The 56,677-nt window shown below is 73.9% G+C and carries 49 protein-coding genes (2 of these 49 only partly in view); 21 read left to right on the forward strand and 28 right to left on the reverse strand.

Features of this window, described 5'->3' with window-relative positions; translation table 11 throughout:
• On the reverse strand, positions 1–1,083 hold the 5' portion of the coding sequence (locus tag AB0J80_RS20060; RefSeq protein ID WP_364706809.1) for a DUF58 domain-containing protein. The gene continues 21 nt to the left of window position 1, outside the view; the window shows 1,083 of its 1,104 coding nt (coding positions 1–1,083); it begins with the start codon at positions 1,081–1,083; its stop codon lies off the left edge, out of view.
• On the opposite strand from AB0J80_RS20060, the gene AB0J80_RS20065 reads away from it, so the two are divergent.
• Positions 1,082–1,528, forward strand: a complete 447-nt coding sequence (locus tag AB0J80_RS20065) for a hypothetical protein (RefSeq protein ID WP_364706812.1) — start codon at positions 1,082–1,084, stop codon at positions 1,526–1,528. The genes AB0J80_RS20060 and AB0J80_RS20065 overlap by 2 nt on opposite strands.
• A 196-nt stretch (positions 1,529–1,724) precedes the next feature.
• Here the strand turns inward: AB0J80_RS20065 and AB0J80_RS20070 are convergent, their stop codons facing one another.
• From AB0J80_RS20070 to AB0J80_RS20080, 3 genes are all read right to left on the reverse strand, one after another.
• On the reverse strand, positions 1,725–2,711 hold the full coding sequence (locus AB0J80_RS20070; RefSeq protein WP_364706814.1) for a MoxR family ATPase: 987 nt from the start codon (positions 2,709–2,711) through the stop codon (positions 1,725–1,727).
• Positions 2,712–2,721: 10 nt separating this feature from the next.
• The gene (locus tag AB0J80_RS20075) at positions 2,722–5,388 is read right to left on the reverse strand and encodes a fibronectin type III domain-containing protein (protein ID WP_364706817.1); all 2,667 of its coding nucleotides are present in this window, start codon (positions 5,386–5,388) and stop codon (positions 2,722–2,724) included.
• Positions 5,389–5,508: 120 nt separating this feature from the next.
• Complete coding sequence (locus AB0J80_RS20080; RefSeq protein WP_364706819.1) at positions 5,509–6,711, reverse strand: tetratricopeptide repeat protein; 1,203 nt, start codon at positions 6,709–6,711, stop codon at positions 5,509–5,511.
• Between the two features lie 231 nt (positions 6,712–6,942).
• Here AB0J80_RS20080 and AB0J80_RS20085 point away from each other — a divergent pair, with 231 nt between their 5' ends.
• The 3 genes from AB0J80_RS20085 to AB0J80_RS20095 all read left to right on the forward strand — a co-directional run bounded on the left by AB0J80_RS20085 (position 6,943) and on the right by AB0J80_RS20095 (position 9,531).
• Positions 6,943–8,193 carry a lamin tail domain-containing protein gene (locus AB0J80_RS20085; RefSeq protein WP_364706822.1) on the forward strand — a complete coding sequence of 417 codons (1,251 nt, stop codon included), beginning with the start codon at positions 6,943–6,945 and terminating at the stop codon, positions 8,191–8,193.
• Positions 8,194–8,451: 258 nt separating this feature from the next.
• Positions 8,452–9,057, forward strand: coding sequence for a response regulator transcription factor (locus AB0J80_RS20090; protein WP_364706825.1), 606 nt, complete (start codon positions 8,452–8,454; stop codon positions 9,055–9,057).
• An 18-nt stretch (positions 9,058–9,075) separates the two neighbouring features.
• A complete protein-coding gene (locus AB0J80_RS20095) occupies positions 9,076–9,531 on the forward strand; it encodes a VanZ family protein (RefSeq protein ID WP_364706828.1) in 456 nt (151 codons plus the stop codon).
• Here the strand turns inward: AB0J80_RS20095 and AB0J80_RS20100 are convergent.
• From AB0J80_RS20100 to AB0J80_RS20145, 10 genes are read right to left on the reverse strand one after another with little or no spacing between them, the layout of a single operon-like run.
• Positions 9,509–10,285, reverse strand: coding sequence for a glycoside hydrolase family 16 protein (locus AB0J80_RS20100; protein WP_364706830.1), 777 nt, complete (start codon positions 10,283–10,285; stop codon positions 9,509–9,511). The genes AB0J80_RS20095 and AB0J80_RS20100 overlap by 23 nt on opposite strands.
• A 15-nt stretch (positions 10,286–10,300) precedes the next feature.
• Positions 10,301–11,506, reverse strand: a complete 1,206-nt coding sequence (locus tag AB0J80_RS20105) for a cytochrome P450 (RefSeq protein WP_364706832.1) — start codon at positions 11,504–11,506, stop codon at positions 10,301–10,303.
• Complete coding sequence (locus tag AB0J80_RS20110) at positions 11,503–12,618, reverse strand: glycosyltransferase (protein ID WP_364706835.1); 1,116 nt, start codon at positions 12,616–12,618, stop codon at positions 11,503–11,505. Before AB0J80_RS20110 ends, AB0J80_RS20105 begins: the two co-directional genes overlap by 4 nt.
• Positions 12,615–13,763: a GNAT family N-acetyltransferase gene (locus tag AB0J80_RS20115; RefSeq protein WP_364706838.1), complete on the reverse strand. Its 1,149-nt coding sequence runs from the start codon at positions 13,761–13,763 to the stop codon at positions 12,615–12,617. Before AB0J80_RS20115 ends, AB0J80_RS20110 begins: the two co-directional genes overlap by 4 nt.
• Positions 13,760–14,593 (reverse strand): Wzz/FepE/Etk N-terminal domain-containing protein, encoded by an 834-nt coding sequence (locus tag AB0J80_RS20120; RefSeq protein ID WP_364706841.1) that lies wholly within the window; start codon positions 14,591–14,593, stop codon positions 13,760–13,762. Before AB0J80_RS20120 ends, AB0J80_RS20115 begins: the two co-directional genes overlap by 4 nt.
• On the reverse strand, positions 14,590–15,705 hold the full coding sequence (locus tag AB0J80_RS20125; protein ID WP_364706844.1) for a glycosyltransferase: 1,116 nt from the start codon (positions 15,703–15,705) through the stop codon (positions 14,590–14,592). Before AB0J80_RS20125 ends, AB0J80_RS20120 begins: the two co-directional genes overlap by 4 nt.
• Positions 15,702–16,424, reverse strand: a complete 723-nt coding sequence (locus tag AB0J80_RS20130; RefSeq protein ID WP_364706846.1) for a polysaccharide deacetylase family protein — start codon at positions 16,422–16,424, stop codon at positions 15,702–15,704. Before AB0J80_RS20130 ends, AB0J80_RS20125 begins: the two co-directional genes overlap by 4 nt.
• Entirely contained in the window at positions 16,414–17,952 is a 1,539-nt protein-coding gene (locus tag AB0J80_RS20135) for a lipid II flippase MurJ (protein ID WP_364706849.1), read from the reverse strand. The genes AB0J80_RS20130 and AB0J80_RS20135 overlap by 11 nt, the downstream gene beginning before the upstream one ends.
• The gene (locus AB0J80_RS20140) at positions 17,952–19,331 is read right to left on the reverse strand and encodes an O-antigen ligase family protein (RefSeq protein WP_364706851.1); all 1,380 of its coding nucleotides are present in this window, start codon (positions 19,329–19,331) and stop codon (positions 17,952–17,954) included. The genes AB0J80_RS20135 and AB0J80_RS20140 overlap by 1 nt, the downstream gene beginning before the upstream one ends.
• A 2-nt stretch (positions 19,332–19,333) precedes the next feature.
• Positions 19,334–20,746, reverse strand: a complete 1,413-nt coding sequence (locus AB0J80_RS20145; RefSeq protein WP_364706854.1) for a sugar transferase — start codon at positions 20,744–20,746, stop codon at positions 19,334–19,336.
• A 396-nt stretch (positions 20,747–21,142) separates the two neighbouring features.
• On the opposite strand from AB0J80_RS20145, the gene AB0J80_RS20150 reads away from it, so the two are divergent.
• The 4 genes from AB0J80_RS20150 to AB0J80_RS20165 all read left to right on the forward strand — a co-directional run bounded on the left by AB0J80_RS20150 (position 21,143) and on the right by AB0J80_RS20165 (position 26,836).
• Positions 21,143–23,020 carry an adenylyl cyclase gene (locus tag AB0J80_RS20150; protein WP_364706856.1) on the forward strand — a complete coding sequence of 626 codons (1,878 nt, stop codon included), beginning with the start codon at positions 21,143–21,145 and terminating at the stop codon, positions 23,018–23,020.
• Positions 23,021–23,144: 124 nt separating this feature from the next.
• On the forward strand, positions 23,145–24,614 hold the full coding sequence (locus tag AB0J80_RS20155) for a S8 family peptidase (RefSeq protein ID WP_364706859.1): 1,470 nt from the start codon (positions 23,145–23,147) through the stop codon (positions 24,612–24,614).
• 23 nt (positions 24,615–24,637) lie between these two features.
• Positions 24,638–25,945: a hypothetical protein gene (locus tag AB0J80_RS20160; RefSeq protein ID WP_364706861.1), complete on the forward strand. Its 1,308-nt coding sequence runs from the start codon at positions 24,638–24,640 to the stop codon at positions 25,943–25,945.
• Positions 25,946–26,047: 102 nt separating this feature from the next.
• On the forward strand, positions 26,048–26,836 hold the full coding sequence (locus tag AB0J80_RS20165; RefSeq protein ID WP_364706864.1) for a hypothetical protein: 789 nt from the start codon (positions 26,048–26,050) through the stop codon (positions 26,834–26,836).
• A 6-nt stretch (positions 26,837–26,842) separates the two neighbouring features.
• Here AB0J80_RS20165 and AB0J80_RS20170 read toward each other — a convergent pair whose 3' ends face one another.
• Positions 26,843–28,054, reverse strand: coding sequence for a low temperature requirement protein A (locus AB0J80_RS20170; protein ID WP_364706867.1), 1,212 nt, complete (start codon positions 28,052–28,054; stop codon positions 26,843–26,845).
• Between the two features lie 55 nt (positions 28,055–28,109).
• On the opposite strand from AB0J80_RS20170, the gene AB0J80_RS20175 reads away from it, so the two are divergent.
• Together AB0J80_RS20175 and AB0J80_RS20180 are read left to right on the forward strand one after the other, a co-directional pair.
• Positions 28,110–28,832: an ElyC/SanA/YdcF family protein gene (locus AB0J80_RS20175; protein ID WP_364706870.1), complete on the forward strand. Its 723-nt coding sequence runs from the start codon at positions 28,110–28,112 to the stop codon at positions 28,830–28,832.
• Between the two features lie 24 nt (positions 28,833–28,856).
• On the forward strand, positions 28,857–29,558 hold the full coding sequence (locus AB0J80_RS20180; protein ID WP_364706873.1) for a glycosyltransferase family 2 protein: 702 nt from the start codon (positions 28,857–28,859) through the stop codon (positions 29,556–29,558).
• Between the two features lie 6 nt (positions 29,559–29,564).
• Here the strand turns inward: AB0J80_RS20180 and AB0J80_RS20185 are convergent, their stop codons facing one another.
• A complete protein-coding gene (locus AB0J80_RS20185; protein WP_364706875.1) occupies positions 29,565–31,388 on the reverse strand; it encodes a HAMP domain-containing sensor histidine kinase in 1,824 nt (607 codons plus the stop codon).
• Positions 31,385–32,077 carry a response regulator transcription factor gene (locus tag AB0J80_RS20190; protein ID WP_364706878.1) on the reverse strand — a complete coding sequence of 231 codons (693 nt, stop codon included), beginning with the start codon at positions 32,075–32,077 and terminating at the stop codon, positions 31,385–31,387. Before AB0J80_RS20190 ends, AB0J80_RS20185 begins: the two co-directional genes overlap by 4 nt.
• Positions 32,078–32,168: 91 nt before the next feature.
• Between AB0J80_RS20190 and AB0J80_RS20195 the strand changes: the two genes are divergently transcribed.
• The 4 genes from AB0J80_RS20195 (at position 32,169) to AB0J80_RS20210 (ending at position 35,718) form a co-directional block, all read left to right on the forward strand.
• Positions 32,169–33,389: an HlyD family secretion protein gene (locus AB0J80_RS20195; protein ID WP_364706880.1), complete on the forward strand. Its 1,221-nt coding sequence runs from the start codon at positions 32,169–32,171 to the stop codon at positions 33,387–33,389.
• Positions 33,390–33,418: 29 nt separating this feature from the next.
• Entirely contained in the window at positions 33,419–34,084 is a 666-nt protein-coding gene (locus tag AB0J80_RS20200; RefSeq protein ID WP_364706990.1) for an ABC transporter ATP-binding protein, read from the forward strand.
• Positions 34,081–35,277: an ABC transporter permease gene (locus AB0J80_RS20205; protein ID WP_364706883.1), complete on the forward strand. Its 1,197-nt coding sequence runs from the start codon at positions 34,081–34,083 to the stop codon at positions 35,275–35,277. The genes AB0J80_RS20200 and AB0J80_RS20205 overlap by 4 nt, the downstream gene beginning before the upstream one ends.
• 105 nt (positions 35,278–35,382) lie before the next feature.
• Positions 35,383–35,718: an SRPBCC domain-containing protein gene (locus tag AB0J80_RS20210; RefSeq protein ID WP_364706886.1), complete on the forward strand. Its 336-nt coding sequence runs from the start codon at positions 35,383–35,385 to the stop codon at positions 35,716–35,718.
• Here AB0J80_RS20210 and AB0J80_RS20215 read toward each other — a convergent pair.
• Complete coding sequence (locus tag AB0J80_RS20215) at positions 35,705–36,577, reverse strand: SMP-30/gluconolactonase/LRE family protein (protein ID WP_364706889.1); 873 nt, start codon at positions 36,575–36,577, stop codon at positions 35,705–35,707. The genes AB0J80_RS20210 and AB0J80_RS20215 overlap by 14 nt on opposite strands.
• Positions 36,578–36,677: 100 nt before the next feature.
• On the opposite strand from AB0J80_RS20215, the gene AB0J80_RS20220 reads away from it, so the two are divergent.
• Positions 36,678–37,748: an SDR family oxidoreductase gene (locus tag AB0J80_RS20220; protein WP_364706891.1), complete on the forward strand. Its 1,071-nt coding sequence runs from the start codon at positions 36,678–36,680 to the stop codon at positions 37,746–37,748.
• On the opposite strand, the gene AB0J80_RS20225 is transcribed toward AB0J80_RS20220, so the two are convergent.
• Positions 37,664–38,377, reverse strand: a complete 714-nt coding sequence (locus tag AB0J80_RS20225) for a GAF domain-containing protein (protein ID WP_364706894.1) — start codon at positions 38,375–38,377, stop codon at positions 37,664–37,666. The genes AB0J80_RS20220 and AB0J80_RS20225 overlap by 85 nt on opposite strands.
• 215 nt (positions 38,378–38,592) lie before the next feature.
• Between AB0J80_RS20225 and AB0J80_RS20230 the strand changes: the two genes are divergently transcribed.
• The 3 genes from AB0J80_RS20230 to AB0J80_RS20240 all read left to right on the forward strand — a co-directional run bounded on the left by AB0J80_RS20230 (position 38,593) and on the right by AB0J80_RS20240 (position 45,071).
• Positions 38,593–39,714: a glutamate--cysteine ligase gene (locus tag AB0J80_RS20230; protein WP_364706992.1), complete on the forward strand. Its 1,122-nt coding sequence runs from the start codon at positions 38,593–38,595 to the stop codon at positions 39,712–39,714.
• A gap of 141 nt (positions 39,715–39,855) precedes the next feature.
• Complete coding sequence (locus AB0J80_RS20235) at positions 39,856–43,518, forward strand: ATP-binding protein (protein WP_364706896.1); 3,663 nt, start codon at positions 39,856–39,858, stop codon at positions 43,516–43,518.
• Between the two features lie 41 nt (positions 43,519–43,559).
• Positions 43,560–45,071 (forward strand): SMI1/KNR4 family protein, encoded by a 1,512-nt coding sequence (locus tag AB0J80_RS20240; RefSeq protein ID WP_364706899.1) that lies wholly within the window; start codon positions 43,560–43,562, stop codon positions 45,069–45,071.
• On the opposite strand, the gene AB0J80_RS20245 is transcribed toward AB0J80_RS20240, so the two are convergent.
• Complete coding sequence (locus AB0J80_RS20245) at positions 45,064–45,744, reverse strand: hypothetical protein (protein ID WP_364706902.1); 681 nt, start codon at positions 45,742–45,744, stop codon at positions 45,064–45,066. The genes AB0J80_RS20240 and AB0J80_RS20245 overlap by 8 nt on opposite strands.
• 145 nt (positions 45,745–45,889) lie before the next feature.
• Between AB0J80_RS20245 and AB0J80_RS20250 the strand changes: the two genes are divergently transcribed.
• Complete coding sequence (locus tag AB0J80_RS20250; RefSeq protein ID WP_364706905.1) at positions 45,890–46,588, forward strand: DivIVA domain-containing protein; 699 nt, start codon at positions 45,890–45,892, stop codon at positions 46,586–46,588.
• A gap of 6 nt (positions 46,589–46,594) precedes the next feature.
• Here the strand turns inward: AB0J80_RS20250 and AB0J80_RS20255 are convergent, their stop codons facing one another.
• Together AB0J80_RS20255 and AB0J80_RS20260 are read right to left on the reverse strand one after the other, a co-directional pair.
• A complete protein-coding gene (locus tag AB0J80_RS20255; protein WP_364706908.1) occupies positions 46,595–47,203 on the reverse strand; it encodes a hypothetical protein in 609 nt (202 codons plus the stop codon).
• Between the two features lie 36 nt (positions 47,204–47,239).
• Positions 47,240–47,815, reverse strand: coding sequence for a helix-turn-helix domain-containing protein (locus AB0J80_RS20260; protein WP_364706911.1), 576 nt, complete (start codon positions 47,813–47,815; stop codon positions 47,240–47,242).
• Between the two features lie 183 nt (positions 47,816–47,998).
• Between AB0J80_RS20260 and AB0J80_RS20265 the strand changes: the two genes are divergently transcribed.
• Positions 47,999–49,603 (forward strand): CocE/NonD family hydrolase, encoded by a 1,605-nt coding sequence (locus tag AB0J80_RS20265; RefSeq protein WP_364706914.1) that lies wholly within the window; start codon positions 47,999–48,001, stop codon positions 49,601–49,603.
• Positions 49,604–49,678: 75 nt separating this feature from the next.
• Positions 49,679–50,260: a hypothetical protein gene (locus AB0J80_RS20270; RefSeq protein WP_364706917.1), complete on the forward strand. Its 582-nt coding sequence runs from the start codon at positions 49,679–49,681 to the stop codon at positions 50,258–50,260.
• 27 nt (positions 50,261–50,287) lie between these two features.
• Here AB0J80_RS20270 and AB0J80_RS20275 read toward each other — a convergent pair whose 3' ends face one another.
• The 6 genes from AB0J80_RS20275 to AB0J80_RS20300 all read right to left on the reverse strand — a co-directional run.
• On the reverse strand, positions 50,288–52,516 hold the full coding sequence (locus AB0J80_RS20275; RefSeq protein ID WP_364706920.1) for a bifunctional polysaccharide deacetylase/glycosyltransferase family 2 protein: 2,229 nt from the start codon (positions 52,514–52,516) through the stop codon (positions 50,288–50,290).
• A 1-nt stretch (position 52,517) separates the two neighbouring features.
• Entirely contained in the window at positions 52,518–52,916 is a 399-nt protein-coding gene (locus AB0J80_RS20280; RefSeq protein WP_364706923.1) for a hypothetical protein, read from the reverse strand.
• Positions 52,913–53,689 carry a hypothetical protein gene (locus AB0J80_RS20285; protein WP_364706926.1) on the reverse strand — a complete coding sequence of 259 codons (777 nt, stop codon included), beginning with the start codon at positions 53,687–53,689 and terminating at the stop codon, positions 52,913–52,915. The genes AB0J80_RS20280 and AB0J80_RS20285 overlap by 4 nt, the downstream gene beginning before the upstream one ends.
• A 34-nt stretch (positions 53,690–53,723) precedes the next feature.
• Positions 53,724–54,308, reverse strand: a complete 585-nt coding sequence (locus tag AB0J80_RS20290; protein ID WP_364706929.1) for an RNA polymerase sigma factor — start codon at positions 54,306–54,308, stop codon at positions 53,724–53,726.
• A 127-nt stretch (positions 54,309–54,435) separates the two neighbouring features.
• Entirely contained in the window at positions 54,436–56,055 is a 1,620-nt protein-coding gene (locus AB0J80_RS20295; RefSeq protein WP_364706932.1) for a serine/threonine protein kinase, read from the reverse strand.
• Positions 56,056–56,100: 45 nt separating this feature from the next.
• Positions 56,101–56,677 carry the 3' portion of a serine hydrolase domain-containing protein gene (locus AB0J80_RS20300; RefSeq protein WP_364706935.1) on the reverse strand. Its footprint extends 953 nt past the window's final position, so only the last 577 of its 1,530 coding nucleotides appear in the window; its start codon lies off the right edge, out of view — the gene reads right to left on this strand; the stop codon is at positions 56,101–56,103.

Below are 56,677 nucleotides of genomic sequence, written 5' to 3' on the forward strand. Positions count from 1 at the left end.
CCACGCGCCGGCGAACTGCTCCCCGTCCTCGGCCTCGATGACGATCATGCCGCCACCCGCGGACACCGGCGCCGCGTCCGGGTCCCCGAACAGCCCGGCGAGCACCACCGGGTACGGCCCGCGCAGCGCACTCACCGCACCGAGATCCGCCCGGCCGCCGGGCCCGGTCAGGTAGACGAGCGTGTCGCCGAGCCGGCTCTGCCGAAGGCTGCGCACCGTACGCGTGAGATCGCCGTCGCGCAGCCCCGCCTCCGTCAGCACGTCCAGGAACGGCCCCGCGGCCGGCCCGGACACCAGATGCAACGCCACCGGCAGGTCCTCGCGCACCGCCGCCGCGATGATCGACGCGGCCGCCTCACACGCCGCCTCGAACGACTCGGCAACACCGTCCCGCACCCCCGGATGCGCGGCCGCGCGGTCGTCGAGCAGCACCACGATCGTCGGCTCGCTGGTGTCGAGCTGCTCCCGGACCATGAGCTCGCCCACCTTGGCGGAGCTGCGCCAATGCACCCGGCGCAGCTCGTCACCGACGACGTACTCCCGCAGCGAGTCGAACGTGATCGTGCCGTGCGGCACCTTGTCGATGCGCCCGTCGAGGCTGCGCGCCATCCCGGCCGGGACGGCCCGCAACAGGTGGATGCGCGGGTGCACCCAGACGGTCGTGGTTCCCCCGTACGCCCGGGACAGGGTGAGCAGCCCCAGCGGATCGTGCCGGGTGACCCGCAGCGGCCCGACCGGCACGACGCCGCGCCGCGTGGTCGGCACCGGGTAGTGCACGGTCGTGTCCCGCCCGGGCCGCAGCCGTAGCAGGGGCACCGGCACGTCAGCCCGCCCGCAGCGGTCGACGGCGACGAGGTTCGCCGCCCGCAGCCGGCTGGTGTTGCGCACGACCAGGGTCATCGTGGCGGACTCCCCGCGGGCGACGCGGTCGGGCTCGGCGGTGCGTTCTACGCCGAGACGCGGCCGCCAGAGCCCGAAGGCGACCCCGCAGAGAACGGCCACCGCGGCCGCCGCGCCGAGCAGGGCGAGATCCGGGTAGCCGAACCGGAACCCGAGCCCGAGCAGCGTCACCGCGGCGGCCATGACGCCGAACCCGCGTGCGGTGACGCCGAGGCTGGACAGCTTCGGCGCCGCCAGCCGGAGGTTGCGAAGGGACGCGGCACGGGAGACCGCCGCGGGCACGGGCCGCCGGACGTTCCCGGTCCGGCCCGCGGCCGGCGGTGCTCCGGCCGAGGTGGTGGAGGTCGGCGGTGCTCCGGCCGGGGTGGTCGAGGTGGGCCGTGCTCCCGCCGGGGTGGCGGGGGTGGGCGGTGCTCCCGCCGGGGTGGTTGAGGCGGGCGGTGCTCCGGCCGGGCGGGCCGCGGATGGCACGGCGGTGGATCGGGTGTCGGCGGCGCTGGTCGGTGGCCCGCTCGCCGGGGGCCGGAAGGCGGTGGACGAGGGGGCGGCCGTCGGAGACGGGCGGCCGGGCTCCGCGGCGACACCGGGTGGTCGCGGTGCGCGGTCGTCCCGGCTCGATGCGGCTTGAGAACCGGGTGTCTGCGGGGCGCCGTCGTCTCGACGCAGTCCAGCTCGGTGGCCGGGCGGTGGGCCGTGGTCCTCCCGGCCGGGTCCGGGAGGCGGGCCGGATGGGCGAGGGGTGCTGTGGCCGGGTCCGGGGTGCGGGCCGGGTGGGTGGGGGGCGCTGCGGTCCGGGCCGGATCCGGGACGCGGGCCGGGTGTGGTCACGCCCCGACGCGCTGGTTGTCGGGCAGCGGGACCGGGACCGAGCGGACCGCGTCGTTCAGTACCTCGGCCGCGGTCACGCCGCGCAGCTGGGCGTCGGCCGAGAGCAGGACGCGGTGGGCGAAGACCGGTTGGAGGAGGGTTTTGAGGTCTTCCGGCAGCACGTACCCGCGGCCGTTGATGAGGGCCCACGCCGAGGCCGCTCGGGTCAGGGCGATCACGCCGCGGGGGCTGACGCCGACGCGGACCTGGGGGTGGTCGCGGGTGGCGGCGGCGAGGCGGACCGCGTACGTGTAGAGGGGGTCGGCGATGTGGACGCGGGACGCCATTCGGACCATCTCGCCCACGGTGGCCGTGTCGGTGACCGGCTCGAGGGTGTCGGGGGAGCGCAGGGCCGCGCCGCGCAGCACCTCGACCTCGACGTCCTCGGCCGGGTAGCCGACCGAGAGCTTCACCAGGAAGCGGTCGAGCTGGGCCTCGGGCAGGCGGTAGGTGCCGTCCATCTCGACCGGGTTCTGCGTCGCGACCACCAGGAAGGGCTGCGGCACCGGGTGCGGTACGCCGTCGACCGTGACCCGGCGCTCCTCCATGACCTCGAGCAGCGCCGACTGGGTCTTCGGGGAGGCACGGTTGATCTCGTCGGCGATGACGATGTTGGCGAAGACCGGGCCGGGGTGGAACTCGAAGCCGCGGCTGGCCTGGTTGAAGATCGTGACGCCGGAGACGTCGGAGGGCAGCAGGTCCGGGGTGAACTGGATGCGGCGCCACTGCCCGCGCACGGCCGCGGCCAGCGCCCGGGCCAGCGTGGTCTTGCCGACGCCCGGCACGTCCTCGAGCAGCACATGGCCCTGGGCGAAGAACGCGGCCAGCGCCAGCCGCACCACGTCGGGCTTGCCCAGCACGACCGTGCCGATCCTGTCGGCGAGCTGCGCGGCGATGCCGGCGAAGCCCTGGACGTGCTGGGGCGGAAGGGGTTCGGTGCTCACGGGCGTGTCCTCAGCAGTTGGGCAGGTCGTTCACGTCGTCGCCGCCGTCGAGGTTGAGCCACGCGAACGGGATGTAGTTCTTGCCCTCGTATTTGACCTGGATCCACCAGTCCGACTTCTTGTGGTGGTTGTAGATGTAGGAGTCGATGTCCGACCCCTTCTCCTTGCAGTACGCCAGCAGGCGCGTGCCCGGCTTGGCCCAGCCGACCTGCTTGTCGTTGTCCTGGCGGGTCACGCTGAAGATCTCGTTGCCGTTGCGGCCGTCGACGTCCTTGTCGCAGTAGTGCGCGGTGTCGCCGCTCTCGCCGTTGTTGCAGGTGGCGGTGCCGTACAGGTCGTCGGTCTTCTGCGCGCGGTCCTTCGTCACCGACCCGGCGGCGTTCTTCGCCGTGACCGTGAACGTGTACGGCGTGCTCGGCTTGAGGCCGCTCACCTTGAGGCTGGAGCAACTGCCGGACGCGGACTTGCCGCCCCCGGAGACCGAGCAGGCGGCCGTGCCGCCGCCGGCGTCCACGGTGAAGGTGACCGTGGCGGTGTTGAAGGTCGCGGAGGAGCCGGTGATGGTGATGGCCGGCTTCGCCACCGTCCGCGCCGTCGCCGAACCCGCTTCGCTCTCGCCGGCCTCGTTGACCGCACGGACCTCGACGGAGACCGTCTCGCCCTCGCCGAAGCCGTCGAGCGTGACGCCGGTGCCCTCGGTGACGTCGGTGGAACGCCCGCCGGCGGCCACGACGTACTTGGTGATGGGCCGGCCGTTCTCGGCGGAGGCGGCCCAGGTCACCTGGATCGTGCCGGGCTTGTCACCGACCGTGGCGGCGTCGACGCTGTCCGGGCGGCCGGGCTTGGCGAACGGCACGACGCTCGCGCTGACCGGGGAGGCCTTGGAGCCGGCGCCGCGCTCGTTGATCGCCACGACCGTGAACGCGTACTGCTTGCCGTACTCGAGCTCGCCGTCCGCAATCGTCAGTGACGTGCCGTCCTCGGTCTCGCCGACGGGGGAGCTGCCGCCCTCGCTGATCGCGGTGACCGCGTAGCGCTTGATCTCCAGGCCCTGGCCGTTGGCGGCGGGCCAGCTGACCACGACGGTGCCGTCCGGCTTGGCCTCGGCGTTCACCGCCGTCGGCGCGTCCGGCACCTCGGAGGTCGGCTTGACGGCGTTGCTGGTGCGCGACGGGCCGTCGCCCTTCTTGTTGACGGCGTGCACGGCGAACTTGTACGTCTCGCCGTTGGTGAGGCCGGTGACCTCGAGCGAACGCTGGTTGGCGCCCACCTGGAAGGTCTTGTCCGCGCCCTCGACCACGTACCGCGTGATGGCGGCGCCGTTGGCGGGGGCGGCCTGCCAGGTCACCCGCACCTGGGCGTTGCCGGCCGCGGCTCGCACGTTGCGCGGTGCGCCCGGCTCGGTGACCGGCGGCTTCTTCGGCTTCGGCGGGGGCGGCGGCGGGTCCGGCGGGGTGGGCGGCGGGTCGCCACCGAGGACGTCGTCGGCGTACTTGTCGACCACGCGGACGCGGTGCGCGTCGTCGACCACGCGGGCGGTGGACGAGCCGGGGGCGTTGATGAAGAGATAGTTCTCCCGAACCTCGAGCTCCAGCGGCCCGCCCGGCTTGGTGAACCCGATGTCCTTCTGCTCGCGCCCGGCCCGGTCGAACACGTGCACCTTGCCGGTCGCCTCGTCGGCGACGTAGAAGTAGCCCTTCCACGAGACGGCCGCCTGCAGCTCGGGGCCGTCGCCGGGGACCGGGAAGTCGGCGGTGGTCCGGTTGCCGTCCACCCCGTACACGTGGCGGGCGTCCGGGACGGTGACCGGCACGACCGGGCCGTCGGTGTGCTCCGGCAGCGAGCCGGGGCCCTCCAGGGGCAGGGTGACCGTGGCGATCGCCTTGTCCCGGATGGTGGTGAGCGCGTTGGTCGTGCGGTTGAGCACGGCCACGCCGTCATCCAGCGTGGAGATCGTGATGTCGTGGTTACCCGGCGCCACGGGCTCCGTGCGCACGAGAGCCGGCCCCGCGGCGGCACCGGCGCCGGCGGTGCCACCGGTGGCGGACTCGTCGGGCAGCGCCGCGGGCGTGATCGCGGACACGGTCCCCTGGCTGGGCACGGCGATCCACAGCTTGCCCTTGCCGTCGAAGACGCCGCCGGCGATGCCGGGCGGATAGTGCAGCGGCTGACCGATCGGCGTCAGCGAGCGCGGGTCGAGCTGGGACACCAGGCCCTGGACGGTGTCGATGACGAAGGCGGCGTCCTTGTCCAGGGCGACGCGCACGCCGAGGCCCGATGTGGTCGGGGTGCTTGCGGCCTCCTTGAGGGAGGTCAGGTCCATGGTGCTGACCACGCCGGTCTGCACGTCGCGCAGGATCACGAAGCGGTCATTCTGGGTGACCTGGATCTGGTGGCCGCGCGCCCGGGGCACGTCGACGCGGGTGTCCACCCGGGCGGTCACGCCGTTGACCCGGGCGACCTCACCCTTGGCGCGGCTCCACACCCAGGACGCGGCGTCGAAGCTCGCGACGGCCTGGTCGGCGGCGCCCAGCCCCAGCACGGTGAGCCCGAGCCCGGCCACGAGGCTCAGCACAGTGCCGATGGTGACCAGGCCGCCCCGGCTGCGCCACGCCCGTCGGCGGCGCTCGGTCACGGCGTCTTCACCAGACGCATCTGCACTGGTCACGGCCCGCATCCCTCCCCGTTTTCGCCGGTAGCCCTCCGCTGGGACGCAGGCCATCATAGGGGGATGCGGGTCGGCGTGGACACCCGGCGAGTCACGGTTGTGGATAAGTGTGATCGCCGTGAGTGATCATCAATCGCTCTCGGTGGGCGCCGCGCTCTTGCCGGTACGGCTGGTGCACGCCTGCGGCGACGAGGCGAACTGGCTGGTGCTGTAGACGGCCACGACGGCGAAGCAGTAGTCCAGGTCGGCGTTGAGACCGTTGAGGTCGAACGAGGTCGTGGTGGGCCCGACCTGGCCCATGGGCTTGAGCTGCTCACCGGGGCGGCCGCCGGTGATCATGAACGAGGTGCGGCCGTTGGCGGGGTCGGACCAGAAGACCTGCACCGACGATCCGTAGTCGCGCAGGCGCACATCGGTGGGGGCCGGGCCGCTCAAGGTTGGCACGTCGGATTTCTCACCATCGTCGCCCCGCTTCGCGAGCACGACGACCAGCGCGACCACCGCGATGATCACGCCGAGAACCGCGGCGATCGCCGCGAAGATGGCGGGCGCCTTGCCGGAGTACGACGATCCGCGGCCGGACCCGGTCAGGGGCGCAGCGGTCGTGATCGGCGGAGCGGAGATGATCTGCGGCTCGGGCTGCTCGAACCGCGTCTGCGTGTAGTAGGCCTCGGGCTGCCGCTGCGCGGGCACCGCCGGACCCGGCGAGGGACCGGGGCGCGGAGGCGCCGTATCGAACCGTGGCCCAGGGTGCGCAGGCGCCTGCTCGAACTGCGGGACGGGCTGCGCGGGTGGCTGCTCGAACTGCGGGACGGGCTGTGCAGGCGGCTGCTCGAAGGGCGGTGGGGGCGGGGGCGCCTGCATCTGTGGGGGGATGGCGGGCAGCTCCATCCGTACCGTCGGGGGGTCCTCACCCAGGTAAGCCCGCGCCCGCGTGACCGCCCAATGGTCCGGGCCGAGCACCGACGGCCCGTGCGCGGCCACCCGCCCGAACGCCCGGCGCGCCTCGTGCCGGTTCTCCATCTCCTCCGCGACCACGCCCAGGTCGTAGGAGATGCCGAGCATCACCGGGTCGGTGTCGCCGAGCCGCCACTGCCCGGCGGCGTACGCCTCCTCCAGCACCCTGCGCGCCGCGGACGGGTCCCCGGCCCGCTGGTGCACGGCCGCCAGCTGCTGGGCGGTCGCGAGCACCTCCGGGTCGTCCTCGCCGAGGTTGGCGCGTCCCAGGTCGACGGCGTGCTCGAGCAGGGCGCGCGCCTGGGCCAGGTCGCCGGCGTCGGCGAGTGCCTGGGCGTGCTGCCGTGAGGCCAGGAGCGGGGACGGGTGCGACACGCAGCCATGCTGCCTGGTGACGCGTCGTCACGCCAGTACGCGGTGCAGGGGAGACGAGCGTGACTGGCGGATCACTCTAGGTCAGCGCAGCCGTTCCGGCCGGCCCCTGGCGCCGATCGGCCAGACCCTCAGACGCCTAGCCGACGAACGCGTTCTGCGCCCCTGCCCGCGGCGTTAACGTCCCGTCAGGTCGCGCTTTCGCGAGCCGTCTTCGCTGGTGGTGAGGTCGCCATGACGTACACGATGCTGACCGGACGATTCGTCATCCGCTATCCGGACCTGCCGCGGCAGGGGCCCGAGCCGGACGGGGACACGGTCAAGTTCAGGCCCGACTCCCCGGCGTTGGTGGAGGGCCTGCCCCGGCCGTCCGGCTCGCCACCGGATCTGGGTGCCCGGGGGATCTCGGTACGCCTGGAGGCCGTCGACGCGCTCGAGACCCACTTCGCGGAGACGCATCAGGAGCTCGGCGGGGCGAACGCCGCACGCGACGAGCTGTTGCGCCTGCTCGGGTTCACCGGGGTGGTCTTCTTCGACGACCTGCCGAACAAGGTGCGGTCGGCCGATCAGGACAGTGTGCGGGGATACGTGCTGTCGAACGGCATCGACGCCAACGGCCGCATGATCGGGTTCGTGCAGGCCGGGGAGCCCGCGGTGCCGGACGGTGCGACGGTGTTCCTCGATGACGCGGGCGTCGACCGGTCGGTCAACGGGCGGCTGCTGGCGGCGGGGCTGGTGTATCCCGCCTTCTATGCCACGTTGCCGGCGTCGTTGCGTACCCATCTGGGCGGTGTCTCCCGGAAAGCCCGGGCCGACCGGGCAGGGATCTGGGCGGCTGCGACGGCCGATCCGGACCGGGTCGCGACGGTCGGCGACCTGGGGGAGCTGCAGCGGCTGGTGATCTGGCCGAAGCTGTTCCGCCGGCTCGTTCCCTATCTGGCCACGGGGGCGTCCACCCTCGACGGTCTGGATGCCTGGCTGCGGTCGGACCCGGTGCACCGCGACGATGCGCTGTTCCTGCTGGACCGGCTGGAGACCGGGAACCTGCACGATGTCGTCGAGGCCGCCGGGAGCTCCGTGCGGATGACGGTGTGGCCCGAGGACTTCGTCATCGACCCGGATCCGGCGCCGCCCGGTACGCCGACGAAGCCGCCGAAGGTCGCCACCGGGGACGTGGTGATCGTCGCGGCGCTGCCCGACCCGTCCGGCGCCGACCGGGGCCGGGAGCGGCTGACGCTGCTGAACACCACGGCGGCGGAGATCGATCTGGCGGGGTGGACGCTGCGGGACCGTAACGGCCGGTCGCAGGTCCTCGGCGGGACGCTCGGCGGCGGTGATGTCGTGCAGGTCGTCGGCGACGGCGTCTCGCTGGCGAACGCCGGTGGCACGGTGACGCTGACGGACGCCCTGGGCAGCCCGATCGATCAGGTCGCCTACCGGGCCGGTCAGGTCAAGGAGGGCCGGACCATCGCATTCGGCCGGTGAGCGGATCGGCAATTGAGCGTCGGACGATCGGCCGGACATTTCGTACGCCGGCGGACGTCATGACGACTGTCGATCTTCGCGGGGATTCGCGCCCATCCGCCTTCCCCGCCGTACCGAATCAGATGAGCTGGGAAAACGGGGTCGCCGCGCCGCGCCGGCGTGGGTGACCGGACGCGATTCGATGCCCTTTCCGGCGCATGCGGGAATGGCGGTCGAGGGCTAAGTTCCGAAGTGGGCGGCGACCCGCTGGGAGGCGTGATGATCCGGGTTCTGGTGGTGCGCGACGGGGGCTATTTCGGCATCCATGTCCGGGTGTTGCTGAGCGCTCAGCGGGACATCGACGTCGTCGGGACGCTGCCCCTGGAGCCGGACGTCGCCGCCCGCGCGGTCGAGTTCGCGCCGGACGTTGTGGTGATCGACACCGAGTTCATGGTCAGTCAGGTGCTGCCGGCCGTCGCCGAGCTGCGGGCGCGCATCCCGTCCTGTGCGGTGCTGGTGCTCTGCGACCCGACCAAGCGCGGCATGCTTCCGCCGCGGCGCCGGGGCGGGGATGTCAGCTTCCTGCTCAAGGACGCGTCCGCGGCCTATCTCGCCGACTCGGTGCGACGGCTGGCCGCGGGGGAGCGCATCGTCCACCCGAGACTGCAGGCGGCGTCGCTCAACACCGAGCGCGGGCTGAGCACCCGCGAGCTGGAGGTGCTGGGCCTGGCCGCCGAGGGCGAGTCGGTCAACGACATCGCCAGGCGGCTCTACCTGTCCGGCGGCACCGTGCGCAACTACCTGTCGGCGGTGATCCTCAAGACCGGCGCCCGCAACCGCCTCGACGCGATCCGCATCGTCCGCAAGGACGGCTGGCTGCGCTGACCCCCTATCCTGGAGGGGATGCTTGCTTCCTCCCGGCGGTCGGTCACCCTTTCGATCTTCCTTCTGTACGCGGTGAGCGTCGTCGCGATCACCGTCTTCCCGATCGAGGCGCGGCCGCCGGAGGCCCGCTGGGACGTGCCGTGGTGGATCGTCGTGCACTGGGTGCCGTTCCGGGTGGAGGCCTGGAGCTTCGTGCTCAATGTGGTCATGTTCGTGCCGCTGGGCTTCCTCCTGCCGCTGCTGTGGCGGGGAGCCGGCTCGGTACGCCGTACGGCCGCGGTGTCGTTCACCGCCAGCGCCGCGATCGAGCTGGTGCAGCTGGCGCTGTGGCTGACGCTGGGCAACTTCCGCACGGTCGATGTCAACGACCTGATCGCCAACACCGCCGGTGGGCTCGCCGGGCTGGTGCTGCTGCGGGCGGTGGTGCCGGGGGCCGCCGAGCGCGAGCGGATCACGACGCGGTCCACGCCCTGATGTAGTCCACGCGTTTGGTCGCCGTGGTCGTCGCGGCGTCCGGCGGGATCTGCGAGTAGACCGCGAGGTTGGAGATGATCGTGGTCATCGCGTCCGACGTGGCCTTCGTGTGGCAGACCTTCTCGCCGTCGGCGTACCAGGTGGTGCCGGACGGTTCGATCGCCACGCCGTACGTGTGCCAGCCGCTCGTCGGGTCGAAGCCGGGCTGCCACTCGCACCGGCCGCGCGCGCCGGAATACTGGGTGCCGTAGAGCCGCCGGTGGTTGTCGGAGTAGAACTCGTACACGTCGGTCTCGGTGTGCCGCTCCACGCCGCGCGCCTGCCACGTCCACAGCGCCGGCCAGAAGCCGCCGGCGGCGGGCAGGATCGCGCGCTCCTCCAGGTAGCCGTAGCGGAACGTGTACGACGGGGTGCTGGTGATCAGGCACGACGTCCAGTCGTAGCGCTGCCCCGAGGGCGACACGACCTGCTCCCGGCGGGCGGTCATCACGAGCCGGCCACCGCCGACCGAGCAGTTGGCCGCCTGGTTCCACTCGAGCTGCTGGTTGCCGGGGTTGCCGCGGCCCTCGTCGGCCTCGGCGCTGGAATGGTCGGCCCAGCGCGCCGGGTCCAGCCGGGTGCCGTCGAACTCGTCGCTGAAGACCAGGCGCCAGCCACCGCGGTGACCGTCGGGCAGGACCTCCGCCGACTGGCTCCCGGCGTGCGGCGTGCAGGCGGCGAGGAGCAGGATCAGGGCGAGGACGAAGCGGATCACGGCGGTGCCCGGCTCTCAGTACGCGAAGCGGAGCCGGCCGACGCGGTTGTCGAAGCTGGACGCGACCAGCTCCGGCTCGCCCACCGACCGGATGTCCGGCAGCCGGGTCAGCAGCTCCCGGAAGAGGACGGTCATCTCCTGCCGGGCCAGCGCGGTGCCGAGGCAGAAGTGCGGCCCGCCGCCGCCGAAGCCGACGTGCGGGTTGGGCCGCCGGGTGATGTCGAAGACGTCCGGGTCGGCGAAGACGGTCTCGTCACGGTTGGCCGCGGCGTAGCAGAGCACCACCTCGTCGCCGGCCCGCAGCGGATAGCCGTTCAGCTCGTGGTCGCGCGCCACCGTACGCCGGAACTGGATGATCGGCGACGAGTGCCGCACCACCTCGTCGACGAAACCGGCGGCGTACCGGTCGAAGTCGCCGGCCAGCAGCGCGCGTTGCTCCGGGTTCGCCGTGAGCAGGTGCAGCCCGTGCGCGATGGCGTTGCGGGTCGTCTCCACCCCCGCCACCAGCAGCAGCGAGAAGAACGAGCCCAGCTCGCGCCGGGTGAGCCCGCTGCCGTCGACCTCCGCGGTGACCAGCGCGGAGATCAGGTCGTCGCCGGGCTCGTGCCGCCGCTGCCGGGCCACCCGGCCCACCACCCGGTGCATCCTCGCCAGCGCGCGCAGGCTGCGGCCCGGAACCCGCGGGCGCCGGCGTACCTCGGTGCCCTCGCCGGCTCGCAGGATCTGGCCGAGCAGCTCCCGGCGGTAGGACGCCGGAATGCCCATCATCCCGCAGATGATCTCGAACGGCATCCGCGCGGCCACCGCCCGGACGAAGTCGGCGGGGCGCCCGGCGGTGACGTCGTCGACGATGCCGATCGCCGTGCGCTGGACGTCGTCGGAGATCCGGGCCAGGACCCGGGGCGTGAAGGCGCGGCCGACGATGGCCCGCAGCCGCGCGTGCCGGGGATCGTCCAGGTTGACCATGGAGTCGCCGAAGACGAACCGGACCCACGCGGCGGGCTTCGGGGTGGTGACGCCGGGGCCGCTGACGAACACCTCGGGCGTACGGCTGGCCGCCACGACGTCGCGGTGACGGAGCAGGGCGTAGGCGCCGTCGCCGCACACCGCCGGGCGGTCCAGGGCGCGCAGCACCCGGAAGGCGCCCAGCCGCTGGGCCGGGGGCCGGCGCCAGAACGCGGGGTCGGCGAGGTCGAGCGCCTCGCGGTGCACGGTGGTCATCGGCATGCCCCTCCCTCTGCCGCGGCGACCTCGGCGGTGCGCTCCGCCAGCCGGTCGAAGGTCAGTCGCAGGTCGAACCGGGCGGCGTGCCGGGCGGCCGCCTCGCCCTCGGCGGCCGCGAGCGCGGGGTCGAGCAGCCGCCGCGCCACCGCCGCGGCGAGCCCCGCCGGGTCGCCGGGTGCCACGCGGGCGCCGGCCGGCCCGACCGCCTCGGCCAGCCCGGGGATGTCGCTGACGACGACGCTGCGGCCGGTCGCCAGCGCCTCGAGCACGGTCAGCGACAGCCCCTCCCACCGCGACGGCAGCACCACGACGTCCGCGGCGGCCAGCCAGTCCCGGACGTCGTCGACCGGGCCGGCGAAGGTCACCCCGGCCACGCGCGCCGAGCGCAGCGCGAAGTCCAGGTCGCCGGCGCCGACCAGGGCCAGCTCCGCGCCGGGGCACCGGGCGCGGACGGCGGGCCAGGCCGCCAGCAGCACGTCCTGTCCCTTCTGCCGGGTCAGCCGGCCGACGCACACCGCCAGCGGTCCGGTGCCCGGCCGGCCGAGGCGGGCGCGTGCGGCGGCCCGGGCGGCCGCTCCGGCGGGAGGGAACCGGTCGAGGTCCACGCCGTTCTGCACCACCGCGTAGCGGCCGCGGACCCCGCCGGCCCGGCCCTGCTCCGCCTCACCGGGGCCGACGCACAGCAGCAGGTCGGTCCAGCGGGCGGCGGCGCGCTCCCAGGCCAGGCTCGCCGCCCGCAGGGCGCCGTCGACGGCCAGCCAGGACCAGCCGTGCGGCTGGAAGAGGATGGGGATCCGCCGGGCCGGGCGCAGCCGGCCCGCGAGACCCGCCTTCGAGGCGTGCAGATGGACGACGTCCGGCCGGTGACGGTCGACGAGCGCGCGCAGCCGCAACGCTTCGGGCACCGACTCCGGTCCCGGGCTGCGCACGGCAGGCCAGCGCAGCCGGGGGACGCCCGCCCGCGCCAGGTCGTCGGCGAGCCGGCCGCCGTCCGGGCAGGCCACCGAGACCCGCCAGCCGCGGGTCATCTGGTCGAGGCACGCCGCGACGACGTAGCGGGCCACGCCGCCGTCGGCGGGCTGGGCGACGTGCAGCACCGCCACGCTCATCGGGGCTCCCCACGGAGTGACCGGAGCCGGTCGCGCACGTCGCGCAGCCACGGGGCGTGCTCCTTGGCGGCCAGCACGGCGGCCCGGCGCGCCCGGACCCCCGTCGCGTACAACGGCGCCCGTAGGCTGCGCGGCCGGCCGAGGATGATGCGCTGGTTCAGCGCCTCCCGCGGCTGCCAGCGCGCCTTGTACTCCTCGGCGCCGCGCAGCATGCTCATCGTCGGCAGGCCCAGGCGATGGGCCAGCGGGAGCGTGTCCGACAGCAGCATCGTGCTCACGTCGACCCGCTCGCGCAGCGCCGGGTCGGCACCGAAGAGGTAACCGCCGACGAGGTCGCGGCCGATGAGCATCAGCGACGAGGCCATCAGCCGGCCGTCGATCCTGTACTCGAGGAGGGCCGCCTGCCCGGCCTCGAGCATGCCGCTCACCGAGCGGGTCAGGTGGCCGGCGAACGCGGGGCTCAGGTGGTGCTCGTTGATGCCGCGGCCCCGCCACTGCAGCTCGTGCAGGCGCAGCAGCTCGGCGACCGCCGTACCGGCGCCGGCGGCCGGCACCTCACGGACCTCGATGCCGGCCCGGTCGAGCTGGTTGAGCCGGCGCCGGACGGTCTTGCGGGTCTTCGGCGGCAGGCCGCGGACCAGGTCCTCCATCGGCGAGGCCGGCAGCTCCAGGCAGAGCGACGCGGGGCACCGCCACCGCCCGCCGGGCCAGGACTCCCACAGGGCCGTGCCGGTCACCGCGCCGGGGCGGGACTCGGGCAGGTCCACGGCGTCCCAGCCCGGCTCCAGCAGCAGGGCCTTGGCGAGGATCCGGGCCGCCGGCCGGGTGGCGTCGTCGGCCGCGAGCACGTCGGTGAAGTCCGCCAGCGCCCCGCCGAGCGGCGTGAGGACGGTGCAGCCGGTCCGGCGTTGCAGCTGGAACGGCGCCGCGGCGACCAGCCGGCCCTCGTGGCGGACCAGCACCAGGCGCAGGGTGCCCGGGGTCGCGTACGAGTGCCACCACGACTCCAGCCACGAGTACGCCTGGAACGGTGACGCCGTGCCGCAGCGGGCGTACAGGTCCTCCCACTGCTCGCGCAGCCCGGCCAGCCCGGCGTCGCCGCGGCGGGTCTCCGCCGTCCACATGTCGCGGTCCACGGTGATCATTCGTCCTCCATCCCGGCGACGGTCGCCCGCCCGACGACCCGCTGCGCCGGGATCACCCGGTCCGCGGCATCCTCGCCCAGCGGCGCGTCCAGCGACGACGCCCGGTAGGCCGTGATCGCCTTCGACGGGCGCTGGACGAGCGCGATGCCGGTGAAGCGTCCACCGTCCGCCGCCGGCTCGTCCTCCTCGGCGTCCTCCACCTCGGGCACCTCCGCCTCGTAGCGCGCCGGCTCGGCCCGGGTCTCTTCCTGCTGCTCCTCGACGCGTTCCGCGACGGTCGCGGAGCGGCCCACGCCGGCCAGGACCGCAAGCCCGCCGATGAGCAACCCGCCGGCCGCGCCCACGGCCAGCTCCAGGGGCGGCTTCGGCGAGGTCGGGCGCTCCGGGACCGTCGCCGGGGCCAGCATCGACAGGCTGACCTTCGTGTCGGACCGGCGGAGGCTGCCGTACTCGGTGAGGGCGCCGGCGACCGCGTTGGCGCGGTCGGTGGTGGCCCGGGCGCTCGTACCGGTCGCGGTGATCTCCACGACCGGCGCGTCGGGCGACGTCTCCGCGGTGACCGACGACAGCCCGCCGGCGTCGCCGCCGAGCCGGGCCGCGGCCTGGGCCAGCACCGGGCCGCTGGTGGCGATGCGGCCGTATGCCTGAGCGAAGTTCAGCGCGGTGATCGACTCACCCGGCTCGCCGATCGCCACCACGTAGGCCTTCGCGGTGTAGGTGGGGGTCTTCAGCGCGGCATAGGTGGCGCCGGCCGCCCCGCCCACGAGGGCGAGCAGGAGCAGCAGCCCGAAGCGCCGAACCAGCCGCCGCAGGATCTCGCGTGACTTCACCGTGGTGTTCCTTTGCTCTCGGCCAGCGGTCGGGAAACGATGCGCTCGTAGAGGCGGCCGACGGACTCGGCCAGCCGGGCGATGTCGTAGCGGGTGACGACCGGGGGCACGGGCCGGCGGGCGCCGCCGCGCTCGGCGAGACCGGCCAACTCGGCGCGCAGGGCGCGGGGCAGCGACTCCGGGTCGCGCGACAGCCGGCGCGCCGCGTCGTCGCCGGACTCCTCCAGCGGCGGGCAGACCGCGTAGAGCGACGGCAGCCCGCAGGCGAGGGCCTCGAGGACGGCGAGCCCGAAGGTCTCCTGACCGGACGGTGAGACGAAGACGTCCATGGCGCAGAGCAGGTCCCGGACGTGCCCCACCGCGCCGGTGAAGACGACCCGGTCGGCCACGCCGAGCCGGGCCGCCTCGTCGCGCAGGGCGGCACGGGCGGAACCGTCGCCGACCAGCAGCAGCGTGGCACCGGGAACCTGGGTCAGCGCCCAGATCAGGTGGTCGAAGCGCTTCCCCGGCTCGAGCCGGCCGACACCGCCGATCACGACGGCGTCGGGGGCGATGCCGTAACGGGCGCGGGCCGCCTCCCGCCGCAGCGGGTCGTACCGGAACTCCGCCGCGTCGATGCCGTTGGGGATGACGCTGATCCGCCGCGCCGGCACGCCCCAGGCGCGCAGCCGCCCGGCCACGGTCGACGAGACCGCGATGGTGGTGCGCCCGATGCGCTCGGTGGCGAGATAGAGGGCGCGGACCAGCACCGAGGTCCGGCGTCCCTCGATCACGCCGTCGCCGAGGGAGTGCTCGGTGGCCACGGCCGGGACGCCGGCCAGCCGGGCCGCCACCCGGCCGTGCACGCAGGCCCTGTACAGGTGGGTGTGGACCAGGTCGAAGCGGCCGTCGCGGATCAGCCGGCGCAGCTTCACCACGGCCGACACGTCGCGGTTGCTGGACATGGTGAGCTCGTGGACGGTCGTGCCGTCGGCACGGATCGCGGCGGCGACCGCGCCCGGGTTCGACAGGGTGACGACCTCGCAGTCGTACGGCAGCCGCCGCAGCAGCAGCCGCAGCTGATGCTCCGCGCCGCCCGGGGCCAGGCCGGTGATGACGTGCAGGATCCTCATCGCGCGGCCCTGCCCGCCCGCAACCGGTGCCGCGCCAGCTTGGCGAGCAGGCGCGGCGCGGTGTCCCGGTCGCCGATGAACGTCCGCGGTACGGCGTGCCGCCCGTCCAGCGGCGACGGGTGCACGGCGCAGGCGTAGTCGTACCCGGTGTCCTCGACCGCGCGGATCTCCCGGGCGCCCGCGTCGCCGTACGGGTAGCAGAAGCCGCTGATCGTGGTGCCGGTGATCTCGGTGAGCAGCAGCCGGCTGCGGCGTACCTCGTCGAACAGCTCGCCGTCGCCGACCTTGGTGAGCCGCAGGTGCGAGAGGCTGTGCGAGCCGATCTCCATGCCGGCGGCGGCCGCGCGGCGGACGTCGGCGGCGGTCATCAGGGTCTTGCGGGGAGCGGGGTCGTCCCAGGAGTTCCAGCCGCCGAGGGAGCCGGCCACCACGAACACCGTGGCGGTGAAGCCGTGCCGCTCGAGGGCCGGGACCACCTCGGTGACGAAGTCGGCGTACCCGTCGTCGAAGGTGAGCCCGACCAGCCCGGCGCCGCGCCCCCCGCGCCGCGCCTCCATCAGCTCGGTCATCGACACGCCGCGCAGGCCCCGGGCGGCGAGCCAGCGCAGCTGCCGGCCGAAGCGCTCCGGCCGGACGGTGACCTGGTAGGGGTCGGAGTCGTACTCCTGCACCGAGTGGTACATCAGCACCAGCGGCAGGGGAACCAGTTCAGCCTCCATGGTGGATCCTCCGCTTCCACACCTCGTCGAAGCTCCGCCGGGCCAGGGCGGCGAACGCACCGAGCACCACCAGGCCGCCGACGACCGCGGTGGGCAGTGCCGGCCATCCCGTCAGGAGACGGCCCGCGAACCAGCCGGCGGCACCCGCTACCGCCGCGGCGCCGGCCAGCTTCGCCGTCGCGGTGCCGACCGCCGGCACGGAGATCGCGATGACGCGGGCGCGCAGACCGGCGAGCAGCAGCACGGCGGTGGTGGTGATGCCGACGCCGTTGGCCGCGGCGATCGCGTACGCCCCCAGCCACGGCACCGAGGCCGCGGCGAGCACGGCCGTGAGGGCGAGACCGACGGCCATCGCGACGGCCGGGTACCACGTACGCCGCTCGCCGGTGAAGAACGGCCGGGAGAGCACGCCGACCATCGCGTGCCCGAAGACGCCGAGCGCGTAGACCCGCATGATCGCCGCCGTCGCCGCCGTGTCCGCCGCGGTGAACTCGCCGTGTTCCAACAGCACCGCCACCACCTGCGGGCCGAAGGCGACCAGGTACGCGGCGGCCACGAAGATGAGCCCGGTGACCGTCCGCAGGTCGGTCTCGACCCGCCGCCGGGCCTGGTCGACCTCGCCCGCCGCGACGCTGCGCGCGAGCGTGGGGAAGGTGACCGTGCAGACCAGCAGCGCGATCAGCATCGGGATCTGCGCGACCTTCTGCGCATAGTTCAGGTACGAGATGGTGCCCGGCGCCAGCGACGAGCCGAGGAACCGCTCGACGAAGACCTGGGCCTGCCGGGCGACGGTGTAGACGACGATCGGTGCGACCGCCCCGAGCATCACGCCGGACCCGGGATGCCGCCAGCGCCGGGGCAGCCCGACGTGGCGCAGGAAGCTCGGCAGCTGGGCGAGCACCATGAAGACGCTGCCGAGCGCGACGCCCGCGGCGGCACTGACGACGCCGAGCCGCCCGTGCAGCGTCGCCATCAGCGCGACGATCCCGACGTTGTACGCCAGGTGGATGGCCGCGGGCGCCCCGAACACGTGGTTGGCGCGCAGGGCCGCGCTGAGATAGCCGGCGATCCCGAACGTCAGCACGGTGATCGCCGTGAGCCGGGTGCAGGTGACGGCGAGCTGCGGGTCGGCCAGGCCCGGTGCGACGACGTGGACCAGCACCGGCGCGCCCAGCGCGACCGTCGCCGAGCCGAGGACCAGCACGGCGATGACCGGCGGCAGGGTGGCGGACACGACGGCCCGGGTGGCCCGGAGGGCGTCGCGCTCGGTGGCCCGGGTGAGCGCGCGGCTGAACACCGGGATCATGAGCAGCGACATCGCGCCCTCGACCACCAGGACGAAGGCGGTCTCCGGCACGGTCCAGGCGACCAGGAAGGCGTCGGTGCCGCCGTCGGCGCCGAAGAACCGAGCCAGGAGCAGGTCGCGGACGAGCCCGAGCAGAGACCCGGCCATGGTGACGACGATGGTCACCAGCGCCGCGCGGACGAGGGTGGTGCGCACCTGGCTGCGGTCGGCGGTCGCGGTCATCAGCGGGCCTCCTCGGCGGGGCGGGGGATGATGACGCTGCGCCGGGCGACGAGCCCGAGGATGACGGCGAGCAGGACGCTGCTCGGGCCGCCGCCGATGTCGCCGTAGACGAAGTCGACCAGGGTCCAGACCATGACGGCCGGCGTGGCGAGGTCGAGGAACCGTTCCTCGGCCGGCGGGAGCAGGCCGGACCGGCGTCGTACGGAGCCCACGGCGAGGGTGCCGAGCAGGCCGCCGAAGGCGAGGATGCCGACCGTGCCCTGTTCACTGAGGACCATCAGGTACTGGTTGTGCGCGGACAGCAGGGGCTCCCGGCTGACCCCGGACGCGGGGTCGCCGACGTCGCTGCCGGCCGAGAGCGCCACCGAGGCGTAGCTGTCGCGGTAGCCGGCGAAGTCCTTGAGGCCCACCCCGATCACCGGGTGGTCGGCCCAGATCGCGCGGGCGGCCTGCCAGAGGGCGTACCGGTCGCGGACGGACTGGTCCGGGGTGCTGCCGGAGGACGTGATGCTGGTGATCCGCTGGCTGAACGTGCCCGAGGCCGGGTCGCCGCCGCCCGCGCTCAGGGAGAGCAGGGTGAAGGCGATCGCGCCGATGCCGGCGACGAGGGCGGCGATGCGCCAGTTGGCGATGACCAGCAGGACCAGCACGGCGCAGGCGGTGGCGATCCACGCGCCCCGGCTGAGGGTCAGCCCGAGCGGCAGGAGGAGGAACGCCGCGCCGGCGAGCAGGGCCGTGCGAGCCCGGCCGCGCAGTGCCAGGCCGAGGGCCAGGGTCACGATCAGGCCGTAGCCGAGCAGCGAGGCCAGGGCCATGACCTGCTCGGCGCCGAACGTGCCCACCGCGCGGACGTACTCGCCCGCGTAGGAGGCGCCGGTCTTCGTGACGTACTGGTAGACACCCACCGTGCCCTCGACGGCGGTGACGGCGACGATCGCGCCGGCGACCAGGCGGATGTCGCGGCGGTCCCGCAGCGACATGGCCACGGCGACCGGGACGAGGACGAACAGCTCGCTGTAGCGGATGAAGCCGATGACGCTCGCCGACACGTCGCTCGCGGTCACCGTCGCCAGCGCGAAGGAGGCGAGTGCGGCGCCGAACGGCAGCCAGCCCCGCCGGGCGGTGGACCGGTCGCCGGCGAGCAGGCGGACGGCGAGGACGGCGACCACGATCCCCGCCGCGAGGTCGGCCGCGGTGATGTGCCCGGAGGCCGACACGTCGCTGATGTGGCTGGGCACGCAGATGAGCAGCACCGTGCCGACGACCAGGACGCTCGGCCGGCGTACGGCCACGTCGACGGCCGTGAGCAGCCAGGCGAGCGGGGCGAGGGCCACGCGCATCGGGCCGCGTACCACGACGAGGGGCAGGGGGGCGGTCATGGTCAGACCCGGTGGATGCTGATCATGGCGCCGACGGTCCGCAGGATGATCTTGATGTCCATCCCGATCGACCAGTGCTCGATGTAGTGGTTGTCGAACCGCACCCGCTCCTCGATGGACGTGTCGCCGCGCAGCCCGTGGATCTGGGCCCAGCCGGTGATGCCCGCGGGCACCCGGTGCCGGTCGAGATAGCCGGCGTACGTCCGCTGGAACTGCTCGACGAAGTACGGCCGTTCGGGCCGCGGGCCGACCAGCGACATGCTGCCGCGCAGGACGTTGACCAGCTGGGGGAGCTCGTCGAGCGAGCTGAAGCGCAGGAACCGGCCCACCGGCCCGACCCGGGCGTCGGTGTTGATGTTCCACTTGACCTGCGACTCGAGGTCGGTGGACGGGGTCAGCGACCGGAACTTGACGATGGTGAACGGATGTCCGTCGCGGCCGATCCGCTCCTGGCGGAACAGCACCCCGTGGCGGCCGGACTCGATCTTCACGGCCAGCGCGCAGAGGAGGAAGACCGGCGCCAGCAGCACCAGGGCGACCGCCGCGCCGCAGATGTCGATGAGCCGTTTGACCGCCCACCGCCGCAGTTGCACGGGTTCGGGTCGCAGCCGCGCGAGCGGGATGCCGCGGATCACCTCGGCGCCGCCGCAGCCGACGGCGAGCTCGAACAGCCGCGGCACGACGTGCACGGTGACGCCGTGCCGCCGGCACCGGCGCAGCGCCGCCACCAAATCGGCGTCCGGTGTGGCCGGGTACGCCACGATCAGGTGCAGCGGCTTGTACTTCTTCACCGCCTTCTCCAGGTCCGCGGCGGGGGCGAGGATCGGCAGGCTGGTCTCGGTGAGCGTGCGCGGGCCGACGAAGCCGACCGGCGCGATGCCGTACGAGCGGTCCTCGCGCAGCGCGTCGGCGAGCCGGACGGCGACCTCGCCGCAGCCCACGACGATGGCCGCGCGGCCGGGGGAGCGGCGGCGGTGCCGGCGCAGCAGCCGGTAACCGGCGACGCGGCCGGCCACGAGGGCGGCCAGGACCACGGCCAGCACCTCCGGCGCGGGCGGCACGGGCCACGGCAGCCAGACGCCGGCGACCGTGGCGACCGCGAGCGCGAGCACCAGGCGGGGGATGTCGTCGAGGACGGAGAACTGCAGGCGCGTCCGGTAGAGGCCCGCGACGGCCAGGGTGAGCGCGACGGCCGTGGCCCGGACGAGGGCGGTGACCTCGCTCGAGCCGGTGGCGGCCGACACGGCGGCGACGGCGGCCGCGTCCAGCGCGACGAGGACGGCGCCCTCGCCGAGCCCGGTGCGGGCGGCCCGGACCGGGCGGGCCGGCACGGGCGGTGCGACGGGGCGGGCGATGAGGTCGGCGGGCCGCCCGGTCGTGCGACCGGGGCGGATGGTGGATGCGATCTGGAACACGGTCCTCCCTGCCGGCGAACACGCTGCACCGGTGTGAGGAGACCGGTGTCGGCATCGGGTGATGACGTTCTGCTTCAGAAGCGTCGCAGGCCGTGCAGGTGCAATTACAGTTGCAAATGTCATCAAGAACGTGAGGGATCCTCATGCGCGATATGACATTTTCGGGAAGTGATCGGGAAATTGTTATTCCGCCATTTCCCGGCGGTCGGCGCGGATGGGCCGTGTGGCGAAATGATCATCCGTTCGGCCTTGCTGGTTCCGAAACTGAGGCGAGATGTCCGTATGCGGCCCCGAATGCCGTGTTGAGAGAGCGCTCCCCCACTTGACATCCGGGCTCGTCTATCGCTTTCTGTGACCTGGTTCATTGCCGCCCTGTTACCGAAAGGACCACCCCGCATGTCGACACGCCCCTCCGGGCGCCGGCGCCTCGGCCGGTTACTCGCCGTCGGCCTCCTCCTGGCGACCGCCGGAACACTGACGGGTACGTCCGCGTCCGCGGCGCCGTCGCAGTACGGGAACACCGTCCCGGGTCTCGGGGCCAACGTCACCGTCTTCGACCCGAGCATGCCGGTCGAGCAGATCCAGAAGACGCTGGACGCCACCCACGCCAAGCAGGTCGACAACGAGATGGGCACCGACCGGTACGCCTACCTCTTCAAGCCCGGCACCTACGGCACCGCGGAGAAGCCGCTGCAGGTCAAGGTGGGCTACTACACCGAGATCGCCGGCCTCGGCGCATCGCCGTCCGACGTCGTCATCAACGGCAAGGTCGAGGTCTACAACCGCTGCCTCGGCGACGGCGGCACCAGCAACTGCATCGCGCTGAACAACTTCTGGCGCACCCTGTCCAACCTCACGATCAACGTCAACGGCGCCGGCCAGGACGGCTGCCGCTCCTCGGCCAACTTCTGGGCCGTGTCGCAGGCCGTGTCGCTGCGCCGGCTCGACATCAAGGGCGGCAACCTGTCGCTGATGGACTACTGCACCGCCGGCCCGCAGTACGCCAGCGGCGGCTTCATCGCCGACTCGCACCTGCCCGACGTGGTGAGCGGCTCGCAGCAGCAGTGGCTGACCCGCAACAGCGTCGTCAAGAGCTGGTCGAACGGCGTGTGGAACCAGGTGTTCGCCGGCGTCGAGGGAGCCCCGGACGACGCGGCGTTCCCGAACCCGCCGTACACGACGCTCGAGCAGACCCCGCTCAGCCGGGAGAAGCCGTACCTGTTCGTCGACGCCAAGGGCAAGTACAACGTCCGGGTGCCGTCGGCGCACCGCAGCACCAGCGGCACGTCCTGGGACGAGGGCCTCACCGCGGGCCGTACGCTCCCGCTCAGCGACTTCTTCGTGGCCAAGCCGTCCGACCCGGTGTGGAAGATCAACGCCGCCCTCACCCTGGGCAAGCACCTGCTGCTCACCCCGGGCGTGTACAACGTCGACCACACCATCAACGCCTGGCGCCCGAACACGGTCGTGCTCGGCCTCGGCCACGCCACGCTGACCGCGGTGAACGGCGCCACGCCGCTGGCCGTCGCCGACGTGCCCGGCGTGATCGTCGCGGGCGTCACCATCGACGCCGGTACCAAGGAGTCGAAGACCCTGCTGCGCGTCGGCAACAAGCACGGCCTGGGGATCAGCTCGCCGACCAACCCGACCACGCTCTCCGACGTGTACTTCCGCGTCGGTGGCCCGCACGTCGGCAAGGCCGACACCACGCTCGAGGTCAACAGCGACAACGTGCTCATCGACCACACCTGGGTGTGGCGTGCCGACCACGGCGTCGAGGGCTTCACCGAGGGCGTGAACGGCGACACCCAGCGCTGGCGTACCAACATCGGCCGGCAGGGCGCGGTCATCAACGGCGACAACGTCACCGCGACCGGCCTGTTCGTCGAGCACTACCAGCGGTACAACACGACCTGGAACGGCGAGAACGGCACGACGATCTTCTACCAGAACGAGCTGCCGTACGACCCGCCGACGCAGGCGGACTGGATGAACGGCTCGGTCGAGGGCTACGCCGCCTACAAGGTCGGCAACAAGGTCCGCAAGCACACCCTGTACGCCGGCGGTGCGTACGTGTTCAACCAGAACAACCCGTCGATCCACACCGAGAACGGCTTCGAGGTCCCGAACCGCCCGGGTGTCAAGCTGCACCACATCCTGACGGTGAACCTCAGCGCGGGCACCCTCGACCACGTCGTCAACGGCGTGGGCGCCGCGGCCGACACCACCAAGATCGGTCAGCCGGTCTACGTCAACGAGTACCCCGCACCGTAGAACAGCACGAAAACGGACGGGCCGGGGCACTGCGCCCCGGCCCGTCCCCGGTCCGAGTGATACCCGGTGTCGGAAACTGCACCGAGCCGTACTCCGGTGCCTGACCTGGGCTTACGTTCCGGCCATGGCGTACGCGGACCGCGGTCATCGCTCCCGGCTGATCGGCGACCTGAACCGGTCGCCGGACGACGGGCCGGACGAGCCGGTGCCCGTCCTGCTGGAACTGAACGTGCTCTACCCCGGTGGCCTGCGGGCGGTCACCGAGGCCTTCCACGCGCTGTGGGCCGACGCCTCGTCCCCGCCCGCGATGGTCACCGCGAAGCTCTACCAGTGCGTGCTCACCCGCGCGCAGCTGCACGCGATCATGACTGTCGACCGCCGGGCCGCGGCCGCCGGGGACCGGCCCGTGATCATCTTCAAGGCCTGGCCGGACTACCCGCTGTACGCCCAGATCGACCGCTCCGCCCCGACCGTCAAGGCCGACGCGGCGTGGCGCTCGTACAACGCGCGGGGGCGGGGCGTGGTCTGGGCCGTGGCCGACTCGGGGATCGACGCGACCCACCCGCACTTCGCGGCGCTCGAGCTGGCCACCGACCCGTGCACCGGCCGGACGGCGGGCCTGCACCGCGACTTCACCGGCCTGGTCCGCCTGCCCGGTGACCCGAAGCCGGACCCGGAATCGCCGCTGACCGACCAGCAGGGCCACGGCACGCACGTCGCCGGGATCATCGCCGGCGGCACCCCTCCGGGCCGGTTCCCGCACGTCGCCGCGTCGGACGAACCCCTCGACGGCGGGTACGTCCAGCGCCAGCGCGTCGGCACCCTCAGCGGGATGGCGCCGGACTGCGAGCTGGTCAGCCTCAAGGTGCTGCGGCACGACCCGAACCTGGGCACCTTCGTCACCTCGTCCGCGGCGGTCATCCGTGCGCTCGACTACCTGCGTACCGAGGTGAACCTCGACCCGAACGTGCTGCGGGTGCACGGCGTCAACATCAGCCTGGGCTGTGCGTGGGATCCCGAGCACTACGCCGCCGGGCAGTCGCCGCTGTCCCGGGCGGTCAACCAGCTCGCCGACGCGGGCGTGCTGGTGGTCGTCTCGTCCGGCAACGGCGGCGGAGGCGTCGGACCGCGGGCGGACAGCACCGCGGTCCTGGGCTCCATCACCGAACCGGCGCACGCCGAGGGGTGCATCGCGGTCGGCTCGACCCACCGCGAGGCGCCGCACGCCTTCGGCGTCTCCTGGACCTCGGGCAAGGGGCCCACCCTGGACGGCCGGCTCAAGCCCGACGTGGTGGCGCCCGGCGAGTGGATCGCCTCGGCGGCGACCGGGCTGGTGCGGTCCCGGGCCGGCCTGGACCTGCCCGCCGACGATCCGGAGCGGCTGCTCACGTACGCGGAGCAGTCCGGCACCTCCATGGCGGCGCCGCACGTCTCGGGTGTGCTTGCCGCCTTCCTGTCCGCCCGCCCCGAGTTCATCGGGCGCCCCCGCGAGGTGAAGCGGCTGCTCATGGCGACCGCGACCGACCTGGGCCGGGAACGGTACGCCCAGGGCAGCGGGGTGGTGGACCTGATGCGGATGCTCGCCGACGCGTGAGCGGCGGCGGAAGGAGAGGAACCATGAACCCGTGGGAGCTGCACTTCGACCGGGACGGCACGCTCACCGCGCCGGCCGAGACCACCTTCTTCGACGACGTCGCGGCGCGCGGCATCACCGACCTGTTCGTCTTCAGCCACGGCTGGGGCACCGGTGAGCAGCGGGCCCGCGACCTCTACGACGCACTGTTCCCGCTCATCGCGGACCTGGCACCGCCGACGGCCGGTTTCGCAGGCGTCTTCTGGCCCTCACTGTGGTTCCCCGACCCGCCCCCGGAGGCGGCCGCGCAGGTGCGTGCCGCGGTGCAGGCGGACCGGCCGGGCGCCGCCGACGCGGTGCTGTCCGGCAAGGAGGTGGCGCAGTCCCTGCTCGGGTCGTTCGCGGCCGGCCGCCGGGCCGCCGTGACCCGGATGGGCGAGCTCGTCGACGAGGGCGCCGCCGGCGTCGGCGCCGATCCACCGGCGGTCCAGCAGGCCCGGCTCGACGAGTTCCACTCCCTGCTGGGTACGGTCTTCGCCGCGTCCCGCCTCGGCCCGGAGGACTCGGGCGAGCGCTCCTTGCTGCTGGCCGAGGACCCGCGGCAGGCGTACGCCCGCATCGCCGACATCCTCGGCAGCGCCCCGGCGGACGGCGACGCGCAGGGCATCGGGGACCTCTTCGACAAGGTGTGGCGGGGAGCGAAGGACGCGCTGCGGGTCGGCTCCTACTTCGAGATGAAGGGGCGGGCCGGTGACGTGGGCCGCCGCGGCCTGGGCCCGATGCTGGCCCGCCTGCACCAGCGGCTGCCGCAGGTCCGGGTGCACCTGGCCGGGCACAGCTTCGGCGCCCGGCTGGTCTCCTTCGCGCTGGCCGGGATCGGCTCGGCCGCGCAGAGCCCGGTCGCGTCGCTCTGCCTGGTGCAGGGCGCGTTCTCGCACTACGCGTTCACCCCGCTGAGCGGCATGCCGTTCGGCGCGGCGGGCGCCCTGCACGGCGTGGCGGACCGGGTCCGGGGCCCGCTGGCGGCCACTTTCAGCCCGCACGACTGGGCGGTCGGCCGCTGGTATCCCCGGGCGTCGTTCCTGGCCCGGGACGACTCGGCGGCCGCCGTGGACCCGGCGATGCGGTGGGGCGGCATGGGCGCGCACGGGTTCCAGGGTGCCGCGCCGGCCCGGCAGCTCACGCTGCTGCCGCCCGGGACCGCGTACGCCCTGACGGCCGGCGCCTTTCACACCGTCGACGCGTCGCAGGTCGTCGCCGACACCCGGCAGTCGGCGTTCTCGGGCGCCCACTCCGACATCGTGCACCCGGAGGTGGCCTGGCTGATCGCCGCTGCCGCCGCCGCGCACTGAGAACCGCAACCCGACTGCAACCCAGGTCGTCTCACGCCGGTGCGGGCGCCGCCGATTCCCGACGGTGCCGGTGAACGCGCCGGCAGTGAGAGGGGTTGGTCGATGAGGTCCCACCCGGTCCGGCGCCGCCTCGCCGCGATGCTCGCCGCCGCCTGCGTCGTCGCCCTGGCACCCGTGCCGGCGTCGGCCTCCGTTCCGGCAGCGCCGGTCCGGGCGGCGGGCAACCGCAAGGCGTACGCGACCATGGGCACCCCGGCCCCGCGCTGGAACCCGTGCGCGCCCATCGGCTACCGGTTCAACCCGGCCCGGGCGCCAAAGGGCGCGCTGGCCGACGTCAAGGGCGCCATCCGGCGGATCAGCGCCGCCACGGGCCTGAAGTTCGTGTACCGCGGCACGACCACGGCGGTGCCCCGCGCCAAGAAGGGCTACAACCCCGACTACCCGGCGAACACCCAGCTGGTCATCGCCTGGGTCCACCCGCGCAAGCAGAGCGAGTGGCTGCCGAACAACCAATACGCCGGGATGGGCGGCCCGGCGTGGACCACGGGCTACACCGCCACGGGCAAGGCGACCGGCCTGATCCAGTGGGGCGGTGTCGTGCTGAACGCCAACCTGGACCTGGCGGGCGGCTTCGGGACCGGCCCTCGCTACGGCTTGCAGGGCACCCGCGGCCAGCTGCTCATGCACGAGATCGGTCACGCCATCGGCCTCGCCCACCCGGACATCCAGGACCAGCAACAGATCATGTACGGGACGATGACGCGCAAGAAGGCGGTCTGGGGTGCGGGCGACCTGACCGGCCTCCGGCTCGTCGGCGCGTCTCAGGGCTGCATCCGGCGCGAGGCCGTGTCCGCGGCGGTCGTGAGCACCCGGGAGCGCGTCCTGCCCTAGCAGGGCCTACACCTCCGCGGTGCGGACCTCGCCGGAGCGGTGCAGGAGGAAGCCGGTGACGACGCCGGCGACGAGGATCGCGGTGAGCAGGCCCAGCGTGGTCGCGGGCGCGAGGTCGAGCACGGCGACGACCAGCACGAGCGGGACGCCGAGACCGGGCCAGAGCACCGCGCCGCGGACCCGCCGGCCCAGCCCTGCCTGCATCACCGCGCTGCTGAGCAGGTAGCCCGCCGTGCCGATGGCGAGCACCCAGCGGGTACCGGGTGTGAGGTGGTCGTCGGCGCCGTGCAGCACCGCGTGCTCGAGCCCGACCGCGACGGCCGCCAGGGAGACGGCCAGCGGCAGGTGCGCGTACACGTAGAAGTCGTGCACGCCCTGGCGGGTGTGCTCCCGGTCCTCCTCGAGCAGCCGGCGCTTGGCGGCGCCGCCGGAGAGGTCGAAGTAGATCCACCACAGGGCCGCCGCCACCACGAACGCCGGTGCCGCCGACAGCGCCACACCGGGTTTCCAGTCGCCGTCGTGCAGACCCGTGACGGTCGCCGCGACGGACTCGCCGAGCACCAGGATCACGAACAGCCCGAAGCGCTCCGGCAGGTGTTCCATGTGCAGCGGCACGGCGTCGCGCAGCCGGGCGGCGACCGTCGGACCGACCAGGTCCAGCAGGACTCCGGCGGCCCAGAGGGCGTACCGGGCCGGGGTCGGCACCGCGATCGACGCCAGCCAGAGCGCCGCTCCCGCCACGTGCCCCCACAGGTACGGGCGGATCGTCGCGCGTGCCCGCGGGAGATGCCGCCATGCCCGCAGGTAGCCCACGATGAGCGCCAGCCGCACCGCCACGTACCCCAGTGCGAACCACCGCCCGGCGTCGCCGGCGATCCCCTGCACCGCGGCCGCCATCGCCACCACCCCGGCCATGCCGGTCAGCGTGAGGACCCGGAAGACCGCGTCGTCGGTGTCGAAGCGGTTGGCGTACAGGGTGGTGCTCGCCCACGCCCACCAGCCGGCCGTCAGCACGGCGGCGAACACGGCGCCGCCGTGCCACGTCTCGTCCTTCGCCAGCAGATCGGCGCAGCGGGCCACGAAGAGCACGAACGCCAGGTCGAAGAAGAGCTCGAGGCGGGTGGCGGACCGGTCCGACTCCTGGTTGAGGTCCGGGGGCCGGATCGGCCGGACCTGCTCGGCCTCCTGCTCGTCCAGCCGGTTCTCCGTCTCCGCCATGGGAAACGGTTACCCGCGTCGATGACCCGCCGAACCCGGGTACGGTCGGAAGGCCATGATTCCTCCCACCGCGACGGTGCTCCTCGTGTTCGGGCGGGGCGTCACCCGCTCCGCCGGCGGCTACGTGCTCACCCCGGGCAGCGGTGCCCGGGTGGCCGCGGCCGCCGGATACGTGACCCGGCATCGCGACGCCTTCCTGGCCGCGGCAGCCGAGGGCCGGCCGGCCCGGATCGTCTTCAGCGGCGGCTGGGCCGAGGCGTCGGAGGGCGCCGCGGAACCGCCCGCCGGCAGCCGCGAGGGTGACCTCATGCTCGGCGCGGCCCTCGCCGCCGGCCTCGACCGGTACGCCGACCTGCACGCCGAGACCCGCTCCCGCAGCACCCTGGAGAACGTCGTGCACGTGGCCCGCGAAGGCCTGCTGCCGGACGGCCCGGAGCCGCTGGGCCTGGTGTCGCACGCCTGGCACCTCCCGCGGATCCGCTACCTCACTGCCAAGGTGCTCGGGCGGCGCGGCGCCGACCTGGTGGACGTGCCGGCGAGCGGCGGGGACGACGACCGGTCCCGCCACGGCGAGCGGCTGGCGTATCTGACGTCCCGGGTGTGCCTCCTCGGCGTACGCGACCCCGACGCCCTGCTGCGCCGCGAACGGCGCATGGTCGCGTTGCTGCGCCGCGCCGAGCGTGGGCTGCGCCGCCCGGCGCCCGCGGTGGCACCCGTCTCGGCGGAGCTTCTCGAACAGGTGACGAGCACGCGTTCAGCCCTCGACGGGCGGGTATAGAGCGTCCCGACAGAAGGGGCGTCGATGGCAGTCGTGCTGCTGCCGGTCTACCGGCCGGGACATCACCTGTTCACCTTCACCGGGGGCCTGAGCGCCGCGGGCGGGGTGGACGCCGTCGTCGTGGTGGACGACGGCACCGGAGAGGAGGCGGCGCCGGTCCTGGCGGCGGCAGCCGGTCTGGGCTGCACGGTGCTGCGCCATCCGGTGAACCGCGGCAAGGGCATCGCGCTCAAGACGGGCTTCCGGCACATCGCCGAGAGGTTCCCCGGGCACGACGTGGTCTGCGCCGACGCCGACGGGCAGCACAGCGTCGCGGACGTGCTGCGGGTCGCCGAGCGCACCGCCGCGACCGGCCACACGGTGCTGGGCGTCCGCGACCTCGAGCGGATGCCGCTGCGCAGCCGGGTCGGCAACACCGCGACCCGGGTGCTGTTCCGCGCCGCCACCGGCCGGCCGGTCGAGGACACCCAGACCGGGCTGCGCGGGTATCCCGCCGGGCTGCTCGGCTGGCTGCAGTCGGTGCCGGGCGAACGCTTCGAGTACGAGATGAACGTCCTGCTGTACGCGGCGCGCCGCGGCCACCCCATGGAGCAGGTCACGATTGCCACGAGGTACCTGGACGACAACACGTCCTCGCACTTCAGCCCGGTGGCCGACGCGACGCGGATCTACTGGCCGCTGCTGCGCTTCGTGGCCTCGGGCCTGATGTCGTCGCGGACCCGCTGAGGAGCGCTACACCTCGACGGGAGCCGGCGACGACGAGGGCACGGCCGGGAGCGTGATCGTGAAGACGGTGCCGGCGCGGGGCCGGCTGGCGACGGTGATCTCCCCGCCGTGGGCCTCCACCAGCTTGCGCACGATGGACAGACCGAGCCCGCTGCCACCGGTCGCCCGGTTCCGGGAGCCCTCCGAGCGCCAGAACCGGTCGAAGATCTTCGGCAGGTCCTCCGCCGCGATGCCGACCCCCGTGTCGCGCACGGCGATGACCAGCCCGGCGGCCTTCACGGCGGCGCTCACCGTCACCGTGCCGCCGGCCGGGGTGTAGCGGATGCCGTTCGACACCAGGTTGCCGACGGCCTGCCGCAGGCGTACGGGGTCCGCCTGCACCTGCGGGTCCCCGGCCACGTCGAAGGTGAGGCGCACCCCCGCCGTCTCGGCCGCGCTGCGGTGCGCCTCCGCCACCTGCGCCAGGATGTCGTGGACGTACACCAGCTCGGGGTGCACGCGCAGGTTGCCGGCGTCGGCCGCGGCGAGGTCGCTGAGGTCGTCGATGACGTGCTGCAGCAGCACCGCCTCCTCGTGCAGCAGCTCGAGCAGCGCGGGGTCGACCGGGGTCAGGCCGTCCTGGGCCGCCTCCAGCCAGCTGCGGATGTTGGTCAGCGGCGTCCGCAGCTCGTGGGCGACGTCGCTGACCATCGCCCGGCGCAGGTTCTCCGAGCGTTCCCGGCGGTCGGCGAGGTCGTTGAGCGCCCGGGCCAGGTAGCCGATCTCGTCGTTGGTGGCCACCGGCACCCGGGCCTGCTGGTCCGCGGGCCGGTCGGCGGCCTCGGTGAGGGCCCGCAACGGCCCGACGAGGCGCCGGCCGGCGACGATCGTGACGACGACGGCGATGATGAGCACCGCACCGGTCACCAGGGCGATCCGCAGCGTGTTCGTCCGGGAGAGGTTGAACACCGGCTGCCCCGACTCCTCGTCCGGGTCGGTCACGAACAGCAGCGCCGGCGGGGCGACGTACTTGTCGAGCTGAGCCTGCCGTGCCTTCTCGACGCACCCTTTGATCCGGTCCTGCGTCTTGCTGTCGAACGGCGAGCGGGTCCCGGGCAGGGGAAGCGGGAACGCTGTGAAGTCGGGCCGGATCTCGATGCCGCGCGGTGAGGGCAAGCCCAGGCAAGGCGCGGTACGCCGGGCCAGGTCCTCCAGGGCCTTGCGCTCGGTCGGGGTGGGCTCGTCGTACACCCGGCAGTACGCCAGCACGCTCTTCGGGTCGATGGTGATCGCGCGTACCGTCGGGCGCCCGCTGGGGCCGTCCACGACCTCGCCCTCAACGCCAGACTCGCGCATGCAGGCGAGCTGCCCGTCGGCGACCTTCCGGAGCAGGTCGCGCTCCCTGGCGGGCAGCTTGTACGGCCCCACGGCGCGCGGGTCGATGCGCTCCTGCCCGCCGGTGAGCGCCAGGTCGAGGTGCAGCGGGTCGACGGTGGCCGACGGGCGCGCCGACCGCAGCGACGGCCCCGGCCCGGACTCCGTGATCAGCCGCCGGTCCTCGGTCATCAGCGTGATGCGCCGGCCCGTCTTCGCGGCGCGCTGCGCGACCAGGGTGTTGACGCCGGACCAGTCGGGGTGGGTGGCGGCGTACCCGACCAGCGCGTCGTAGACGCTCTTGTCGTCGGCGAGGGACCGGCCCTGCTCCTGCTGGATCGCCCGGGTGGTGGTCTGGGTGGCCAGCCAGGCGGTCGCCACGATCGCCGCTACCGCGACCAGGATCGACGTCGCCAGCAGCCGGGTGATGAGGCTGCGGCGCAGGGGGACCCGCCGGGCGCCGGTACGCGGGCTCACTCCGCGCCGCCGGTCAGCTTGTAGCCCACGCCGTACACGGTCAGCAGCATCGTGGGCCGGCGCGGATCCGCCTCGATCTTGCGCCGCAGGTTCATGACGTGCACGTCGATGGTGCGCTCGGTGGAGCTGCGGTCGATGCCGCGGGTGTGCTCGAGCAGCTGGGCCCGGGTGAAGACCCGCCCCGGGTGGTCGGCCATCGCGGCGAGGATCGCGAACTCGCCCGGGGTGCAGTCCACCGGTTCGCCGGCCGCCGACACCTCATGGCGGACGGGGTCGACGTTCAGCGGGCCGATCCGCCGAACGGCGCTCACTGGGCGTGACGACTTGGGAGCGCGGCGCAGCAGGGTGCGGACCCGCGCCATGAGTTCCCTCGGGCTGTACGGCTTCGTCAGGTAGTCGTCGGCGCCGAGCTCGAGCCCGAGCAGCAGGTCGTCCTCGGTCGAGCGCGCGGTGAGCATGAGGATCAGCAGGTCCGAGTCGCGGCGCAGCATCCGGCAGACGTTCAGGCCGTCGAGCTGCGGCATCATGACGTCGAGCACGAGCAGGTCCGGCGGGTCGCGGCGGACGTGCTCCAGCGCGCTCCGGCCGTCGTGCACCACCGTGGCCTCGTGCCCCTCCGCCTCCAGGTAGCGGCGCAGCACCTCGGCCTGGCGTCGGTCGTCCTCGGCGACCAGTACGTGCGCACACACGTCGGCGACTATAGGTGTGCGCGGCTCACATTCCCATGGACGAGGCGATACCTGACAAGATCCTGATATTCGGCGGCCAGGATCCCCCGACATGGCCGACAACTCGCCGACCGAGCTGATTCCGGTCGCCCCGGCACCACTGGGGGATGCGCCGGAGCGGCCGCGCCGCCGCCGGCGCCGGGCGCTGATCGCCCTGGTCGTCGTCGTGCTGGTGGCCGGGACGCTCGCGACGGGGTGGCGACTGCGCAGCGGCGACGCGGCGGAGCCCACGGCGCAGGCCCCGATCGAGGTGCAGATTGCCAAGCTGGCCCGGCAGGACATGTCGGCCTCCGAGTCGCTGACCGGCACGCTGGGGTACGGCACCGCGCAGCCGCTGACCGGCCGCGGGGAGGGCACGGTCACGTGGCTGCCCAAGCCGGGATCCTTCGTACGCCGCGGCGAGCAGCTGCTGCGGGTCGACGACCGGCCGGTGCCGCTGTTCTTCGGCGCCATGCCCCTGTTCCGGACGCTGGCGGAGCGCAACACCGTCGGCCGGGACGTGCGCATCGTGGCGAAGAACCTCCAAGCGCTCGGCTACTCCACCGGCGACCAGCCCGCGACGGGGGAGAAGGTACGCCAGACCCGCCCGGGACCCCCCAAGGGCACCCCACCGAAGCCCCGGACGATCACCAAGTGGGTCACGGTGCACAAGGGCGAGGACGTTCTCACCGCCGCCCTCATCGCGGCCGTCAAGCGCTGGCAGGCCGATGCGGGGCTGCCCGTGACCGGCCGGATAGCCGTCGGCGACGTCGTCGTGCTCAGCGGCGCGGTCCGGGTCGACTCCGTGGCCGTGCAGCTCGGCGCCCCGGCCGGTGGGCCGCTCATGGCGGTCACCCCGACGACCAAGGTGATCACGGTGCCGGCCGACGTCACCGAGGCCGGCTCCATCGAACGCGGTGACCGGGTGACCGTGGCGCTGCCCGGTGACAAGACCGTGCCGGGCAAGGTCACCGCCGTCGGCACGGCGCTCAAGGCCGAGGAGGGCAACGGCGACCAGGCGACGAAGCTGACCGTCACCGTCGCCGTCGACGACCCGAAGACGGTCGCCCACCTGGACTCCGCCGACGTCGAGGTCACCTTCGTCGCCGAGACCCACGAGGACGCCCTGGTGGCGCCGGTCGGCGCCCTGCTGGCACTCAGCGAGGGCGGGTACGCCGTCCAGGTCCGCGGCGGCGGCCTGGTCGGCGTCAAGACCGGCATGTTCGCCAAGGGGATGGTGGAGGTCGACGGCGCCGGCCTGACCGAGGGCACCGAGGTGGTGACCACCTCGTGAGCGCCGTCCTGTCCCTGCGCGACGTGGGCATGACGTACCCGGGCGGGGTCACCGCGCTGGCCGGGGTCTCCCTGGACATCGCCGCGGGGGAGCTGCTGGCCATCGTGGGCCCGTCCGGGTCGGGCAAGTCGACCCTGCTGCACATCATGGGCACGCTCGACCAGCCCACCGCCGGCTCGGTGCACATCGGCGGGCACGACACGGCCCGCCTGTCCGACCGCCGGCTCTCCGCGCTGCGCGGCCGGCTGCTCGGCTTCGTCTTCCAGCACTTCCACCTCACCGACGGCCTCACCGCTGCGGAGAACGTGGCCACCGGCCTCCTGTACGCCGGAGTGCCCCGCCGGCACCGCCGCGCGCTGGCCACCGAGGCGCTGGCCCGGGTCGGCCTCGCCCACCGGGTCGGGCACCGGCCGCACGAGCTCTCCGGCGGCGAACGCCAGCGGGTGGCGATCGCCCGGGCGCTGGTCAACCGGCCCGCCCTGGTCCTCGCCGACGAGCCGACCGGCGCCCTGGACACGGCCACCGGGCACGCGGTGCTCGGCCTGCTGCACCGCCTGCACGAGGAGGGCACCACCATCGCGCTGATCACCCACGACCGCGACATCGCCGCGTCCCTGCCGCGCCGCATCGAGATCCGCGACGGCCGGCTGGTGTCCGACAGCGCCCGGGCCCGGGCCGCGGTGAGCGCCCGGTGACCCGGCCCGTCCGGCTCGCGCCCGCCGACCTGCTGAGCCTGGGGCTCATCGGGCTGCGTACCCGCAAGCTGCGCGCCGCGCTGTCCGCGCTCGGGATCTCGATCGGCATCGCGACGATGATCGTGGTCACCGGCATCCCGGCGTCCAGCCAGGCGGCACTGATGCGGGAGCTCTCCGCGCTGGGCGCCAACGTGCTGCAGGCCATGCCGGTGCCGGACCAGGACCCGCCGGTCCTGCTGCCCGAGCAGTCGGTCGGCATGGTCCAGCGCATCGCGCCGGTCACGGTGGCGAGCGCCGTCGCCAACACCCACACCCTGGTACGGCGTTCCGACCGCACGGACCCGCACGACGGCTCCGGCCTGACCGTGCTGGCCGCCCGCCTCGACCTGCCCGCGGCGATCAACGCGCGGATCCGCTACGGCCATTGGCTCACCGAGGTGACCGGCGCGTTCCCGACCGTCGTCCTCGGCTCGGTGGCGGCGTCCCGGTTGGGCTTCGCCGAGCTGCGGCCCGGCGGCCGGCCACCGCAGGTGATGATCGGCGACCAGTGGTTCACCGTGGTGGGCATCCTCGCGGCCACCCCGCTGTCACCCGACATCGACCGGTCGGTGCTCGTCGGGTGGGAGGCGGCCCGCAGCCGGCTGCGCTTCGACGGCCACCCGACGGTGATCTACCTGCAGGTCCAGGAGGACCAGCTGGAGGCGGTCCGCGCGGTCCTGCCGGCCACGATCCACCCGGAGCGTCCGGGCCAGGTCACGGTGACCCGCCCGTCGGACGCCCTCGCGGCGAAGCGGGCCAGCGAGAACAGCTTCTCCTCGCTGCTGCTCGCCCTGGCGGCGGTGGCGCTGCTGGTCGGCGGCATCGGGGTGGCCAACACCATGGTGATCTCGGTGCTGGAGCGCCGCGCGGAGATCGGGCTGCGGCGGGCGCTGGGCGCCAACCGGGGCCAGATCCGCGCCCAGTTCCTCACCGAGGCGGTGGCGCTGGCGACGCTGGGCGGGGTGGCGGGCACGATGCTCGGCCTGCTGGCCACGGTGGCGTACGCGGCGTACCACGGCTGGCCGGTCGTGGTGCCGGTGCCGGCGCTGCTGGCCGGCGTGGGCGGCGCCGTGGCGGTCGGCGTCATCGCCGGCGTGTACCCCTCGGTGCGCGCCTCCCGGCTCACCCCCACCCAGGCGCTCGCCGCCACATGACCGGGGTGCGTGGCGCCCCCCGTCGCCGCGCACCCCCCGGTCACGACGTGTGGAACGGGCGAGATCGGGCACTCCCGGGGTCCGGCTCGCTCAAGGAGAGAAACGATGTCCGCACACGTCACCGGCTCGTACGAGTTCACCGCCCCCGCGGAGGTGGTGTTCGGGGTCCTGACCGACCCGGACCGCGCGTACCGCTGGCTTCCCGTGAGCGCGCACACCGACCGGGCCGACGACGGCGGGCTCCGGATGCAGTGGCGGGCGGAGGACGGCAGCGGCCTGGACGGCAGCGCCGAGGTGGCGGACCTGCCGGCCGGGGGGAGCGTGGTGCGCGCCGAGGTGACGCTCCCCGGCGATCACGACGAGGAGCAGGCCCGGACGCTGCTCGCCGAGGCGATGCGGGACCTGCAGCGCGACGTCAGCGACAACTTCAACGCCGGCTGACGATCCGTACGGGCAGCGCCTCGACGCCGCGCGCACCCGCGTGGGTGACCAGGACGGCGCCGTCCTGCGGTCCCGGTTCCTCCAGACCGCCGCGGCCACTGGTGACCACGAGCGTGGTGCCCGCGAGGCAGACGCTCGTGGGCTGCCGGGCCGGAACCGTGATCCGGCGGTCGAGTTCGCCGTCGGGCCGGTACCGGTGCACCGCCCCGCCGCCGAAGAGGGCCACCCACAGGAAGCCGTCGGCGTCGACGGTCAGCCCGTCCGGCGCGCCCCGCTCCGGGTCCAGCCGCACGAACGGGCGGCGGGCGCCGAGCTCACCGGTGTCGGGGTCCACGTCGAAGCGGTCGATGTGGCCCAGCGGGGTGTCGGAGAGGTACATCGTGCGGCCGTCCGGGCTGAACGCCGGCCCGTTGGCGATGGTGAGGCCGGTCAGGACGGTCCGCACGCTGCCGTCGGGGTCGAGCCGGTAGAGCGCCCCGCACCCGGGGGACTGGTCGCAGGCCATGCTCCCGGCCCAGAACCGCCCGGCGTGGTCGGCGACGGCGTCGTTCATCCGCCACGGGCGCTGCGTCACCGGCTCGGGCGCCGCGACCGGCCGTACGCCGTCGGAGTCGAGCAGGGCGAACCCCGTACCCGTCGCGGCCAGCCAGGCGCCGGGCCGGTCCGCGACCGGCGCGACCGCGGCGAGCGGCTCGGGGAGCCGGGCCAGCTCGGTGAGCGAGGCGGGACGTCCGTCGGGTTCCCGTGCGGCCAGCAGCCGGCCGGCCGGGATGTCCACCAGGACGAGCCGGTCGCCGGTCCACCGGGAGCCCTCGCCGAGCTCGAGCCGGTCGTCGGTCAGTGCCGTCACGTCGGTCATGCCCGACGTGGTCCCCGCCTCGGCGCCGTCCTAATCCCGCAGGCGTAGCGCGGGTGCTGCCGGGTAGCTCCCACGGTGAGCACTCGTCAGGGGAGGTGGCATGCCGAAGCCGGTGTCCGACCAGGTGGTCGTCATCTGCGGGGCGTCGAGCGGGGTGGGCCGCGCCGCGGCTCTCGCGTTCGCGGCCCGTGGCGCCCGGGTGGTCTGCGCCGCCCGGGGTGAGCAGGCGCTCGGGACCCTGGTGGCGCAGATCGGGCGCGAGGGCGGCACGGCCGTCGCCGTGCCCACCGACGTCGCCGACCCCGCGGCCGTCCGCGCTCTCGCCGACGCCGCCGAGCGGCACTTCGGCCGGATCGACACCTGGATCAACGCCGCGGCGGTCGGTGTCTGGGGCCGGGTCGAGGACGTCACCGACGCCGAGTTCGAGCGGGTGATGCGGGTCAACTTCCTCGGGCACGTGCACGGCGTGCATGCCGCGCTCCCCGCGCTGCGCCGCGCCGGCGGGGGCGTCATCATCGGGATCTCGTCGGCGGAAGGCGTGCGCGCCGTTCCGCTGCAGGCGCCGTACGTGGCGACGAAGTTCGCGCTGCGCGGCTTCTACGACAGCCTGCGGATGGATCTGGCCCAGGACGGCGAGCCGATCGCGGTGTCGACGATCCTGCCCGCCTCACTGGACACGCCGTTCTTCGAACACGCCCGCAGCAAGCTCGGCGTCATGGTGAAGCCGCCTCCGCCGGTGTACGCACCGGAGGTCGTGGCGGCCACCCTGGTGCACGCGGCGGCGCATCCCCGGCGCGAGATCCCCGCCGGAGGCGCGGCCGCGGCCTTCCAGCTCGGCCAGCGGCTGTCCCCGGCACTGCTCGACGTCGTTCTGTCGATTCCCCGGCTCGGCAGGGGCATGCAGCGCACCGACCGGCCGGACACCGGCACCGACAACGTGGACGCGCCGGTGAACGGGCCGGGCCGGGTGCACGGCAGCCATCCCGGCCGGGTGCTGCGGCACAGTCTCTTCACCCGCCTCATCGGGCGGCGTTCCCGGCCCGCCGAGGTCGTGGCGGCCGTTGCCGGCCGGCTCCGGCGCCGGGGTCAGGGGCGGGAGCCGAGCAGGGCGACCGCGGCCACGCCGGGGTCGACTCCCGCCTCGCCGGCGCGGATGCACAAGCTCACATAGGCGTCTTCGGCGGTGCACCGGTTGCCCGCCATGATGACGCTCAGGGCCAGCTTGATCGTGGCCCGGATGCTGAGCGCCTCGGCGTAGCCGGTGACGAGCTCCTGGGAGCCGTCGTCGAGCGCGGGAAGGTCCCCGTGCTCCCCGGCCCTGCCGCGGGCAGGCGCGTGCAGCGACTCGATCGTCATGATCAGGGGTGCCATCGCGGAGCGGTCGCGGCCGTAGACGTTCAGGACGGCGATCGGCTCGCCCCGCCCCGCGTACAGCGGAAGGGACACGGACGCGCGCAAGCCCAGCCGGGGTGCCGCCTCGTGGAAGCCGGGCCATTGCACCGTGGCGGCGGTGTCCGGTACGGCGACGGGTGTGCCGGTGCGCAACGCCTCGAGGCAGGGACCGGCGTCGTCGGCGTACTGTGCCTCGTCGACCTCGCGGATCAGCTCCTCGCTGACCGACACCGTGACCGGGGACCAGCCATGCAGGGCTGTGATCGAGGCGTAGCTCGCCGGGGCGACGCGCTGGGCGGTCAGTCGGGCGATGTCGGCCAGCCGGCGGTCCACGATGGATGCGAAGTCCGGGGTACCGGCGAGAGCGGCGACGGCTCCGGCGAGGTCGCCCGGCGGGTGTGTCGCCATGGTGTCTCCCGATGCGGCGGAGGAGGTGCCCGGATACCCGGCACGGACCGACCTACTCGAGCCATCGATGATCGTTCCGTCGCCGGCGGTTGGCGCTGGGGCGCCCGCGACCGAGTTTGATCGTGATCAGAAAGGGAACGCCACGAGCCCGGCAGGCCATCGGCGGCACTGCCCCGGAGGATCGGCGGCCCGTTGTGCGGACCACTACGCAGGACCTGTCGGTAGCTGTCGGTGCCAGGCCCGGGGCGAACCTGACGCTGGGTGTCGAGGAGGAGTTCCTTCTGCTCGATCCCCATAGCGGGGGGAACGCGCCGGTGGTCGAGCAGGTCATGGACGCTCTCCCCGCCGACGTGCGGGGACAGAGCCACCTCGAGTTCCGTCGCAGCATGGTCGAGATGGTCAGTCTCGTACGGGTCGACCTCGCCGATCTGCGGCGGGAGCTGCTCGTCCTGCGTCGCGCCGCCGCGGCAGCGGCGGCCGGAGCCGGCGCCCGGCTCGTGGCGGTGGGCGCCACCCCGGTGGCGGACCCCGAGCTCACCGTGCCCGACAAGCCGCGCTACCGGGCGATGGTCCGGCAGTACGGGCCCATCGCGTCCGATCCGGCGGTGTGCGGGTGCCACGTGCACGTGGGCGTCCCCGACCGCGAGCTGGCCGTCCAGGTGTGCAACCACCTGCGCCCGTGGCTACCGGTCGTCCAGGCGCTGACGGTGAACTCGCCGGTCCACGCCGGAGCCGACACCGGGCACGCGAGCTGGCGGTCCATGCAGCTGGAACGCTGGCCCAGCATGGGACCCACCCCGCGCTTCGACTCCGCCGAGGACTACGACCGTACGGTCGAAGCGCTGATCATGTCGGGCGTGATGCTGGACCCGTCGATGGTCTACTGGTACGCCCGCCCCTCGGTGCACTACCCGACCGTGGAGATCAGGGTGGGCGACGTGTGCCCCACGGTGGACGACACGATCCTGGTCGCCGGCCTGATCCGCGCCCTGGTCGCCACCGTCGTCGACGATGTCCGGGCCGGCCGGCCCGCCCCTGAGCTGCGCGACTGCCTCGTGTCGGCGGCCCACTGGCGCGCCGCCCACGAGGGGCTCGACGGCACCCTGACCGACCTGCGGTCCGGCCGGGTACGCCCGGCGTGGGACCTCGTCGACGAGCTGTTCGCCGCGGTCAGCCCGGCGTTGCTGCGCCACGGCGACCTCAGCCTCGTGGGCGCCCAGCTCGATCGGCTGCGTCGGCAGGGTACCGGTGCCACTCGGCAGCGCCGGATCCTCCGCGAGAGCGGCGGCCTCGGGGCGGTCCTCGACGAGCTGGCCCGGCAGACCGTAGCTGACTGAAACTGATCAGTCGCCGGAACCGGTCTCCCGGTTTTCTCCCGCACGACGGCATGCCGGCTCCCGGGGCCGGGTACAGCTCTGAGGTTGGGCGGAGAGGATCACCGGCCGCGGGGGAACGTGATGGTGAAGTGACGGGCGCCGATGTCGCCGGATGACGTGTTCGCGGGCGGCGGTGACACCGGTGGGCTCATGGCGCGGCTCGACTGGTCCCGCACGCCGCTGGGGCCGGTCGCGGGATGGCCGCAGAGCCTGCGGTCCGCGGTCCGCATCGTGCTGTCCTCCCGCTACCCGATGCTGCTCCTCTGGGGACCCGAGTACACCCAGCTCTACAACGACGCCTACTCGGCACTGATCGGGGACCAGCACCCCGCGGCGCTCGGCGGGGACGTGCGCGTGACCCTCGAGGCCGGCTGGGACGTGCTCGAACCGCTGATCACCGAGGCCATGGCGACCGGGGTGGCGAGCTGGGTACCCGCCTTGCAACTCATGCTGGAACGGGCCGGGTACCGCGAGGAGGCGTACTTCAGCGTCTCGCACGCGCCGGCGCGCGACGACTCCGGGCGTACCGTCGGCGTGCTCACCGTGTGCAGCGAGGTGACCGAGCAGGTCGTGGGCGAGCGGCGCCTGCGCCTGCTGCGTGACCTGCCGGTGCGCGGCGTGCAGGGCGACGGCGTCGGCGGGACGTACCTGCAGCTGGCGGCGGCGATCGGCGACCACCCGCTCGACGTGCCGTTCGCCGCGATCTATCTGCGCGAGGGCGGGGTGCTGCGCCGCGTGGCGGGTGCCGGCGTCGACGCCGCGGGCCGCGAGGTGGCGGCCCTCCTGCCGGAGGTCCTGGCCCCGGACGCGGTCACGGCAGGGTGGGACCTGACCGCCGGCCTGCGTGACACGGTACGGCTGGACGTGCCGGAGTCGCTCGAGGTCACGGGCGGCCCCTGGGCGCTGCCCGTCCGCGAGGCGGTCGCCGTGCCCCTGCCGTCGGCGGACCGGGCGCAGCCGCTCGGCGTCCTGCTCGCCGGCATCAGCCCGAGCCGGGCCCTGGACGACGCGTACCGGTCCTTCTTCCACCTGCTCGCCCAGCAGGTGTCGGTGGCGGTGCGCAACGCGCTGGCGTACGAGGAGGAACGCCGCCGCGCCGAGACCCTCGCCGAGTTGGACCGGGTCAAGACCGCCTTCTTCACCAACGTCAGCCACGAGTTCCGCACGCCGCTGACGCTGATGCTCGGGCCGCTCACCGACGCCCTCGCGGACCCCGGCGAGCCGCTCGGCGACCGCCAGCGCGACCGCGTCGACACCGCACGCCGCAACGCCACCCGCCTGCTCACGCTGGTCAACAACCTCATGACCTTCTCGAGCCTGGAGGCCGGCCGGGCCGGCAACACCCCGCGCGACGTGGATCTGGGCCGGCTCACCGCCGAGCTCGCCGGCGTCTTCCGCTCCGCGGTCGAACGCGCCGCGCTGCGCCTCGTCGTCGACTGCCCGCCGCTGCCCGCGCCCACAACCGTCGACCCGGCCAACTGGGAGACCATCGTCACCAACCTGCTCTCCAACGCCCTCAAGTTCACCTTCGTGGGCGAGATCCGGGTGACGCTCGACAGCGACGACCAGCAGATCCGGCTGCGCGTGTCCGACACCGGCATCGGCATCGCCCCGCAGGAGCTGCCGCACCTGTTCGACCGCTTCCACCGGGTCCAGGGCGTGCAGGCGCGCAGCCACGAGGGCAGCGGCGTCGGTCTCGCGCTGGTCCGCGAGCTCACCCGCCTGCTCGGCGGCGACGTCACGGTCACGAGTACGCCCGGCAGCGGCACCACCTTCAGCGTCGTGCTGCCGTGGACGGCCGTCACCCCGGCCGGCGCCTCCCCGGACCCGGGCGCCAGTCCGGGCGGGACGGCGCGTGCCCTCGCCGAGGAGGCGCTCGGCTGGCTCCCCGACGTGCCGCCCGCACCCGCCGACGAGCCGGGCCGCGTCCGCATCGTGGTCGCCGACGACAACAGCGACATGCGCGGATACCTGACCCGGCTGCTGACGGCCGAGGGGTGGCAGGTGGAGGCCGTGGGCGACGGTGAGGCCGCGCTCGAGGCCATCCGGCGCCGCCCGCCGAGCCTGCTGCTCACCGACGTGATGATGCCGAGGCTGGACGGCTTCGCGCTGCTGCGGGCACTGCGCCAGGAGGACGCGACCCTGACCCTGCCCGTGATCATGCTCTCGGCCCGGGCCGGCGGCGAGGCAGGCGTGGAGGGCCTGGACGCGGGCGCGGACGACTACGTCGTGAAGCCGTTCACCGCCGCGCAGCTCATCGCCCGGGTCCGGGGCGCCCTGCACCGCGACCGGCTACGGGCCGGGTCCGCGCGGCAGATGTCCGGGTCGGCCGCCACCACCGCCGTGATCGCGTCCGGTCGAGCGCTCGAGAACGCCGTACGCGCGGCGACCGAGCAGGCCCGGACCCTGGCCGGCGCCCTCGCGGCGACCACCGAGCTGGCCGCCGGTCCCGGCCGGGCGCCGCTGACGTTCAGCACCGGGGTGCCGCCCGGCAAGGACGGCCGCGGCGAGAGCGCCGGCCGCATCCGCACGGCGATCCGCGGCCGTGACGGCAACGAGATCGGCGCCCTCACGGTGGTCCTGGGCAGACCGGACGGTGACGGCCACGCCGCGACGGTGCTCGAACCGGTCGCCGCGATGCTGGCGGCCCTCGCCGAGAGCCGGTGGGAGCCGGACCACGGGCGGCAGGTCGCGATGACGATGCAGCACAACCTGCTGCCGGAGGGCCTGCCCGCCGTCGCCGGGTGGGACCTCAGCGCCCGGTACCAGCCGGCGTCCGCGGTGCGCGGCGACTGGTACGACGTCGTGCCGCTGCCCGGGGGAGACCTGCTGCTGGCGGTCGGCGACGTCGCGGGGCAGGGCGTGGAGGCCGCCGTCACCGCCGGCCGGCTGCGCACCGCCGTGCGCGCGTACGCGTCGCAGGACGCCACTCCCGAACGGATCCTGACCCGGCTGCGGACCTCCGCCTTCGCCACCGTGCTCCTCGCCCGGCTCACCCCCGGCACCGGCGAGCTGACCTGGGCGACGGCGGGTCACCCGGCGCCGGTCATGGGCGTCCCGGGCAGCCCGGCGGAATGGCTCACCGGTACGGCCGGGCCGCCGCTCGGCCTGGACACCGCCACGTACGCCGGCAACCGGCTGACCGTGCCGCCGGGCGCCCACCTGCTGCTGTTCACCGACGGCCTGGTTCCCCTCGACAGCGGGATAGCGCGGCTGCTGGCCCGGTGCACCGACCGCAGCCGTCGCGGCGCGACGGCCGCCGACCTGCTCGACGCCGCCCTCGGCGGTGAGGGCGGCCCACCCGCCGACGACATCGCGGCGCTGGCGCTGCGGCGGGACCCGGCCCCGCGGCCGGCCGTCGCCGGAGCGCCGTTGGAGGCCCGCGAACTGGCCTGGACGTACCCCCTGGCGCCGACCGCTTCCGCGGCGATGCGCCGCGACCTGCGCGCGGCCCTCTCCGACGTCGACCCGGACCTGCTCGACGACCTGCAGCTGGCGGCCACGGAGGCGGTCAACAACGCGGTGGAGCACGCTCAGCGGCCGGCCCTGCCCCAGGTCGACGTGCGCCTGCTGGTGGCCGGCGACGTCATCCGGATCAGCGTCCGGGACTACGGCAGCTGGCGGGAACGGCCCGCGCCGATGGACCGCGGGCGCGGTGCCCTCCTGATGAACGCCTACGGCGACGTACGCGTCTCCGTCACCTCCACGGGCACCCTCGTCACCATCGAGCGGCGTCCGGGCCCGCGGCCGGAGAGCGGCCTTTAGGATCACCGGGTCCGTCCCGACCGCCAGACCCGGAGTCGTCCATGCCCCAGCAGCCGTGGCCGGACGGCGGCCCGTGGATGCTCGCGACGACGTCCTCGGCGATCGGCTGGCAGCTCCCCGCGGCCGCCCTCGCGGCAGCCGCGACCGTCCGCGTCGCCGTCCTGGCCTTCGGCACCGAGCCCGCCGCCCAAGCCGAGCCCACCCCAGCGGAGCCCACCGAGACCATCACCCCGACCGTGCCGGGTGAGCTGCTCCTCGGCGGGCTGGCCACCTATCTCGAGGCTCGTGAGGGCGGCGCCGACCCACTGACCGTCGACGAGGCCGCCGAGCTGGTCCGCACCCTGTCCCGGACCCACGGGCTGGTGCTCGTCGTCGGCGTCCCCGGCCTGCTCGTGCCGCTCGGCCCGGCCGGCTGGACCCTCACCGACCTGGCCGCCGCCGTGAACGCCCCGGTTCTCGTGGTGACCGGTCCCGGCCCGGACTCGGCCAACCACACCACCCTCGCCCTCGGCGCCCTGACCGGCCGGAATCTCACCGCCGCCGTGGTCACCGTGAGCCTGGGCGCCGACCGCCTCCTGCTGGACGAGGCGCTTCCGGTCACCCCCGCCGGCCACATCCCGGCCGACGCGGCCGAGCATCCCGGCGACTTCCCGGTGGCCGCGCGGGAGTGGCTCGAGCCGATGCTGCATGCCTCCGCCGGCCGCCGGAGGACCACGGAACCCCCGCCGCCGCCCCAGCCGGTCCCGCCCCGGGCCACGTCCAGCGGCAGGCGTGTCGTGCTGCTGCTCGGCGGCGTGTTCCTCACGATGGTGCTGGTGGTGTGCGGCTTGGCGTTCTGCGGGCGTACCCGGGAACCGGAACGCGAGATCCCGACCGGCTTCGCTGCCACCGTCGCCGAGGTGCCCGAGGAGGAACCGGTCCCCACGCCGCGGCGGTCGGCCGGCGACGTGTGCCCGCCCGCCCGGGAGCCGGTGCGGCCCACCAGACCGGACAGCGCCACCACGGCACGGGTGAACGCGGCGTGGCAGCGCATCGAGAAGTGGCTCGCCGTCCACGTACCGAAGGACCGCCGGTCGCTGCGGCCACCCGCCTCCCGTGCCGCGCTCGACGACCTGCAGAAGCGTTTGTCGGTGCCGTTCCCGCCCGACCTGGTCGCCTCGCTCCTGCGTCACGACGGCGTGGCGTCCGCCGGATTCGAGCTGCCGTGGTTCTACGAGCCCGCTTCGGTACGGGAGATCGGCGACGAACGGCAGATGCTGTGCGAGGTGCTGGCGGACGGTCCGTCCGAGCTGGGCGACTACTGGTGGCATGCGGCGTACGTGCCGTTCGCGACCTCCGGCGACGGCGGCAACCTGCTGGTGGATCAGCGTCCGGGCGGGCACGGCCGGGTGGGGGAGTTCTTCAACGAGGAGGGCGTCGACTTCGAGGGGTGGCCCGCGTCGGTCGCCGAGCTGCTCGAGAAGACCGCCACCTCGCTGGAGACCGGGCGTCCCTACGACAACCGCTACCGGCCGGTCATCGAGGACGGCTCCCTCACGTGGGACATCATCTGAGCAGCCCGACCGAGACGAGCACGGCGCGCGCCATGCCGGCGCCCGGGCGCACGACCGTGTCCCGCACCCACCGCCCGGCGCCCGCCGCCACCCGCCAGGCGGGAACGACCGTCCACCGCCACACGCCCGCGATCACCAGCCCGGCCGGGCGCAGGATCCACCGGTAGAGCTGCCGGAGCAGCCATCCGGCGCCGCGCCACCCCGGCAGCAGGAACCATCGGTACGCCACCCGCGCGACCGCCGTGATCACGGAGACCAGCGTCTCGAGCGTCCAGGCCACCGCCCGTCCCACGGCCTGCCACACCGGCGCCGTCACCGAGAAGAACCACACCACCGGCACGACGACCAGGTAGCGCAGGAGCCACACGAACGGCCTGCTCAAGAACCGGCGGTGAGCCCAGAACCACCGCCCGAGCAACGAGAAGGGCACGACGACGGACCATCGCCAGAGGAACGACAGCGGGACGACGACGAGCCGGCGCCACAGGAACGAGAGCGGAATCATTACGGCTCGGTGCCACAACCAGGCGAGCGGGCGTCCCACCCAGCGCTCGAGGAATCGCCCCACGGCGCTCAACAGCTCCCATGCCAGCCGCAACGGCAGCACGACGACGACGGCGAACACGCGAACCGGCCACTGGACCCACGGTGGCGGCTCGGGCGCGGTGCTCATGGCCGACCACGGTAGTGGACCTCCTCCACCTGGGGAATCACCGGAAGGACCGGGGCGCCCGGCCGCAACGCCCCACGCGAGCGACTTTTCACGGCGGCATAGGATCGACCCCCGACACCGCCGCCGACATGCTCTAGGGAGCGCGATGCCGCTGACTCCGGCCGACGTCCACAACATGGCCTTCAAGAAACCGCCCATCGGAAAGCGGGGATACGACGAGGAGGAGGTCGACGCCTTCCTCGACGAGGTCGAGCAGGAGCTCATCCGGCTGCTGGAGGAGAACGGGGCGCTCCAGGACCAGATCCAGCGACGGGGCCCGGCCGGTCCCGGTGCCGCCTCGACCGTGGTGCTCGACGGCGAGTTCGCCGAGATCGCCGCGAAGCTGGAGCGGCTGCAGGAGGCACGGGCCCGGGCCGAGCAGAACGCCCGCAGCATGCAGGCCCAACTGGAGCAGGCGCGCAGCGCGCAGCTGGCCGCTCCCGCCCCCGTCGCCGACGACGACCGCAACGCCCGGGTCCTGATGATGGCGCAGCGCACGGCCGACGATCATCTGCGGGACGCCCAGCAGGAGTCGGAGGCGCTGCTCGCCGCCGCACGGGGGCAGGCCGAGCAGATCACCGGCGAGGCCGAGCTTCGCGCCGGGACGATCGAGGGCGACGCGCGCCGCAACCACTCCGAGGCGATGAACAGCCTGGGCACCAAGCGCGCCGCGCTGCTCGACGAGATCGAGCGGCTGGGGCAGCTTGCGCAGAGCTACCAGGGCGCGCTCCAAAGCCACCTGACGCAGCAGATGCAGGAGCTGAACAGCGAGCCGAAGGTGCCGCCGGGCCGCGCGCTGGGCTGACGCGGGTCAGGAGGCCGGCGTCTCCGGCCCACGGGGATGCTCGACCTCGTAGTCGACCTCGCGCTGGTCGGCCCGCCGTTCGCGTTCGTCCGCCCGTCGGTCGCGGTCGTCGGCGCGTCGGTCGCGGTCGTCGGCGCGTCGTTGGCGGTCGGCGGCGTGTCGGTCGCGGTCGGCGGCGTGTCGGTCGCGGTCGTCGCGACGGGCGGTGCGGAACTCCTCGCGGTCGTCGAGCTGCTGCTGCCGGACACCGACCGCCATCTCGCGCAGGGCGACCTCGGTCTCGTGCCGCTTGGCGTCGATCTCCCGCTGCTCCATGGCGGCGTCGCGTTCAGGATCGCCGCCGTTGTTCCTGATTACCCGGCGTACCTCGTCGGAGGGCAGTTCCCTCCGGCGGTACGCCGCTGCCGCCTCCCGCTCCGCCGCCGCGAGCCGCCGGTCCCGGACCGCGTGCGCCGCCGCCCCGGGCAGGTGGCCCTCCATCTCGTCGTGCAGGCCGGCGCTGCTCTCCAACGTTCCAGCCAGGGAGTCGGCCGCCTGCGCCAGGCGTTCGAACTGCTCGTCCGTCATGACGTCCGGCGTGCGCACCCGGTTCATGTCCTCATCGTCCAGCCGCATGCCGCATTGTCCCTCGCGGGCAGCCTCGCCTCTACCTCAGGGCGCGTGGCGGCCGCGGAAGACGCCGTCGAGCATCAGGTCGATGGAGCGGTCGGCCGCCGCGCGGGCGGCCGCCGTGTCCTCGCCGGCTCCGGCCACGCTGCGCACCATCGCGAAGAGCAGCAGCAGGTCGCCGGGGACCAGGTCCCGGCGTACGTATCCGAGGTCCTGGGCGCGCCGCAGCGGCTGGGTGAACGCCGTGACCAGCCGGCGTTCGTACTGGCGGCGGGCGCCGGACTCGAGGCCCTCGGCGAGGACCACCAGCGACCGCATCTCGATCAGCCGGTGCAGGACGACGCGCAGCAGCGGGCGGAAGGCGGAGGGCCGGTCGATGCTCGCGGCGGCGGCCTCCTCCAGGCGGTGCAGCTGGTGGCTGATGACCGCCGCGGTGAGCGCGCGCCGGTCGGGAAAGTGACGGTAGAGCGTGGCCAGGGCGACGCCTGCCCGGCGGGCGATCTCCGGCATGAGGGCGACCGGATCATGGCCGGTCAGCACCTCGCTCGCGGCTTCGACGATGGCGGCACGGTTGCGCCGGGCGTCCCGCCGGAGGGACGTTTGCGCACCGTAAAGCATGTCCGGCCTCCTGGAGTCGGCGTATATGTTACCGGCAAGTAACGAGAATGTCACCGCCTTCTATTTCTCGGTACCGGCTCCTACGCTGCCGCCACTGACGAGCTGCAGCTTCCGCCACCGCCCCCATCGGGGCGGCCGGCCGTCGGCAGGTTCACCGACACCCCGACACCTTCAGGAGTGCCCATGGCGCCCCGTCGCTCCGCCGTGCCCGTCTTCCTGCTCTCGCTGATCACCACCGCCGCACTGGCCGCCGCTCCCGCCCCCGCGGTCGCCGCCGGCGCCACCACCGCCGCTCCCGTCGCTGCCGCGCAGGGCACGACCGGCGTCCGCTTCGTCGACATCACCAGTGGCGACGCGGTCCTCAAGGCCAACGTCGTCGCGCCGGCCGCCGCCGGCCGGCACCCCGTGCTGATCATGCCGTCCAGCTGGGGCCTCAACGATCTCGAGTACCTGGCGCAGGCCCAGACGCTCGCCGGCCGCGGGTACGTCGTCGTCTCGTACACGCCGCGGGGCTGGTGGTTCTCCGGCGGCGAGATCGACACGGCCGGCCCGAAGGACATGGCCGACATCTCCCGGGTCATCGACTGGGCGCTCGCCAACACCCCCGCCGACCCGGCCCGCATCGGCGCCGCCGGCATCTCGTACGGCGCCGGGCTGAGCCTGCTCGGCGCGGCCTTCGACCGGCGCATCCGGGCCGTGGCGGTGATGAGCGGCTGGGCCGACCTGGTCGCCTCGCTCTACGCCGACCAGACCCGGCACCGGCAGTCCGCCGGCCTGCTGCAGCTCGCCGCGAACACCCTCGGCAACGCCAGCGAGGAGCTGAACCAGAACCTCGACGACTTCGCCGCGAACCGGGATGCTCCGCAGGTGATGGCCTGGGCGAGGAAGCGGGGTGCGGCCACGTACCTGGACGCGCTCAACGCGAACGCGCCCGCCGTGTTCATCGCCAACGGCTGGGGCGACACGTTCTTCCCGCCGAACCAGATCGTGGACCTCTACAACCGGCTGACCACGCCCAAGCGTCTCGAGCTGCGACCGGGCGACCACGCGATCGCCGAGCTCACCGGCCTGATCGGGATCGACAACGACGTGTGGACCAGCCTGTACCGGTGGTTCGACCAGTACCTGCTCGGCGCCTCCGGGGCCACCGCCGAACCGCCGGTGGAGATCAAGCCGTACAACGCGCCGGAGGAGCAGTACGCCAGCTGGTCCGCGCTGACCACCTCCACCCGCCGGTACGGCCTCGGCGCCATCCGCCGGCTCGACGGCACCGGACTGCTCGGCGGCGACCCGAGCAGCGGCTGGTCCAAGACGCTGCCGACCGACAAGGACACCACGGCCAACGGCGGCATAGTCCTGATCACCAACGGACTGGCCGCATTCACCGGCTGGCAGCCGTCGATCTGGCTGCCCACCGTGGACCGCTCGCGTGCCGGTGTCTGGGCCTCCGAACGCCCGTCGTCGGTACAGCGGATCCGCGGCGTCCCGAAGCTGCACCTGCAGCTGAGCGACACGGAGGCGCAGGGCACGGTGGTCGCGTACCTCTACGACCTCGACGCGATCGGCACCGCGAAGCTGATCACCCACGCACCGGCCACCTGGCTGGGCACCGAGGGCGGCTCCCGCACCGTCGACCTCGACCTGCAGGCCACCGCGTACGACGTACCCGCCGGGCACTCGCTGACCCTCGTGATCGACACGGTCGACTCGCTCTACTACGACGAGAACGCCCCGCACCGCTCGGTGACCGTCACCGGCGGCTCGTACCTGGACGTGCCCCTGCACTGAGACCGACCGGCCCGGTACGGGCGGCACCCGGCTGCCGCCCGTACCGTAGTGGTGTCGGTGTGTCATCTTGTCGCTATGCACCTCAACCGTCTTGTGGCCGCCACCGTGCTCGCCACCGTGCTGCTTCCCGTGGCCGCGTGCCGCAAGGAGCCGTCGCCCACCGCGGCGGCCGGCGCCCCGGCCTCGGGTACCGCCGCCCCGGCCGCGACCGGTATCGGCACCCGACCGGCCACCGAGACCGACACCGCCGCCACCACGGCGCCCAGCGCGAAGCCGCCCGCCGCGGGGCCTCAGGCGGCGATCGGCGACGGGCGCTGGCCCGCCTTCGTCACGGCGGTCGGCGACGGCGAGCTGACCATGGACCTCGTCGAGTTCCTCACCGGGGATGCCGCCGTGAAGGCGTGGCAGAAGAAATACCCGGACTCCGACGAGAAGACGCCGCCGAACGACTACATGATCGTCAACGACAACCCGAAGAAGCGCGTGCTGCCCCTGGCCAAGACGGTGACCGTGAAGGTCGTCGGGGGTGGCGTGGGAGGTGTCGCCAACAAGACGGTCGGGCTGGACGGGCTCAAGGACCGGATCCCGGACACGCTGTTCTGGCTGACCGTCAAGGGCGGCAAGGTCACGCTGGTCCAGGAGCAGTTCCTGCCCTGACCCGATCTGAGCCCTGGTTGATAAGCCCTAGTTGATCGGCCAACGGTCCCGGGCTCGCTGCGCCCCGACGGTCGGCAGCGCCTGGTTCTGCAGGTCGGGACGCGGGCGGATCTGCGGAGGCGGCGGCCATGAGGGACGGGCATGGTCCTGGGGGCCGGCGTGGGCCGTCGCGGCGCCGGTCCGCACCATCCGATGCCAGCGCAGCCGGCCGCCGAGCAGCGCCATCACGGTCGACTGGATCACCACCAGGTACATCAGCTGCCGGTAGACGATCTGCTGCAGCGGCAGGCTCCACAGCGGTGTCCAGCGTTCGCCGTCGAGATGCAGGGCGTACGCCGCCGTGGCCGTCTGGACGGCGGTGAAGCCCGCCCAGGTGGCGAGCACCGTGGCCGGTTCGAGGAAGAACGCGCCGTACACGGCGTACACGTCCACCGTCGGCGCGGTGAGCGGCAGCAGCACCTGGAAGAGCAGCAGGTAGCTCAGGCCTCGCCGGCCGAACCGGCCGGCGGCGCCGCGTTGGCGCAGCGCGCGGCGGTGCTTCCACATCGCCTGCATGGTGCCGTAGCACCAGCGGTACCGCTGCCGCCACAGCTGGCGCAGCGACTCGGGGGCTTCCGTCCAGGCGATGGCGGCGGGCTCATGGACGACCCGCCAGCCGGCCCGCAGCACCGCCATCGTGAAGTCGGTGTCCTCGGCGAGGGTCTGCGCCGACACCCCGCCGACGTCCTCGACGGCCTCGCGGCGGAAGGCGCCGATCGCGCCCGGCACGGTGGGCATGCACTGGGCGATGTCGAACATCCGCCGGTCGAGGTTGAAGCCGATCACGTACTCGAGGTGCTGCCAGCGTCCGAGCAGGCCACGGCGGTTGGCCACCTTGGTGTTGCCGGACACGGCGCCCACGCGGGGGTCGCGCAGGGGCTGCACGAGACGGCCGATCGCGTCGGGTTCGAAGACGGTGTCGCCGTCGACCAGCACGAGGATGTCGTGCTGGGCGTACCCGATGCCGTGGTTGAGGGCCGCGGGTTTTCCGGCGTTGGGCTGGCGCAGCACGTAGACGCCGAGCAGGCCGAGGCGCTCGACGATGTCGGCGGTGCCGTCGGTCGAGCCGTCGTCGACCACGATGACCTCCACCGCCGGGTAGTCGCTGCGGACCAGCGACCGTACGGTGGCGGCGATGTTGGCGGCCTCGTTGTACGCCGGCACGATGACCGACACCGGGCCGACGTACTCCAGCGGGCGGCGGTCGCGACGCAACCGGCGCAGGTGCACGCGGGCGCAGACGAGCTGAGCCAGCAGCCGCAGCCCGCCGAGCGCCAGGGCGACCAGCATGAGCGAGGTGAGGGCGCCGGCCAGCCACCCGCCGGTGGTCTGGGCGGCCCGGAAGGCATGCCCTCGCCACCGCTGCGCCGTGCCGGCCGGGGGCATGGCGGGCAGGCCGAGACCCTCCGAGACGGTGACGAAGCGGTAGCCCTTGGCCTGCAGCGCCGGGATGAGCAGATCGAGGGCCGCGACGGTCTGGGCGCGGTCGCCGCCGGAGTCGTGCATCATGACGACCGCGCCGGCGGTGCCCCTGGGCCGGGCCGCCGCGGCGATCGCCGCCGCGCCCGGGCGGTGCCAGTCGCCGGTGTCCAGGTCGGTGAGCACGAGCAGGTAGCCGGCTTCGGCCGCGCGCCGGTGCGCCCGGTGGTCGGCGGCGGTCACGGCGGCCGGAACCGACGAGTACGGCGGACGCAGCAGCACCGGCCGGCGCCCGGTGGCCGCGGCGACCGCGTTGGCGGTCAGGGTGAGTTCCGCGTCGAGCCGCCAGGACGGCAGCGCGGCGACGTCGGCGTGCGTGAAGGTGTGCGAGCCGATCTCATGGCCCTCGTCGAGCACCCGGCGCGCGAGCTCGGGATGTTCGTTGACCTGGGAGCCGACCTGGAAGAACGTGGCGCGCGCCCGATGCCGGGCCAGCACGTCGAGGATGCGCGGGGTCCAGCGGGGATCCGGGCCGTCGTCGAAGGTCAGAGCGATGGTCTTCGCCGGCATGCTGCGGGTGCCGACGGCCGCATCGGGACCCAGGCGCTGCACGGCCGCTCCGCCGGTGACGGCGGCCGGCGCCGGCGTCCGGTCGCTCAGGGGCGCCGGCCCGTCGCCCTCGCTGCCCACGTGGGTCACATAGCCGTTGAGGCTCAGTTCGGCGAGGACCACGCCCATGGCCAGGACCAGCAGGATCCAGTGGGCCCGCGGCTCCCGCCGCAGCACGCGCTTGCCCATGTCAGTGCTTCTTCCCTGGCGGCGCCGTCGGGGTGTGGGTCGGGATCCGCCGGTGGCTGGTGCGAACCGGTGCGGCGGAGGCGGAGGGGCGCGCCGACTCGGCCGGCGCGGGCCGCGTGGTGGCGGCGTGACTGCCCCTGGGGGTCGGTGCAGCGTCGGCGACATGGCGGGTGGGACGCCGGGACGGTGTGGGGGGCGGCGTCGGCTTCGCGTTGTCGTCGTTGCGCAGATGCTCGCCGCCCGAATCGGCCCAGCCCGGCAACGGTAGCGGTCCTCCGCCGGTGAACCCGGCGACGAGCGCGAGCACGAGCAGCGCGAGGACCAGAGTGCCCGCCGAGCCGGCCACCGCCATCACACGGCGGCGGCGACCGGTGCGGTCGACGAAGACCGGTTCGATCATGTCTTCGGCCCCGGGGTCTTGTCCTTCTTGTCCTTGTTCTTGGTCTTGTCCTTGTCCTGCCCGGGCGGCACGGTCGGCTTGCCGGTGTGGCCGGGCTTGGCCCCCGGTGCCGGGGTGGTGCTCGGCGTACCGAGCTGGGCCGCGCAGAAGTCGGCGACCCGGTCGGCGCCGCCGGCCGCGGCGGCCAGGGCCTTGCGCGACGCGGCCTTCATCGCCTTGCCGTGCGGTTCCTGCTGGGCGGCCCAGGCCTTGCAGAGCCCGCGTACGCCGGGAGGCGCCGCCGCAGGCCCACTGGTGGCCGAGGAGCCGGGAGCCGGCCGGGCGGAGACGGTGGGGGACGGGGTGGCGGACGTGCGGTGCGCCGGATGTGCGGAGCTGGTCCGGGGAGCCGGCGCGGGGACGCCGACGGCCGAGAACAAGCGGTGGGCCTGGTGTTGCGCCCCGGCGGGGAGATGCCCGGTCTCCGCCGCCAGGGCGACACCGCCGCCCGCCAGGACGGCCAATCCGGCCGCCACCTTCACAACGGCCGCCCTGGCGGGCAGCGAAATGCGTGCACGGCGTCCTCCTGCCGGGCTGGTCCGCTCGGCGTCCCGATACGCCGCCACGAACGCCGCCACCGCAGCCCGCTCGCCGGCCAGCTCCCGGGGGGAGGCAGGAGCCTTGGCGGCGTCGAGCAGCACGGCCAGCCCACGGTGATCGGCCCCGCCGGGGTCGCCGGCCATCAGCCGGTCGGCCTCCGCCGGGTCGAGCCGGGAAGTTCGCCGTTCACGCATCGCATCCCTAAGAGCGCGCCAGCCTCGCATGGCGTTACACCTCCCTCGTCCGGGTGCCGTCAGCCTCGTGGCCGCGCGCCTGCACCCGCGGGTCGGCGGCGAGTTTCCGCAGGCCACGCAGGGTGGCTACGCGTACGGCGCCGGCCCGCTTGCCGAGCACCCGCGCGGTGGTCGCGACGTCGAGCCCGGCCACGACGCGCAGCATCACCGCCTCCGCCTGGTCCGCCGGCAGCCCGGCGATGATGCCGACCGCCCACTCGGTGCCGGAGCGCTCCAGCGCCTGAGCGGCGGCGTCCGCCGAGGCAGCGGCGTCCTCGGCGAACGACTCGGCCGGATCCTCCCGGCGCCGCCCGGCCCGCCGCCGCTCGTCGATGCCGCGGTGCCGGGCGATCCGGAACAGCCAGCCCCGGAAGGCGGCCCCGTCGCCGGTGAAGCGGTGCAGGTCCCGGGCGGCCTGCAGCCAGGTCTCGGACGCCACGTCCTCGGCCGCGTCGCCGGCCACCACCCGCAGGTAGCGCAGGACCGCCGGCTGCAGGGAGCGCCACAGGACCGCGAAGCCCGCCTCGTCGCCGTTGCTCGCCGCCTTGACCGCCGCGGTCAGTTCGTCGTCATCCCACACGCATGCTCCGTCGGCCCCTCACCGCCGGGCGCCGCTCGTTCCCCCGGCCCGGACAAGGCCAGCACGGTACACACCGGCATCGGCGTGGTGTCGCACGGTACGTCCTTGCGAGGCAGGTCGGGAAGGGTCAGGGGCGTGGCAGCTTCCACCGCTGTGCGGGCGCGCCGGTGCAGGTCCGGATGCCCAGCGCCGGCCCGCCGTCAGCGTCGGGCAGGATGCTCAGGCAGCGTCCGGAGCGGGCGTTGAACAGCGAGCCGTCGGACTGCGGCACCCACAGCTGAGCGACCCCGAGGTTGCAGTCCCACAGCTGGATCCGGTAGTCGATGTCGACGCCGGCGTTCCCGCCGATGTCCAGGCACCGGGTGGCGGTCGGGGCCGCCGGCATGAGCGCGCCCTCCCGGGTGAACCGCCAGCGTTGCGCGGGGGAGCCGGTACAGCGGGCCGCCTGCACTTTGGCACCGTTGCTGTCGGTCGGCGGCATCTGGATGCACCGGCCGTCGGCGCTGGTCACCGTCGTGACCGGCGGTGCGGTGCTCGGCCGCGGCGTACGGGTCGGGCTCGGCGGGGGCGGAGGCTTCTTCGAGGGGCTCCGGGAGGGCCGCGGGGTGCTGGTCGTGGCCGCGACCGACGGGGTGGCCGGGGCCGGCGCCGAGGTCCAGGGCGTCGCCTGGGCCGCCGGCGTGGCGGCCGGCCGGTCCTCCGCGGGCCTCAGCTGCCGCACGGCGAAAGCGCCGCCGGCGACCAGCGCCACGGCCGCGGCCACCGCCCCGAGCACGAGCGGGAGGCGCCGGCGCGGCGCCGGGGTCGCCGGGCCCGACTCGGACGGCGTACCCACCAGGTCCGAGCGGACCGGCGACTCCGGTGGCAGGGAGGCCCCGGACCAGCTGAACGGCACCGGGGACGGGGTCGTCTCCCGCCAGGCCACGGGCACCGGCGCCGCCGGGCGCCCGCGCCGGCAGCGTTCGATGATCTCCTCCGGGCGGGGCCGCCGGGCCGCGTCGCGCGCCACGCACGAGCGGATCAGCGCGGCCAGCTCCGGGTCCACCCCGGCCAGGTCGATGTCCTCCTGCAGGATCCGGTAGCAGATGGACTCGGCGCGGCCGGCCCCGTACGGCCGGCGCCCGGTGGCCGCGTGCGCGACCGTGGCGCCGAGCGCGAACACGTCGGCCGCCGGGGTGAGCTCGTCGGCCGAGGTCATCAGCTCCGGGGCGATGTAGCCGGGCGTGCCGACCACGATGTCGGTCCGGGTCAGGCCGGTCTCGTCCGGGCCACGGGCGAGCCCGAAGTCGATCAGGCGGGGACCGGTCGCCGACATGATGACATTGTCCGGCTTGAGGTCGCGGTGGCAGATCCCGTACGCATGAATGTCCGAAAGTCCCTCTGCCAGCGAGGCCATCAGCCACAGGCACTCGTCCACCGGCAACGCACCGCCGGTGTCGAGCACGTCGGCGAGCGTCGGCCCCGGGATGAACTCGGTGGCCATCCAGTACGGCGGGGCCGACAGCTCACAGTCGATCAGCGTGGCGGTGCCGGCGCTGCGGACCGCGCGCAGGGTCTCGGTCTCCCGGCGGAAGCGGACCAGGGTGTCGGGGTGCGCCAGCAGGTACGGGCTGATCACCTTCACGGCCGCCGGGCGCCCGCCGGGGGAGCGCCCGAGATACACCGTGCCCATGCCGCCGACGCCCAGACGGCCCTCCAGCTCGTACCGTCCGACCCGGGCCGGATCGCCGGGCAGGAGTGGTTGCACGCCGTCCGCCCCCTTCCGCCCTGATCTCGGCCGATGCGGAGCCTCTCACACCCCCATGGGATACGGGAGGGTGGAGGGCCTGGGTAGCGTCCGGCCGACTGCGGCCCGTCGTGCCGCCGGTGCCTCGCCGCGGCGGAACAACCGGCCGCCGAAGCGCAACCACGTCACCCTGCCGTCGGCGCCCCGCACGAAGTTGGCGCGGCTGTGCGTCTCGGCGCCGCTGGGCTCGAGCACGAGGACGTAGTCCCTGCGGTAGAAGGCCAGCCGCAGGCCCTCCTGCCCCTCGACCCGTACGCTCAGCTGCCCGGCGTCGGCGACCAGCTCGAGCTCGATGTCGACCGGCGTACCGTCGAAACCGATCTGGGTGGCCGAGTAGCGACCCTCGTAGCCGGCGAGGACCGCGGCGGGCAACCGGCGGGGGACCGCCGGCAGGTTCCGCACGCCGGCGAAGCGGCGCAGCGCCCAGTCGTCGGCGAAGAGCTCGGCGAGCAGCCCCGGACCGCCCTCGGAGTTGGTCAGGACGGTGAGCGCGAACCCGCGCTCCGGAACCATGAGGAAGCCCGAGTGCTGCCCCGCCCAGTCGCCACCGTGCTGCACCACCTTGGGCCCTTCCGCCGTCGGG

Source organism: Actinoplanes sp. NPDC049548, from assembly GCF_040676695.1.
Taxonomy (GTDB): domain Bacteria; phylum Actinomycetota; class Actinomycetes; order Mycobacteriales; family Micromonosporaceae; genus Actinoplanes.

What these genes read in the sequence shown, in the direction of transcription:
- AB0J80_RS20065 (WP_364706812.1), top strand. Translation starts at nt 1,082, where the DNA reads ATGACGCCGAACCCGCGTGCGGTGACGCCGAGGCTGGACAGCTTCGGC.
- AB0J80_RS20075 (WP_364706817.1), bottom strand. Translation starts at nt 5,388, where the DNA reads ATGCGGGCCGTGACCAGTGCAGATGCGTCTGGTGAAGACGCCGTGACC.
- AB0J80_RS20085 (WP_364706822.1), top strand. Translation starts at nt 6,943, where the DNA reads ATGACGTACACGATGCTGACCGGACGATTCGTCATCCGCTATCCGGAC.
- AB0J80_RS20090 (WP_364706825.1), top strand. Translation starts at nt 8,452, where the DNA reads ATGATCCGGGTTCTGGTGGTGCGCGACGGGGGCTATTTCGGCATCCAT.
- AB0J80_RS20095 (WP_364706828.1), top strand. Translation starts at nt 9,076, where the DNA reads ATGCTTGCTTCCTCCCGGCGGTCGGTCACCCTTTCGATCTTCCTTCTG.
- AB0J80_RS20105 (WP_364706832.1), bottom strand. Translation starts at nt 11,506, where the DNA reads ATGACCACCGTGCACCGCGAGGCGCTCGACCTCGCCGACCCCGCGTTC.
- AB0J80_RS20110 (WP_364706835.1), bottom strand. Translation starts at nt 12,618, where the DNA reads ATGAGCGTGGCGGTGCTGCACGTCGCCCAGCCCGCCGACGGCGGCGTG.
- AB0J80_RS20115 (WP_364706838.1), bottom strand. Translation starts at nt 13,763, where the DNA reads ATGATCACCGTGGACCGCGACATGTGGACGGCGGAGACCCGCCGCGGC.
- AB0J80_RS20125 (WP_364706844.1), bottom strand. Translation starts at nt 15,705, where the DNA reads ATGAGGATCCTGCACGTCATCACCGGCCTGGCCCCGGGCGGCGCGGAG.
- AB0J80_RS20130 (WP_364706846.1), bottom strand. Translation starts at nt 16,424, where the DNA reads ATGGAGGCTGAACTGGTTCCCCTGCCGCTGGTGCTGATGTACCACTCG.
- AB0J80_RS20135 (WP_364706849.1), bottom strand. Translation starts at nt 17,952, where the DNA reads ATGACCGCGACCGCCGACCGCAGCCAGGTGCGCACCACCCTCGTCCGC.
- AB0J80_RS20140 (WP_364706851.1), bottom strand. Translation starts at nt 19,331, where the DNA reads ATGACCGCCCCCCTGCCCCTCGTCGTGGTACGCGGCCCGATGCGCGTG.
- AB0J80_RS20150 (WP_364706856.1), top strand. Translation starts at nt 21,143, where the DNA reads ATGTCGACACGCCCCTCCGGGCGCCGGCGCCTCGGCCGGTTACTCGCC.
- AB0J80_RS20155 (WP_364706859.1), top strand. Translation starts at nt 23,145, where the DNA reads ATGGCGTACGCGGACCGCGGTCATCGCTCCCGGCTGATCGGCGACCTG.
- AB0J80_RS20160 (WP_364706861.1), top strand. Translation starts at nt 24,638, where the DNA reads ATGAACCCGTGGGAGCTGCACTTCGACCGGGACGGCACGCTCACCGCG.
- AB0J80_RS20165 (WP_364706864.1), top strand. Translation starts at nt 26,048, where the DNA reads ATGAGGTCCCACCCGGTCCGGCGCCGCCTCGCCGCGATGCTCGCCGCC.
- AB0J80_RS20170 (WP_364706867.1), bottom strand. Translation starts at nt 28,054, where the DNA reads ATGGCGGAGACGGAGAACCGGCTGGACGAGCAGGAGGCCGAGCAGGTC.
- AB0J80_RS20175 (WP_364706870.1), top strand. Translation starts at nt 28,110, where the DNA reads ATGATTCCTCCCACCGCGACGGTGCTCCTCGTGTTCGGGCGGGGCGTC.
- AB0J80_RS20180 (WP_364706873.1), top strand. Translation starts at nt 28,857, where the DNA reads ATGGCAGTCGTGCTGCTGCCGGTCTACCGGCCGGGACATCACCTGTTC.
- AB0J80_RS20195 (WP_364706880.1), top strand. Translation starts at nt 32,169, where the DNA reads ATGGCCGACAACTCGCCGACCGAGCTGATTCCGGTCGCCCCGGCACCA.
- AB0J80_RS20200 (WP_364706990.1), top strand. Translation starts at nt 33,419, where the DNA reads ATGACGTACCCGGGCGGGGTCACCGCGCTGGCCGGGGTCTCCCTGGAC.
- AB0J80_RS20210 (WP_364706886.1), top strand. Translation starts at nt 35,383, where the DNA reads ATGTCCGCACACGTCACCGGCTCGTACGAGTTCACCGCCCCCGCGGAG.
- AB0J80_RS20215 (WP_364706889.1), bottom strand. Translation starts at nt 36,577, where the DNA reads ATGACCGACGTGACGGCACTGACCGACGACCGGCTCGAGCTCGGCGAG.
- AB0J80_RS20220 (WP_364706891.1), top strand. Translation starts at nt 36,678, where the DNA reads ATGCCGAAGCCGGTGTCCGACCAGGTGGTCGTCATCTGCGGGGCGTCG.
- AB0J80_RS20225 (WP_364706894.1), bottom strand. Translation starts at nt 38,377, where the DNA reads ATGGCGACACACCCGCCGGGCGACCTCGCCGGAGCCGTCGCCGCTCTC.
- AB0J80_RS20235 (WP_364706896.1), top strand. Translation starts at nt 39,856, where the DNA reads ATGTCGCCGGATGACGTGTTCGCGGGCGGCGGTGACACCGGTGGGCTC.
- AB0J80_RS20240 (WP_364706899.1), top strand. Translation starts at nt 43,560, where the DNA reads ATGCCCCAGCAGCCGTGGCCGGACGGCGGCCCGTGGATGCTCGCGACG.
- AB0J80_RS20245 (WP_364706902.1), bottom strand. Translation starts at nt 45,744, where the DNA reads ATGAGCACCGCGCCCGAGCCGCCACCGTGGGTCCAGTGGCCGGTTCGC.
- AB0J80_RS20250 (WP_364706905.1), top strand. Translation starts at nt 45,890, where the DNA reads ATGCCGCTGACTCCGGCCGACGTCCACAACATGGCCTTCAAGAAACCG.
- AB0J80_RS20255 (WP_364706908.1), bottom strand. Translation starts at nt 47,203, where the DNA reads ATGCGGCTGGACGATGAGGACATGAACCGGGTGCGCACGCCGGACGTC.
- AB0J80_RS20260 (WP_364706911.1), bottom strand. Translation starts at nt 47,815, where the DNA reads ATGCTTTACGGTGCGCAAACGTCCCTCCGGCGGGACGCCCGGCGCAAC.
- AB0J80_RS20265 (WP_364706914.1), top strand. Translation starts at nt 47,999, where the DNA reads ATGGCGCCCCGTCGCTCCGCCGTGCCCGTCTTCCTGCTCTCGCTGATC.
- AB0J80_RS20270 (WP_364706917.1), top strand. Translation starts at nt 49,679, where the DNA reads ATGCACCTCAACCGTCTTGTGGCCGCCACCGTGCTCGCCACCGTGCTG.
- AB0J80_RS20275 (WP_364706920.1), bottom strand. Translation starts at nt 52,516, where the DNA reads ATGGGCAAGCGCGTGCTGCGGCGGGAGCCGCGGGCCCACTGGATCCTG.
- AB0J80_RS20280 (WP_364706923.1), bottom strand. Translation starts at nt 52,916, where the DNA reads ATGATCGAACCGGTCTTCGTCGACCGCACCGGTCGCCGCCGCCGTGTG.
- AB0J80_RS20285 (WP_364706926.1), bottom strand. Translation starts at nt 53,689, where the DNA reads ATGCGTGAACGGCGAACTTCCCGGCTCGACCCGGCGGAGGCCGACCGG.